The following is a 56,335-nucleotide window of genomic DNA, read 5'->3' as shown; positions in this document are numbered from 1 at the left end:
GGGTCTGCGGAAGCGGGCCCTCACTGGCGTCGACGAGCAGCACGACGCCGTCGACCATGGACAGGCCGCGCTCGACCTCGCCGCCGAAGTCGGCGTGGCCGGGGGTGTCGATCACGTTGATGGTGATCTCCTTGCCCTGAGCGTGCTTGCCCTTGTAGGTGATCGCCGTGTTCTTGGCGAGGATCGTGATGCCCTTCTCACGTTCCAGGTCGTTGGAGTCCATCGCGCGCTCATCGACGTGAGCGTGTTCGCCGAACGAACCCGTCTGACGCAGCATGGCGTCGACGAGAGTGGTCTTGCCGTGGTCGACGTGCGCGACGATTGCGACGTTGCGGAGGTCAGAGCGAAGGGCGTGCGCCATGCAGATGTCCTAAAGAGTGTGGGTTTTTGTCGAGAAGCCGACGTTCCAGACTACCGTATGCCGCGAAGCCGTTCCTGTACGCCGGAAGTACGATCGTGATCGTGACCCGCACCGACCTCTCCCCCCTGCCGTCGCGCGCCCGGCTGTGGTGGGAGATCGCGATCGTCCTCGCACTCGGCCTCGGCCAATCGGCGGTGTACGCGATCGTCCAGCTCGCCTACCGTCTCACCGATTCGACCCCACTGAGCGAGCAGACGGCGACGCTCAATCCCTCGCGCAGCGATCGGGAGATCTTCGACCTGATCTACCAGGTGCTCTCCATCGGCTTCTCCCTCGTCCCGGTGGTGCTCGTCTGCTTCCTGTTGTGGCAGTCGTCCCGTCCGCACCTCGGCAGGCTGGGTCTCGACGGCACCCGCGTGTCGGCGGACGTCGGTCGCGGCGTGCTGCTCGTCGCCGCCATCGGAATCCCCGGCATCGCCCTGTACCTCGGCGGACGAGCGACGGGCCTGTTCGTCGCCGTGAACCCCGGCGGGCTCGACGAGCACTGGTGGACGATCCCGATCCTCCTGCTTGCCGCCGCGAGAGCGTCGCTGCAGGAGGAGTTCGTCGTGCTCGGCTACCTCTTCGCGAGGCTGAAGCAGCTGGGTTGGGGGCCGTGGACGATCATCGTCGCGACGTCGGTGCTGCGCGCGAGCTATCACCTCTACCAGGGACCCGGCGCGTTCATCGGGAACCTCGCGATGGGCCTGCTCTTCGGGTGGCTGTTCCAGCGCACGGGACGACTGCTGCCATTCCTCGTCGCGCACTTCCTGATCGACGCGACGGTCTTCGTGGGCTATCCGTGGGCCGCGAGCACGTTCCCCGCGCTGTTCGGCATTCCCGGCTGACCCGGGTGCAGCGGTCCGGAAGCGGCGGGCGCTCAGGCGTTCGCGATGAGGATCGACGCGACGGCCCAGACGGTGATGATTCCGAGGGCGATGAGCGCCTGCGAGTCCCACGTGCGGGTGATCGGAGCATCCGCCTCCGCGGGCGCGGACTGCCACCTGTCGCGGATCTCGGTGAGGTCGCGAAGACCCGCCGGCGCTTTCGCCTCGTCATCGTCCGCGCCGGGGCGCCTCACCGGACGCGCACGAGCGGGCCCGCCGTAGCAGGAGAGATCTGATCCGTCTTCGAGGGAGAAGAGGAGCTGCCAGCGCAGATCGATGTCGCGCACACGCCGCCATCCGAACGACGTGCGACGCAGCATGTTCTGCACCATCGCCCCGTCGGCGTCGACACGCACGACCGAGACGAACGTGATCTCGTAGACGCCCCAGAGTCCGAGCAGCACCCACGGGGCGAGAAGGAGCATCTGCCCCCAGCCGGCGCGCACCACGGCGTCGCCGAGAAGGAACAGCGCCAGAAGGGAGCACAGCACGAGGTAGACAGGCCCGGAGGCCGCACGGAATGTCCGTGCGGCCTCCGGTCGAGGATCGGTGCTCACTCTCAGTGACCACCGAGAGTGATCGCCGCACCCGGGATCGCCTTCAGCAGACGATCCGTGTACTCCTGCTGCGGGTTGGCGAAGATCTCGTCGACAGTGCCCTGTTCGACGATCCTGCCCTTCTCCATGACGCACACGAGGTCGCTCGACACGCGCACGACGGCGAGGTCATGCGTGATGAACAGGTACGTGAGTCCCAACTCGGACTGCAGCTCGGCGAGCAGCTGGAGCACCTGATCCTGCACGAGCACATCGAGCGCGGACACGGCCTCGTCGAGCACGATGATGTCCGGCTTGAGCGCGAGCGCACGGGCGATCGCCACACGCTGCCGCTGTCCACCCGAGAGCTCATTCGGATACCGGGTGGCGAGCACGCGCGGCAGCGACACCTGGTCGAGCAGCTCCTCGACCCGTTCGCGTCGCGACTTGCTGTCTCCGACACCGTGGATCTGCAGCGGCTCGGCGATCGTGTTGCCGATGTTGCGCAGCGGGTCGAGCGATCCGTAGGGATCCTGGAAGACCGGCTGCATGCGCCGACGCAGACCGAACGCCTGAGCGTTCGACAGATTCGACACGTCCTGGCCGTCGATCTCGATGGTGCCGCTGGTGGGCTCCTCGAGCTTCAGCACCATCTTCGCGACGGTGGACTTGCCCGAACCCGACTCGCCGACCAGGGCGAGGGTCTTGCCGCGAGGGATCTCGAAGGACACGTCGTCGACCGCGCGGAACGCTTCACTGCGGAAGTTCCCCTGACGGATCTTGTAGTCCTTCGTGAGTCCGGCGACACGCACGGTCGGCGGGATGTCGGCGAGGTCATCGAGCGTCTCGATCCCCCGGTCCTCCACCACGGCCTGGATGCGCTGCGACGCCACACTGGGCGCCGCGGAGACGAGGCGCTTCGTGTACGGGTGCTGCGGATCCTCGAGGATCTGCCGGCTCGGCCCCGCCTCGACGATGTTGCCGCCGTTCATCACGATGATCTTGTCGGCGCGCTCGGCCGCGAGACCGAGGTCGTGCGTGATGAGGAGCACCGAGGTGCCCTTGTCGCGCGTGAGCGACGCCATGTGGTCGAGGATGACCCGCTGCACCGTCACGTCGAGAGCCGAGGTCGGCTCGTCGGCGATGAGCAGCTTCGGGTCTGCCGCGAGCCCCATCCCGATCAGCGCGCGCTGACGCATGCCGCCCGAGAACTGGTGCGGGAACTGGTGCAGACGCTTCTCGGCGTCGGCGAGTCCGGCCTGCTGCAGCACCTCGACCGTGCGCGCCTTGGCGGCGTCGCGGCCGCGGGCGATGCCGTTGGCACGGATCGCCTCCTTGACCTGGAAACCGATGCTCCAGACGGGGTTGAGGTTCGACATCGGGTCCTGCGGAACGAAGCCGATGTCCCGGCCGCGGACCGCCTCGATCTCTCGACGGCTGAGCGTGGTGAGCTCGCGGCCGTCGAGGGTGACCGACCCGGCTGTGACCCGCCCCGTACCGGGCAGCAGGTTCACGATGGCCGTGGCCGTGGTCGACTTGCCCGAGCCCGACTCGCCCACGATCGCGACGGTCTCGCCGGGCATGATGTCGAAGCTGACTCCGTGCAGGACCTCGCGCAGGCCCTCCTGTGTGCGGAACGCGACGGTGAGGTCGCGAATGCTCAGCAGCGGGACCTGTTCGGTGATTCGCTCGCTCATCGGCGCGCCCTCGCCTTCGGGTCGAGGGCGTCTCGGATGAGCTCGCCCAGGGTGACGAACGCCAGCACCGCGAGGGTGAGCGCGATCGACGGATAGATGAGTGCCGTCGGCGCCACACGCAGCGACGCCTGGGCCTTGGCGATGTCGTTACCCCACGACATGACGTCGCTGCCGAGCCCGACGCCGAGGAACGACAGGGTCGCCTCCGCGACGATCGCCGCAGCGAGTCCGAGCGTCGAGACGACGAGCAGCGGTGCGATGGCGTTCGGCACGACGTGGTTCAAGAGGATCTTGAACTTCGACTGGCCGAGCGCCTGGGAGGCCATCACGAAGTCGGCCTGACGCACCCGGAGCACCTCCGCGCGAACCACTCGCGCCGTCGAGGCCCAGGCGAACGCGCCGATGGCGAACGCGAGGGTCCACACCGAGCGCGCGTCACGGAACACGGTCATGACGACCACGGCCGCGAGGATGTACGGGATCGCGAAGAAGATGTCGCCGATGCGCGACAGCAGGCCGTCGAGCCATCCTCCGTAGAAGCCCGCGAGGGCACCCATGATGAGACCGAGGATCGACGAGATCACCGTCGCGATCAGGCCGACCGCGAGAGACGTCTGGGATCCCCAGACGATGCGGGCGTAGATGTCGCATCCCTGGAAGGTGAACCCCAGCGGGTGGCCATCGGTGGGACCGCCGTTGCTGTTGGTCAGCTGGCAGTCGTTGTTCGGCGGCGTCGTGGTGAACAGCGTCGGCCACAGAGCCATCACCAGGAAGAAGACGGCGAGGGCGACGGAGAACCAGAACAGCGGGCGACGACGCAGGTCGAACCAGGCGTCTCGCCACAGGTTGCTGGGCTTGTCCGAGATGCGGACGACGTCCACGGCGATCGACTCGGTCTCGACCGGGGCGACGTAGTGCTTCTGGGTGGTGGGATCAGGCATAGCGAATCCTCGGGTCGAGCAGACCGTAGAGAAGGTCGATGAGAAGGTTCACCAACACGTAAAGGATGACGAACACCGTCACGAACGAGACGACCGTCGGTCCCTCGCCGCGCTGGATCGCCTGGAACAGCGTGTTGCCGACGCCGGGGACGTTGAAGATTCCCTCGGTGACGGTCGCGCCGACGAGCAGCACACCGAAGTTCGTCGCCGAGTTGGTGATCACCGGGATCAGCGAGTTGCGCAGCACGTGCACGGGCAGCACGCGTCCACGTGACAGACCCTTGCTGTAGGCGGTGCGCACCCAGTCCTGGTTGAGCGTCTCGATGACGGAGCTGCGCATGAGGCGCATGCTCACGGCGTAGAGACTGAAGCCGAGCACGATCGCCGGGAGCCACAGCCCGCCCCAGTCGTTGTCGGCGCCGACCGTCGGCTTGAACCAGCCGAGTTGGATCGCCAGGAAGTACTGGGCGAGGAACGCCACGACGAAGATCGGGATCGCGATCGCGATGAGCGCGACCACGAGCGACACGTTGTCGAACAGCTTGCCCTTGCGCAGGGCCGAGATGGTTCCGATGATGATCGCCAGGACGAACTCGATGGCGATCGCCATGACGGCGAGGCGTCCGGTCACGGGGAGAGTTGCGGCGAGGACGTCCGACACCGGCCGACCGGAGTAGGTGGTGCCAAGGTCTCCCTGGAACACACCGGTGATGTAGTACCAGTACTGCACCAGGAACGGATCGTTCAGGTGATACTGCTCCCGCAACTGCTCGAGGACCGCCTCGTTGGGGGTCTTGTCGCCGAACAGCGCGAGGATCGGGTCGCCGGGCATGGCGAACACCAGGAAGTAAATGAGCAGGGTGGCTCCGAAGAAGACCGGGATCACCTGCAGTAGACGTCTCAGGATATAACCGAGCATCCGCTTGTCCCTTCTTTGAGGGGAAAGAAAGTGAGGCGAACACAGCCTGTGAGGCGGTGACGAAGAATCGTCACCGCCTCACAGGTGAAGTGCCGTCAGACTTTACTCGCCGGCCTTCGTGATCTCGTAGTACAGCGGAACCGAGTTCCAGCCGAACGTGACGTTGTCGACGTTCTCGCTGAAGCCACCGGTCACGTTCGAGTACCACAGCGGGATCGCGGGAAGGTCCTGGAACAGGATCTCCTGAGCCTTCGTGAAGTCCTCGATCTGCGCGTCGGCGTCGGGGTTGCTGATGCCGGCCTCGATCGTCGCGTCGAACTCGGGGTTCGAGTAGTCGCCGTCGTTCGAGCCCGCACCGGTCGCGTAGAGCGGTCCGAGGAAGTTGTACAGACCCGGGTAGTCGGCCTGCCATCCCGAACGGAATGCCGTGGTGACGGTGCGGTCGTTCACCTTGGTGCGCAGGTCCTGGAAGGTCGGGTACGGGTCACCGGATGCTTCGATGCCCAGCGTGTTCTTGATGCTGTTGCTCACCGCGTCGACCCAGGCGTCGTGCCCGCCGTCGGCGTTGTAGGCGATCTTGAACTCGCCGTCCCACGGGGCGATGGCGTCGGCCTCGGCCCACAGCTCCTTCGCCTTCTCGGGGTCGAACTCGAGGACCTCGCTGCCGGGGACCGAGTCCGACCAGCCGTCGATGACGGGGCTGGTGAAGTCGGATGCCGGAGTGCGCGAACCCGAGAAGATCGTCTCGGTGATCTCTTCGCGGTTGATCGCCATCGACAGCGCCTGACGACGCAGCTGGCCCTCTTCGCCGCTGAAGTGCGGGAGGGACTGACCGATCGTGAACGACTGGAACACGGCGGACGGCTGGTTCACCGCGCGGTCGCCGAGCTCGTCCGAGAAGACCGCGAGCGAGTTGGTCGGGATCGCGTCGATGACGTCGACCTCGTTCGACAGCAGGTCGGCGTACGCCGCCTCCTGCGTGGCGTAGAACTTGATCGTGAGACCACCGTTCTTCGCCTGGCGTCCGCCCTGGTAGTCGTCGTTGCGCACGAGGTCGATCTGCACGTCGTGCTGCCACGCGTCTTCGCCGTCGATCATGTAGGGACCGTTGCCGATCGGGTTCTGTCCGAACGCCTCCATGTCCTCGAACGCGACGTCGGGCAGCGGGTAGTAGGCCGAATAGCCGAGACGCAGAGCGAAGTCGGATGCCGGCTTGTTGAGCGCGATCGTGAACGTGTAGTCATCGACCTGCTTGAGGCCGGTGAGCTCCGAGTCCGTCTCGTAGCTGAAGCCCTCGATGTCCTCGAAGAAGTAGCTGGAGTAGTGGGCGTTCGAGAGCTTGGCACCCTCGTTCCACGCCTTGATGAAGTTGTCGGCAGTGACCTCTTCGCCGTCGGTGAAGGTCATGCCTTCCTTGATCTTGACGGTGAGGTTCTGAGGATCCTCCGTCGTGATCTCCTCAGCCATGTCGTTGACCGGCTTGCCGTCCGCGTCGTAATAGATCAGCCCGGCGAAGATCTCGTCGAGGATCTTTCCGCCACCCACCTCGTTGGTGTTGGTGGGGATGAGCGGGTTCTCCGGCTCCGAGCCGTTCGTCGTGATGATGGCATCCGCGTTGGCATCGCTGCCGGCGTCGCCGCCGCCCTCGTTGCCGCTGCCACCGCTCGCGCAGCCCGCGAGCGCCAGGGCGCCGATCGCGAACAGCGCAGTGCCCGCAAGGGCGATCTTGTTGCGCTTCACTTTGTGTCCTCCTGTGGACGGGAATACATCAGACTGCGCGCTCGACATCAAACGCGTAGGGATAGTCGACTGTAACCCGCGTTTCAGGCGACTCCGTACTCGGCTAATGAACCGTTACTCAGTGGTGACCAACTGTAATGTCGCGGAAACATGCGGAAATGCACGGAAACGAGCGACGGCGCCGCATCCGAGAGGGATGCGGCGCCGTCGCTCGGCCGTGCTCCACTAAGGCGAATGCCGCGATCGGCGGGCCGGCGCACACGAGATTGCGGTCGCCGTAGGCCTGATCGATCCGGCGCACCGGCGGCCAGTACTTGCCCGCGATCAGCGCGTGCACGGGGTAGGCGGCGTCCTCGCGCGTGTACGCATGATTCCACTCCCCCGAGATCAGGGAGACCGCGGTGTGGGGGGCGCGCACGAGCGGATTGTCGTCCGCTGGCCACCGCCCCGCGGCGACGGCATCCGCCTCGGCCTTGATCATGACCATCGCCTCGATGAACCGTTCGATCTCGCCCAGGTCCTCGGATTCCGTCGGCTCGACCATGAGCGTGCCCGCGACGGGGAACGACATGGTCGGAGCGTGGAAGCCGTAGTCGATGAGTCGCTTCGCGACGTCGTCGACCGTGATACCGGTGGCCTCCTTGAGCGGACGCAGGTCGAGGATGCACTCGTGCGCCACCCGGCCGTTCTCGCCCGCGTAGAGCACCGGGTAGTGCTCGCCGAGACGCGCCGCGATGTAGTTCGCCGAGAGCACCGCGGCTGCGGTGGCGTGGCGGAGACCGTCGGCACCCATCATCCGCACGTACGCCCACGAGATCGGGAGGATGCCGGCGGAGCCGTAGGGAGCAGCCGAGACCGGCCCGCCCTCGAACACGAATCCTCCCGCGTGCTCTGCGCGCTGCGCGAGCGGGTGCGAGGGCAGGAAGGGTGCCAGATGCGCCTTCGCCGCCACGGGGCCCACGCCGGGGCCGCCACCGCCGTGCGGGATCGCGAACGTCTTGTGCAGGTTCAGGTGCGAGACGTCGCCGCCCAGGTCGCCGAACCGGGCGTATCCGAGCAGTGCGTTGAGGTTCGCCCCGTCGACGTACACCTGACCGCCCGCGCCGTGCACCGCCGCCGTGATCTCGACCACGTCCTGCTCGTACACGCCGTGCGTGGACGGGTAGGTGATCATCAGCGCCGACAACTCTTCGGCGTGCGCCGCGATCTTCGCCCGCAGGTCATCGAGGTCGACGTTGCCGAGCTCGTCGCAGGCCACGACCACGACCTTCATGCCCGCGAGCACGGCGGATGCCGCGTTCGTGCCGTGCGCGGACGACGGGATCAGGCACACCGTGCGCTGCTCGTCGCCGTTGGCCAGGTGATAGCCGCGGATCGCGAGCAGGCCGGCGAGCTCGCCCTGCGAACCCGCGTTCGGCTGCAGCGAGACCGCGTCGTATCCGGTGACCTCGGCGAGCCACGCCTCGAGCTGCGTGATCATGTCGAGGTAGCCCTCGACATCGGACGCCGGTGCGAACGGATGGATGCCCGCGAATTCCGGCCACGTGATCGACGCCATCTCGGTCGCGGCGTTGAGCTTCATCGTGCACGAGCCGAGCGGGATCATGCCGCGGTCGAGCGCGTAGTCGCGGTCGGCGAGGGTCTTCAGGTACCGCATCATGGCGGTCTCGCTGCGATGAGCGTGGAAGACCGGATGCGTCAGATACTCGTCCTGCCGGTGCAGGTCTTCCGGGAGCGCGCCCGCCGCCCCTATGCCGAAGAATCCGAAGGCGCGCTCGCGCTTGCCTCCGAACACCTGAGCGACGCGGTGGAGATCGGCGACCGTCGTCGTCTCGTCGACTGCGACATTGACCGTGTCGGCGTCGTTGGCGCGCACCAGGATGCCCGCGGCGTGTGCCGCCTTCACGATCTCGGCCGCGCGCCCGGGCACGCGAGCCCGGACGGTGTCGAAGAACGAGTCATGGACGACCTCGACGCCCGCGTCGACGAGCCAGTCGCGCAGCAGCGCCGCCTTCGCCGCGGCCTCGGCGGCGATCGCGCGCAGCCCTTCAGGGCCGTGGTACACCGCGTACATCGCGGCCATCACGGCAAGCAGCACCTGCGCCGTGCAGATGTTGCTCGTCGCCTTCTCGCGGCGGATGTGCTGTTCACGGGTCTGGAGCGACAGCCGATACGCCGGCTTCCCGTCCGCATCCACCGACACGCCGACCAGACGTCCGGGAAGCTGACGCTCGAGTCCGGAGCGGACCGCCATGTAGCCCGCGTGCGGACCGCCGAATCCCATCGGCACGCCGAAGCGCTGCGTCGTCCCGACAGCCACGTCGGCTCCGAGGGAGCCGGGCGACGAGATGAGCGTCAGGGCCAGCAGATCGGCGGCGACGACCGCGAGTCCGCCGGCCACGTGCACGGCGTCGATCACGGCACTCGGATTCCACACGCGCCCCGACGCGGCGGGGTACTGCACGAACGCGCCGAAGAGCTCGGAAGGCAGCTCCTCGCCCGCCGCGAAGTCGACGGTGACGATCTCGATCCCCACCGCCTCGGCCCGCGCCGCCAGCAGTGCGGCGGTCTGCGGGAACGCATCCGCGTCGACCGCGAAGACGTTGGAGCGGCGCTTGGAGGCGCGTCGGGCGAGCAGCATCCCCTCGACGACAGCCGTGGACTCGTCCAGCATCGACGCGTTGGCCGTGGACAGCCCGGTGAGTTCGGCGACCATCGTCTGGAAATTGATCAGCGCCTCCAGGCGGCCCTGCGAGATCTCCGGCTGGTACGGGGTGTACGCCGTGTACCAGGACGGGTTCTCGAGCACATTGCGCTGGATCACCTGCGGTGTGATCGTGCCGTAGTAGCCGAGACCGATCATGGATCGGTTCACCGTGTTGCGTGCGGCGAGCGCCCTGAGCTCGGCAAGAGCCTCGGTCTCGCTCGCGGCCCGCGGGATGACCGAATCGTCGGCGGCGGCGGTGAAGATCGACGAGGGCACGGCCTGGCGCATCAGCGCCTCGACGGGGCTCCAGTCCTCGAGGTCCGAGGCGACGCCCAGAGCGTCGAGCATCTGGCGCTGGGCGGCGGCGGTGGTTCCGATATGACGATCGGCGAATGAGGTCACGGGTGGATCAGCCCTCCGTCAGGGCGACGTAGGCGTCGCGGTCCATCAGACCATCCAGTGCGCCGTCCGAGACTGCGACCTTGATGAGCCAGCCGCCCGCGAACGGCTCGGCGTTCACGAGAGACGGGTCGTCGACCACGCTGTCGTTGATCTCGACGACCGTTCCGGTCACGGGGGCGTACAACTCGCCCACCGACTTGGTCGATTCGATCTCGCCGACGACGGAGCCGGCGGTGACCTCGGTGCCCACCGCAGGGAGTTCGACGAACACCACGTCGCCGAGCTTGTCGGCCGCGTAGTCGGTGATGCCGATGGTCGCGGTGCCGCCGTCGGCGGCGATCCATTCGTGCTCGTCGGTGTACTGGAGAGCGTTGAGGTCGGTCATTTGGTCCTCCGATAGAAAGGCAGAGCGGTCACGGTCGCGGGGATGCTGGTCCCCCGCACATCAAGGAATACTGCGGTTCCCACCGCAGCGGAAGAAGGATCGACGTACGCCATCGCGATCGGGTGTCCCAACGTGGGGCTCAGTGCGCCACTGGTGATCTCGCCGATGACCGAGCCCTGCTCGTCGACGACCGCGTACCCCGCGCGCCCTGCGCGCTTGCCCTCCGCGATGAGTCCGACGAGGACACGTGCATCGCCGGATGCCTCCTCGGATCCCTTGCCGACGAAGCTGCTCTTGTCCGACACGACGACCCTCCCGAGACCAGCCTGAGCCGGCTTCGTCTCCCGCGAGAGCTCATGACCGTACAGCGGCATGCCCGCTTCGAGGCGGAGTGTGTCGCGCGCGGCGAGACCCGCGGGAACCAGACCGTGCGGGCGACCGGCGTCGATGAGCGCATCCCACAGGGAGGCGGCGTCGTCCGCGCGCACGAGCAGCTCGAAGCCGTCCTCGCCCGTGTAGCCGGTGCGGGCGAGCAGTAGCGGATTCCCCCGATAGGAGGCATCGGCCCAGGCGTAGTACTTCTGCTCGTGCCAGGGCGTGCTGAGGTCGGAGATCCCATCCGTGGTCGAGACGACGGCCTCGGCGGCCGGTCCCTGCACGGCGATCAGCGCGTACTCGTCGGAGACATCCTCGACGTCGACCCCGCGGTCGCCGATGAACCCGGCGAAGCTGCGGTGCTCCGGCGCGGTGGGCGCGTTCTGCTCGCGCTCGACGCGGGAGGGGAAAGACCGCACCCGCGACGCGAAGGCCGCATCGACGAATCCGCGGTTGCCGGCGTTCGAGATGACGAGGTAGCGGTCCGCAGCCAGTCGATAGACGATGACGTCGTCGACGATCCCCCCGTCGTCGGCCAGCATCAGCGAGTACTTCGCCTTGCCCACGGCCATCGCCGACAGGCGTCCGGCGAGCGAGTAGTCGAGGAACTCTCCCGCGTACTCGCCGGTCACCAGGAACTCCGCCATGTGAGAGATGTCGAAGATTCCGGCAGCCTGACGAACGGCATGGTGCTCGGCGAGATCCGAGGTGTAGCGCACCGGCATCTGCCAGCCGCCGAAGTCGGTGAACGAGGCGCCGAGCGCCTCATGGCGTTCTCGGAGCGGTGTGTAGCGGGGATCGGACATGGAGTTCTCCCGGGCTGGGTCGGGCGGAACGGCGGCGCGGCGCGGTTCCTCGGAACTCCCCCTCTGTCATGGGCCTGAGAGCTTCGCCCAAGAGTGGGCTTTCACCGTCGGCGGATCTCGTGCGAAGGAAGTGGGACGAGGTGAAGACGCGTGGAGTGCGGCTCACCGGGGTTTCGACTCGGGCGCGGACGCCCTCGCTCAACCCGAAAACTTGCTTCGCTCGTTTTCGCTTTTCAGAGTGGCCGGAACCGCGCGGTACGCATACCTGAGAGATTGGCGGGGAGGCTTGCTCCTTCGGTGCCCGGCTGCGTTCGCCGGGGCTCTCCCGCGTGGGTCATTCGGCCTGTCTTCAATTGTGGCTTCAGTCTAGCGGCTCGCTCGGCCGCGACGAGCGACGATCCTCCCGCACGCCGAGTCGCGCGGGAGGATCGTGCACGGCGGAGAGTGCGAGCCGAACCGACGCTCAGAGGCCGGCGAGCTCCGCGCGCACCTCGTCACGCAGACGTCCGAGGTTCTCCGGCTCGGGCGCGGCACCCAGGAGTGTCTTCGTGTACTCGTGCTGCGGGTTGAGGATGACCTCGTCGGCGGGCCCCCGCTCGACCACGTCGCCCTTGTAGAGCACCATGATCTCGTCGCTGAAATGACGAGCGGTCGCGAGATCGTGCGTGATGTAGAGGACGCCCAGGTTCTCTTCGCGCTGCAGTTCCGCCAGCAGGTTGAGCACTCCCAGTCGGATGGAGACGTCGAGCATCGAGACCGGCTCGTCCGCGACGATGAACCGCGCCCCCGGGGCGAGGGCCCGAGCGATGGCGACGCGCTGCCGCTGACCGCCGGACAGCTCGTGCGGTCGACGTTCGGCGAAGCTCTCACCGGGCGACAACCGCACGCGCTCGAGCAGTTCGACGGCACGCGCACGCACCTCGGCGCCCGAAAGCCTGGGGTGATGAAGACGGATCGGGCGCTCCAGATGATGGACGATCGTGTGGAACGGGTTGAGCGACGCGAACGGATCCTGGAAGACCATCTGCACCTGCGCGCGGTACTGCTCGACCGCGCGCCCGCGAAGGCCCGTCTCCTTCCCGTCGAGCAGGATCTGTCCGCTGGTCGGCGTCTCGAGCTTCATCAGCATCCGAGCGATCGTGGACTTGCCGGAACCCGACTCCCCCACCAGCGCGATCGTCTTGCCTGCCTCGATCGTGAACGAGACGTCCTTGACCGCGTGCAGGGTCGACGTCTTGAGCCCCGACCGGAGCGTGAAGTCCTTCACGAGGTTGCGGGCCTCGAGAGTGGGGGCGCTCATCGGATCTCCTCCTGGCTGGGCTGGGTGCCGGTGCGGACGAAATCTCCGCGCTCTCCGGTCAGACTCGGGAAGCTCGACAGCAGCTTCCTGGTGTACTCGTGCTGCGGGGTGCGGTAGATCTCCTCCGCCGTGCCCTCTTCGACGATCTGTCCCTGCAGCATCACGGCGATGCGGTCGCTGATCTCGATCAGCATCGGCAGGTCGTGGGTGATGAAGATCACGGCGAACCCGAGCCGCTCGCGCAGCCGCATGATCTCGCGGATGATGCCGCGCTGCACGACCACATCGAGTGCCGTGGTCGGCTCGTCCATGATCATGACCTGCGGGTCGAGCGCGAGCGCCATCGCGATCATCATGCGCTGGCGCATGCCGCCGGACAGCTCGTGCGGGAAGCTCGTGAGTCTCGAGGGGTCGACCCCCACGAGCGTCAGCAGCTCCTCGGCCCTCGCCTGCTTGGCCTTCTTGGACATGCCCGGCCGGTGCGTGTCGAAGATGTCGAAGATCTGCGCCCGGACGCTGATGACGGGATTGAGCGAGTTCATCGCCCCCTGGAACACCATCGAGATCTTGTCCCAGCGGAAGGCGCGCAGGCCGTCACCGTCGAGTGCGACGATGTCGATGTCATGACCGTCGCGGTCGTGGAAGACGATCTCGCCGCTCGTCATGAGCGCGGGCGCCTTGAGCAGCCGGTTCATCCCGTAGGCGAGCGTGGTCTTGCCGCAGCCCGACTCCCCCGCGAGCCCGAGGATCTCACCGCGGTTGAGGGTCAGCGAGACGTTCCTGACCGCCTTCACCGGGGGGTCGACCTCGTACTCGATCGACACGTTGCGTGCCGTCAGCACGGCATCCGGAGCGCTCACGCGGCGACCCCCTTCGTCTTGGCGGCCTTGCGCACGCGGCGCGCGGCGTCTGGCGCATTGCGCAGCTTGGGGTTGATGACCTCGTCGATCGCGAAGTTGATGAGCGCGAGCCCGGCGCCGAGCAGTGCGATCATGACGCCCGGCGGGATGAACCACCACCATGCGCCACGTCCGAGAGCCTGTCCGGACTGCGCGTCATTGAGGATGGTCCCCCACGTGATCGAGGAGTTCGGGCCGAGGCCGAGGTAGGAGAGACCGGCTTCGCCGAGGATCGCGAAGATGATCGCGAACAGGAACTGCGCCGTGAGCAGAGGCAGGAGGTTCGGCATGATCTCCACGAGGATGACCCGGAACGACCGCTCGCCTGCGACCTTCGACGCATACACGTAGTCGCGGGTGCGCAGCGATCGCGTCTGCAGTCGCAGGACGTAGGCGGCCCCCGCCCACGACGTGATGCCGAGCACGAATGCGACGAGCTGCCAGCTGCGCTGCGGGACGAACGATGCGATCACCATGACGAGCGGCAGACCGGGGATCACGATCATCACGTTCGTGAGCAGTGCGAGCGCGTCCTCGCGCCAGCCGCCGAGGTAGCCGGCGAGAACGCCGAACAGCAGAGACAGGAGGATCGCGATGCCGCCGGCGACCACGCCCACGAGGAGCGAGCCCTGGGCACCGATCGCCAGCTGGGCGAACATGTCGTTCCCCAGCTTCGTCGTTCCCAGCCAGTGCTCGGCGGAGGGTGGCTGCAGCGCAGCGTTGTCGGTGCTGCGCGGATTCTGCGAGAAGAGAGGGGCGATGATCGCGAAGAGCACGATCGCGCCCACGATGACCGCGCCGACGACGAACTTCGGCGAGGTGATCGGGAGCACGCGGCGGCGCTTGCGCCCGCGCTGCGTGGCCAGCGAGATGGTGCTCGCGGGCTGGGTCGTGGGCTGATCCTTGACGATCAGCACTGCGTTGTCGGTGTCAGACATTCTGGCGAGCCCTCGGGTCGATGAAGCCATAGACGAGGTCCATGATGAAGTTGGCGGCGAGCACCGTGATGGTGATGACGAGGAAGAGTCCCTGCATCAGCGCGTAGTCGTTGTTCGTGACCGCCTGGAACATCAGCTTGCCGATGCCGGGGTAGGTGAACACCTGCTCCATCACGATCGAGCCGGCGACCACGAAGCCGAGCGTGATCGAGAAGCCCGCGATCGACGGGATCGCGGCGTTGCGTGCCGCATACGTGGTCATGATCCGGCGGGGACGCAGTCCTTTGGCCTCGGCCGTGAGCACGTAGTCCTCGGCCATGGTCTGCACCATCATGTTGCGCATGCCGAACATCCATCCGCCGACCGAGGAGATGACGATCGTGAGCGCCGGCAGTATCGCGTGCGAGAGCGCGTTCGTGAAGAACGCCCATGTGGGCTCGGGGCCGTCGGGGAACTCGAAGACGTCGTAGCCGCCGAAGATCGGGAACCACCCGAGTCCGACAGCGAAGACCGAGACCAGGAGCAGGGCCATCCAGAAGTACGGGATGGACTGCAGCACGGTGGTCGCCGGGATCAGATGATCGACCCAGGTGCCGCGCTTCCACCCTGCCCAGGCGCCGAGTGCGACGCCGAGGATGAAGGAGATCACCGTCACCGTGCCGACGAGCACGAGCGTCCAGGGCAGCGCCTGGCCGATCAGCTCGCTCACCGGTGCCGGGAACTTGGTGACGGAGACGCCCAGGTCGCCCTGCAGCATCCGCCCCCAATATGCGATGTACTGCTCCCAGAGGGACGAGTCATCGCCGCCGAGCAGCAGCTTGATGTTGCGGATGGTGGTCTCGGAGACCTCGCCGCCCGCACGCTGCATCTTGGCGATCATGATGTCCGCCGGGTTCCCCGGCATGAGCCGGGGAAGCAGGAAGTTGAGTGAGATCGCGGCCCACAGCGTGAACGCGTAGAACCCGATTCTCCGTGCATAGAACTTCATGTCACTGACCGTGCTTCCTGCTCCCCCGACCTCATGTCGTTACTTGACCGGCTCGAGCTGCGTCAGGACGTAGCCTGCCGCGATCGCGCCCCAGGACGGCGGGAAGGCGTAGAGGTCGTCCTCCGTCGGCCAGCCCGTGAAGTCCTTCGTGTTGTAGAAGGTCTGCGTGGCGTTGATCACGAGCGGGATGTACGGCAGGTCGCGCACGATCTCGGTCTGGATCGTTCCGTACAGCTCCTTCTTCTCGGCCTCGTCGTTGGTGCTGACGGCCGACTGGATGGCCTGGTCGACGACCGGGTTGCTGTAGCGGCTGAAGTTCCAGCGCCCTGCGGGCACCTCGGTTCCGACGGGGGCGGTCGACTCGACGGCGGTGCCGCCGAACCAGTCGCGGTAGATCTGGAACGGGTCGGCGACGGAGGTGCCGATGACACCGCCCACGATCAGCTGGAAGTCTCCGCCCTGACGGGCGTCGGAGAACTCCTGCCACTGCACGGTCGATGCCGTGACCTTGATGCCGGCCGCCTCCGCCTGCTCGGCGATCAGCTTCGCGGCGTCGTTGTAGTCGGTCCAGCCGTCGACGGAGATCAGGCTGAGCTCGACGGGCACGCCGCCCTTCTCGTAGATGCCGTTCGATCCCTTCGTGTAGCCGGCGGCCTCGAGGATCTCACCCGCCTCGTCGGCGTTCGCCGCCTGGGGGCTGACCTCGTTGGCGGAGTCCGCGACCCACTTCTCGTCACGCGGAAGCAGTGCGAAGGTGGGCGAGATGTCTCCGGTCAGGCCGACGAAGGCCTTGTCCTTGATCGCGGTGCGGTCGATCGCGACATTGAGCGCCTGTCGCACGGCCACATCCGTCTGCGGGCCCGAGCAGCCGAGCTCGGTGTTCGAGCAGGTGTAGAGCACGGTCGGATCCTGCGGGGTGTTGACCCAGTCGATCGCACCGTTGCCCGTGACGTCGTCGGGGTTGGGGATGAACATGCCCGTCCAGTCGAGCTGGCCGGCCGCGAGCAGGTCCTGAGCGGTCTGGTTGTTGTCGACCGCGATGTACTGGACCTTCTTGACGCCGAGGTCGTCGGCATCCCGGAAGTTCTCGTTGGCGACGAGCGTATACGACTCGCTGGTCGTCTTGTCGACGACGTAGGCGCCCGAGCCGACCGGCTCCTCGTTGGCGAAGTTGGCGAAGTCGTCGACCTCCGCCCAGATGTGCTCAGGGAGGATGTAGGTCGATCCGAGGCGCTGGAACTCGGTCGTGTACTGCGCGGTCGTGTAGGTGAGCACGACGGTGGTGTCGTCGGTCGCCTCTGCCGAGACGAGGCCGTTGCCCTCGGGGTTGTTCGCCTCATAGGTGAAGGAGAACGCCACGTCGGGCGCGGTGAGCGGCTCTCCGTCGCTCCACTTCAGGTCGGGCTTGATGGTGATCGTGATCACCGTGCCGTCTTCGTTGTACTCGTACGAGTCGCCGATCAGACCGACAGGCTCGGAGTCCGCCGTCTTGTTGAAGAAGAACAGCGGCTCGTAGATGGGTCCGAGCGCCCCGTGGAGCACGGTCGGGGCGAACGGATTGTAGTTCGCGGTGATGGGGGTCTGGCTGCCGGCCCACACGCGGAGAGCCCGGTCGCCGTCGCCACCGCTCCCCTCGTCGCCGCCGCCTGCGCCACAGGCCGTCAAACCCAGAGCGAGGGCGGATGCCCCCGCCACAGCGGTGAGCGCGATCTTGCGCCTTCCGTTACGGATCATTCTGTATTTCCTCTCGGTGCTGCACTGCAGGAGGGTCTCCAGGATGGAGCCGTGCCCCACAAGTGGGGCCCGTGACAGATCCCGGGAAAGGGATTTGTTAGGACAGTAACCTAACAAATAGGTTTTCGGGCGACAAGAGTTCAGAAGACCGGCATATAACGTTTCGGCCTCGACCAGCGCTGTGTCATTCGCGTGCACTAAGAGTCGCAATGACACTAAGATCGATGCAGGAGGTTAAGGTTGCCATGACTCAAAGCTCGGGCATCGACGTCGCCGTGTCGACCGTCATCCTCACTCTGCGCCGCACCGGCGACGGCTCGGCCGTGCTCGCGTTGCCGCTCGTGCTCCGCACCCGCGAGCCTTTCGCCGACCAGTGGGCGCTGCCCGGCGGATGGCTCACCGCCGCCGAATCGCCCGTCGACGCAGCCGCCCGCACCCTCGCCGAGACCACAGGTCTGACCCCGAGCTATCTGGAGCAGCTCTACGCCTTCGGCGCCGTCGACCGCTCCCCCACGCGAGTGGTGTCGATCGTCTACTGGGCTCTGCTGCGCCAAGACGAGGTCGACGCCCAGAGCGCGGCGCACCGCGCATCGGGGCGCGCACCCGAGAACGTGCGCTGGTTCGATCTCGATGAGCTCCCCCCACTCGCGTTCGACCACGACAAGATCGTCGACTACGCGCTCTGGCGCCTGCGCAGCAAAGTCGGCTACAGCCGCGTCGCGCATGGCTTCCTGCCCGCCGAGTTCACGCTCGCGGAACTCCGAGAGGCCTACGAGGCGATCCTCCGCAAGCAGCTGGACCCGGCCAATTTCCGGCGCCAGGTCGAGTCCGCCGGCAACCTGCTCCCCACGGAGCGGTTCCGCACCGGCAGCCACCGTCCTGCACGCCTCTACCGATACAACACCGACGTCGAGCTCGCCGATCACGGCCCGCTCGGCCCCGAGGAAACGAGCATCCGATGAGTCTCACCGTCATCCCGACTCCCCCCGTGCCTTCCGCAGACCCCTCCGTCGACCACGCGATCCAGTCGATCGTGTCGGGTGAATCGACCGACGCCACGTGCACCACGGATCTGGCCACGGGCCCGTGGGACTTCGACTCCCGCCCGGGGTACGGTCCGGGATCCTCCATGGGAGATGTGATCCCCACGGGAGCGCCTCGTCAGGGCGAGCTGCCCGCAGCGTATCGGGAGGCGAGCGAGGCCGACCTCGACGAGCGCATCCGTGCGGCGAAGGCGGTGCTGGGCGACCGCGTCGTCGTTCTCGGGCACTTCTACCAGCGCGAAGAGGTCGTGCGGCACGCCGACTACGTGGGCGACTCCTTCCAGCTCGCGACCGCGGCGACGCAGCGACCTGATGCCGAGGCGATCGTCTTCTGCGGTGTGCACTTCATGGCGGAGACGGCCGACCTGCTCTCCGGTCCCGACCAGGCCGTGATCCTGCCGAATCTCGCGGCCGGATGCTCGATGGCCGACATGGCCGACATCGATCAGGTCGAGGACTGCTGGGAGCAGCTCGCCGACGTGCTCGGAGACCTCGACGCGCAGGACGAGGACGGTCGTGTGCCGGTGATCCCCGTCACGTACATGAACTCCTCCGCCGCCATCAAGGGCTTCGTGGGTCGCCACGGCGGAATCGTCTGCACCTCCTCGAACGCGCAGACGGTGCTCGAGTGGGCATTCGAGCGCGGGCGGCGGGTGCTGTTCTTCCCCGACCAGCACTTGGGTCGCAACACGGCGAAGGCGATGGGCGTGCCTCTCGAGCAGATGCCGATGTGGAACCCTCGCAGGGCGCTCGGCGGCTCCTCCGCGTCCGAGCTCCTCGACTCCCGAGTGATCCTGTGGCACGGGTTCTGCTCGGTGCACCGCCGGTTCACCGTGGACCAGATCGACCAGGCGCGGGCCGAGCACCCCGGCGCGCGAGTGATCGTGCACCCGGAATGCCCGATGGAGGTCGTCGACGCGGCCGACGAGGCGGGCTCGACCGACCACATCCGCCGGGCGATCGCCGCCGCGACCGAACCCACGACCTTTGCGATCGGCACCGAGATCAACCTCGTGCGCCGACTGGCCGCGCAGTTCCCGCAGCATGAGATCTTCTGCCTCGACCCCGTCGTCTGCCCGTGCTCGACCATGTATCGGATCCACCCCGGATATCTGGCCTGGGTGCTGGAGGAGCTGGTGGCGGGGCGGACGCCGAACCGCATCACCGTGACGGACGATGTCGCGGATCCTGCTCGCGTGGCGCTGGAGCGGATGCTGGCGGCCAAGCCCCCGGCGACGACGGGCGCCCGATGAACGTGATCGTGGTCGGCTCGGGGATCGGCGGACTGACCGCGGCGTTGCACGCACGCGAGCGCGGCCACTCGGTGACCGTGGTGACGAAGGGCGCGCTCGGCGACGGCTGCACGGGCTTCGCGCAGGGCGGTGTGGCCGGCGGGTACGGTCACGATGACTCGCCGGCACTGCACGCGGCCGACACGCTGGCGGCGTCGGGGGGGCTGGCCGACGCCGACGCGGTGGATGTGCTGGTGGGAGGCGCCCGTGCCGCGATCGACGACCTCACCGCGCGCGGAGTCCGCTTCGATCGTTCCGCGGACGGCGCGCTCCTTCGTGGACGCGAGGCCGCCCACAGCCGATCGCGCATCGTGCACTCCGGCGGAGACGCGACGGGCGCCGCGATCGCGAGCGCCCTCGTCGCCGCGACCCGCACAGCGCGCATCGACGTGGTGGAGAACGCGTTTCTCGCGGATCTCGAGGTGGTCGACGACGAGATCCGTGGCGTGCGCGTGCTGATCGGCGGTTCCTCGTCGATTCTCCGCGCCGATGCGGTGATCCTCGCGACGGGCGGCGCCGGTCGCCTCTATGCGCACACCACCAATCCCGAGGGGACGACAGGCGACGGCATCGCCGCTGCCATGCGGGCGGGGGCGGCGGTCGCCGACCTCGAGTTCCTGCAGTTCCACCCGACGATCCTCGATGCGGGGCCGCCTTTCCTCGTGTCGGAGGCCGTGCGTGGCGAGGGTGCCACGCTCCTCGATGACGAGGGGCGACGGTTCGTGTTCGAGAGCCACCCCGATGGCGAGCTCGCACCGCGTGACGTCGTGGCTAGAGCCATCGCCCGGCGCGCCGCGCGACAGGGCGCACCGGTGCGACTGGACGCGACCATGATCGGCGGCGCGGCCCTGCGCCGTCGATTCCCCACGATCGATCGCGTGACGAGAGAGCGCGGCTTCGACTGGTCTGCCGAGCCGATCCCCGTCACTCCTGCCGCGCACTACCTGATGGGCGGCATCGTGACCGATGTCGACGGACGGACGTCGATCACCGGACTCTTCGCCGTCGGCGAGACGGCGAGGACGGGAGTGCACGGCGCGAATCGTCTCGCCTCCAACTCGCTGCTCGAGGGCGCGGTCTTCGGAGCACGCGCCGCCGCCGCGCTCGAGCTGCCATGGCCGACGACGGTCGAGAACCGCGCAGGCTCCCCCGGGGCCGTCGAACCCGCACCGGACGACGATGACAGCATGCCGTTCTCCCGCTCCGCGCTCCAGCACCTGATGTGGGACGAGGTCGGACTCATCCGCACCCCGGCCGGACTCCGCCGCGCCGCGCACACGGTCGCACTCTGGGCGGCGCAGCCTCGCCCGCTGCGGAGCATCGTCGACCACGAGGATGCGAACCTGCTGGCGCTCGCCGGCGCGATGACACGCGCGGCTCTCGCTCGAACCGAATCCGTGGGCTCGCACCACCTCGAAACCACCACCGCCGTCTTGGAGACCGTCTGATGCTCACTCCGCCCCTCATCAACCGCGTCGTGTCCGCAGCGCTCGAGGAGGACGCACCCTGGGGCGACCTCACGAGTTCCGTCCTGCTGCCGGCAGCCTCCACCGCGACCGCCGACCTCGTGGCGCGCGAGCCCGGGGTCTTCAGCGGAGGCGACGTCTTCACCGCCGCCTTCGTCCTCACGGATCCGAGCATCGGCGTCGACGTGCACGTCGAGGACGGTGCCGAGTTCGCGACGGGCGACGTGCTCGCCTCGGTCCGCGGCGCGGCCCGCAGCATCCTGACCGCGGAACGCATCGCGCTGAACTTCACGCAGCGTATGAGCGGAATAGCCACGCTCACCGCCTCCTATGTGCGCGCGGTGGCCACGAGCCGCGCACGGATCGCCGACACACGCAAGACCACGCCGGGCCTGCGCGCCTTCGAACGCCATGCGGTCGTGAGCGGCGGCGGCCACAACCACCGGTACTCGCTGTCGGACGCGGTGATGGCCAAGGACAACCACCTCGCGGTGCTGAAGCGCTCGGGCGTCGACCTGTCGACGGCGCTGCGTGAGGCTTTCGCCCGGCTGCCCCACACGACCCACGTCGTGGTGGAGGTGGACCGGCTCGAGCAGATCCCAGAGGTCCTCGACGCGGGCGCGCACACCGTGCTGCTCGACAACTTCTCGCTCGACGATCTGCGCGAAGGGGTCGCACTGATCGGCGATCGCGCTCAGATCGAGGCCTCGGGCGGGGTCACGCTGGCCACGGTCGGCGACATCGCCGCCACCGGCGTCGACGTGATCTCGGTCGGCGCGCTCACCCATTCCGCCCGCGCCCTCGACCTCGGCCTCGACGTGCGGATCGACTGAGCCGATGATCTACCTCGACCATGCCGCGACGGGTCCGGTCCGTCGCGAGGTGCTGGAGGCGATGACTCCCTACCTGACGAACGTCTTCGGGAATCCGTCGAGTCACCACACGGTCGGCGAGGCCGCGGCGAGCGCGCTCGACGATGCGCGCGCACGTGTCGCACGCGTCATCGGCATGCGCGCAGGAGATGTCGTGTTCACCGCGGGAGGCACCGAGGCGAACAATCTCGCGGTCAAGGGCATCGTGCTGGCCGCGCTCGCGCGGGACCGCCGCCATCTGGTGGTGTCGCCGATCGAGCACGAGTCGATCCTCGAGTCCGCCGAGTATCTGCGTCGCTTCCACGGCGTCGTCGTGACGCACGTGCCCGTGGACGGCGCGGGGCGGATCGCTCCGGAGTCGCTGGCGAAGGTCGTGCGCGACGACACCGCGCTGGTGGCACTGGGCCACGCGAACAACGAGATCGGCACGATCCAGCCACTGTCCGAGCTGACGGCTGTCGCTCATGAGGCAGGTGTTCCCGTGCACGTCGACGCCGTGCAGTCGGCGGGCTGGCTGGCGCTGGCGGGTTCGGGCGCGGACGCCGTGTCGATCGCCGGCCACAAGCTCGGTGCGCCCAAGGGCATCGGTGCTCTCGGCGTGCGGGGACGCGTGCCTCTGGAGCCGTTGCTGCACGGCGGCGGGCAGGAGCGCGGTCGTCGGTCGGGCACCGAGAACGTCGCGGGCGCCGTCGCTCTCGCGACCGCGCTCGAACTGGCCGAGGCGGAGCGCGACGACCTCGCCCTCCGCGTCGGCGCCTCGACCCGCCGCTTCATCGATCGAGTGCGCGCGCTCGTGCCCGAGGCGACGCTCACGGGACATCCTCGAGAGCGGCTCCCCGGCACCGCATCGTTCACCTTCGAGGGTGTGAGCGGTGAGGCCGTGCTGCTGGAGCTGGAACGTCGGGGCGTCGTGTCATCGAGCGGTTCGGCGTGCGCTGCGGGGAGCGACGATCCCTCGCACGTCCTCCTCGCGTGCGGCATCGCGCCACAGGTCGCTCAGACTGCCGTGCGCTTCACCTTCGGCCGCGACGCACTGCCGGACGACGCGCCGGAGACGCTCGCCACGCTCGTCGCCGATTCCGTTCGCAGCGTCCGCGGTGCGTGAGCCCGACCGGTGCACCCTCGGACAGTGGCTCGGCCATAGACTCGGCTGGTGACCGCAGCAGCGCCCCTCGTGACCGTGATCGTGCCGGGGCGTGACATCGCGGACTTCGCTCCGGATGCGCTCGATTCGCTGCGCGCGCAGACCGAGCAGCGTTGGCAGGCGATCCTCGTCGACGACGGGTCGCAGGACGACACCGGCGCCATATTCCGCGCCGCGGCAGCAGGCGACCGCCGGTTCCGATTCATCGCTCACGAGGCCTCCCGCGGGCTGGGCGCGGCCCGCAACGTCGCCCTCGACGCCGTCGACACTCCGCTGGTCGGGTTCCTCGACGGAGACGACGAGCTGACGCCGACCGCTCTCGAGAGACTCGTGGGAACCCTCGTCGAGACCGGCAGCGACTTCGTCGCGGGCGCCTACGTGCGGTCGAGGTTCGACGGACGGAGCTACGCGCCGGGCCGCGTCCAGCCCTGGGTGTCGGCAGCCACCAATCCGGCGCGTCTCGGCACGACGATCTACGAGCATCCGCGCGCCAGCGCGAACATCGTGGCCTGGTCGAAGGTCAGTCGGCTGGACATGTGGCGCGATCTCCGGTTTCCCGAAGGCGTGGCCTATGAAGACCAGCTCGTCGCCCAGTCGATGTACACGCAGGCACGCGCCTTCGATGTGATCCCCGATGTGGTGGTGCACTGGCGACTCCGAGCCGACGGTACGTCGATCACGCAGAGCCGGGCGCGGCTCTCCGTGCTGCGCGACTACATCGGGGCGCTGCGCGGCGGCATCCGGATCCTGCACGAGGCGGGCGCCGCCGAGGCGGTCAGCGCCAGACTCGAACTGATCCTCGCGATGGACCTGCCCCCGCTCATCGACATCGCCGCGACACACCCGGATCCCGAGTACGCCACTGTTGTCGCCGCGTTCGTCGCCGAGCTCGAAGCTCTCCCCGAGTTCGCCGACGCCCACCCCGACCCCACGATCACCGCCGCACTGGCCTGGTGACCGCCACACACCCAGGAGCCCCATGGACGACCCGCGCATCCCGGACACCGCTGAGCGGACCGCCGACTACCTCGCTGACCTGTTCTCGCTCAGAGGACGCACGGCCGTCGTGACAGGAGGCAGCTCCGGGATCGGCCAGGGCATCGCGACGGCTCTCGCGCGCGCCGGAGCGTCGACCGTGATCGTCGCGCGGGGCGAGTCCCGCATCGCCGAGACCGTGCAGGCGCTCACGGATGCCGGGTGCGCGGCAGCCGGAGTCGCAGGCGACCTGGGTACCCGCGACGGCATTCGCGCGGTCGCCGACGCCGCGACCGTGCCGTTCGGCGCGCCCGACATCGTGGTGCACTCAGCCGGGATCAACATCCGCCCGCCGTTCGCCGAGATCACGGAAGCCGACTGGGATGCCACCATGACGGTGAACGCGCTCGCCCCGTTCCTCCTCGGCCAGGCGTTCGCCCCGGGCATGGCGGAGCGCGGATACGGCCGGCTGATCCACATCTCCTCGCAGCAGGCGCATCGCGCGTTCGTCGGGAGCGGCGTCTACGGCGCGTCCAAGGGTGCCGTGGAGTCGCTCATGCGCTCGGAGGCGGAGGCGTGGGGCGGCACCGGGGTGACCAGCAATTCCCTGGTGCCGGGATTCGTGCTCACTCCTCTGAATGCACGGCTCCAGGAGGACCCGGATCAGATCTCGGCACTCGCCGCTCGCACGATGATCGGCCGCAACGGCCTTCCCTCCGACTTCGCGAGCGCAGCGGTGTTCCTCGCGGGTGCCGGATCGTCGTACGTGACGGGACAATCGATCTTCATCGACGGCGGCCTGTCGGTGCACTGACACACGCCGTCGCCTCGGGTCAGCGACGAGACGATCCGGGGATCAGATCTCCGCGGGGTACACCCGCTCATCGGAGCGAGGAGCGTCGAGCAGCGGCACGGGCGCGGTCAGCGCCGCCACGGCATCCGCACCCGCCGAATCGCGAGGGGCACGATCCGCGCGGCGGTCCGTGAGGGCCGCGGCCACGCCTCCGGTGACGGCCTCTTCGATCACGGCCTCGGTCTCGATCACCCGTGATGCGGCCACCTGCTGTGCGGCGAGTTCGGCGTAGAGCCCGTCCTGTGCCAGCAGCTGCGCGTGCGTGCCCGACTCCACGATCTGCCCGGCCTCGATCACGTGGATGATGTCGGCACCGATCACCGTCGAGAGCCGATGCGCGATCGTCAGCGTCGTGCGCCCCTTGGCCGCCTCGTCGAGCGCTTCCTGCACGACGCGCTCGGACACGGTGTCGAGCGCGGAGGTCGCCTCGTCGAGCAGCAGCACGGGCGGATCCTTCAGCAGTACGCGTGCGATCGCGATGCGCTGCTTCTCACCTCCGGAGAGCCGGTACCCGCGCTCCCCCACCACAGTGTCGTAGCCGTGCTCGAACGCCGCGATGACGTGATGGATGTTCGCCGCGGTGCATGCCGCGATCATCTCCTGCTCGCTGGCATCCGGCCTCGCATACAGCAGGTTCTCGCGGATGGTCGCGTGGAACAGATAGGTCTCCTGCGACACGATGCCCACGTCGTCGATGATGGACTCCTGCGTGAGCGCACGCACGTCCGCGCCGGCGAACAGCACAGCGCCGTCATGCGCCTCGTACAGTCTCGGGGCGAGGTAGAGAACCGTCGTCTTTCCCGCCCCCGACGGGCCGACGAAGGCGACATGCTGCCCGGGCTCCGCGACGAACGACACACCCTGCAGAGTGGGGCGGGCATCCGGCGCCGCGTCAGGGTACCGGAACACCACATCGCGGAACTCGATGCGACCGCGCGGTCCCGGCGCTGCTCCGACCGCGATGGCGTCGGGCGAATCCTGGATCTCGGGCACCAGATCGAGGTACTCGAAGATCCGCGCGAACAGCGCTGAGGATGTCTGCAGATCGAGCGAGACCCGCATGAGCCCCATGAGCGGCTGCAGCAGGCGAGCCTGCACGGTCGTGAATGCCACCACGGTGCCCGCCGTGATCGCTCCGGTCCCACCCGCGATCAGGTAGCCGGAGACCAGGTAGATGACCGCGGGCACGCTGGCCATGAGCACCTGCACGACGGCGAAGAAGCCCTGACCGCTCATGGCCCTGCGCACCTGCAGCGTCACCTGGTTGCGGTTCTCGGCCTGATACCGCTGCGACTCGGTGCGCTGTCTGTTGAAGGCCTTCGACAGCAGCATGCCGGAGACGCTCAGCGTCTCCTGCGTGATCGAGGTGAGCTCCGACAGCGACTCCTGGGTCTCGCCCGCGATGCGCGCGCGCACCTGACCGACCCGCCGCTGCACGATGATGAGGAACGGCATCAGGACCACGGCGATCAGTGTCAGGCGCCAATCGATCAGGATCATCGCGACGAGCGAGGCGATCACGGTGACGACGTTGCCGAGGATGCTCGTGACGGTGTTCGTCAGGACTCCTGAGACGCCACCGACGTCGTTCTGCAGCCGCGACTGGATGACGCCGGTCTTGGTGCGTGTGAAGAAGCCGAGCTCCATCGCCTGCAGATGCTCGAAGAGTCGCACGCGCAGGTCTCCCGTGACGCTGTTGCCGACGGTCGACGTCAACCAGGTCTGCGCCACTCCGAGCACGGCGGAGAGAAGGAAGAGGCCGACCATCGCAGCGACGAGTCGGATCAGCAGCTCCAGCTGGGGTCCGCCGCCGTCCACGGGGAACAGGGCGTCGTCGAAGATGCGCTGGACGATGAGCGGCGGGATCACGGCGATGCCGGCGCCGAGCACGACCAGGACGCCGGTGACGGCGATGCGCCATCTGTACGGCCTGAACAGGGCGATCACTCTCGCCCCGAGCCCGCTGATGCGGGGTGCGTCGGCGTTGAGGCGACGCTGCGTGTCTTCGTCCACGCGACGGAAGCCGCCGTGCATCCCACCCATGCTCATGATGTCAGCGTAACCAGCGCCTCGGACGCCACGGGCCGATCCTCGGGGGAACTCTCCGCCGAGAGCGGATTCGCCGGAATCCGGAATGAACTGTCCGAACCTGTGGTTACGCTGAATTGTCCCCGCGCACTCGCGCGCTCCCTCCCTCTTCTCTTCTGTGCCCAGGAGGCCGCATGTCTGCCGTCGACACCGGTTCGATCACCACACCGCCCACGACCGCGCCGGGCGAGATCCCACGCAGCGACATGCGGGTCATCTGGCTGCTGCTGGTCGCGGCGTTCGTCGCGATCCTCAACGAGACCACGATGGGGATCGCCATCCCGCACCTCAACGCGGATCTCGGCATCCCGCCTGAGCTCGGCCAGTGGCTGACGAGCGCGTTCATGCTGACCATGGCCGTCGTCATCCCCACCACGGGATTCATCCTGCAGCGGTTCACCACCCGCCAGGTCTTCCTCGCGGCGATGATCGCGTTCTCGACCGGCACGCTCGTGGCCATGATCGCACCCGGCTTCGGAGTGCTCCTCGTCGGCAGGGTGATCCAGGCGGCCGGCACCGGAATCATGATGCCCCTGCTCATGACCACGATCATGAACGTCGTCCCCCCGCAGTCGCGCGGTCGCATGATGGGCCGCGTGGGCCTCGTCATCTCGCTGGCCCCGGCGATCGGTCCGACTCTCGCGGGCGCCGTCCTCGAGACGCTCAACTGGCGCGCGCTGTTCGCGATCGTCCTGCCGATCGCCATCGTGTCGCTGCTGATGGGTGCGAAGTGGATGACCAACCTCGGCGAGACCCGCGCCGTGCCGCTCGATGTGATCTCGATCCCGCTCGCCGCACTCGGCTTCGGCGGCATCGTCTTCGGTCTGAGCCAGTTCGGAGGCCACGGAGGTTCCGGCGAGGTCGTCGGTGTGACCTCGCTCGTCGCCGGTGCGGTCGCACTCGCGCTGTTCGTGTGGCGGCAGCTGGTGCTGCAGCGCATCGACGACGCTCTGCTCGACCTGCGCGTGTTCCGCTCGGTCAACTTCACGTTCTCCGTCATCATCATGACGATCCTCGCGCTGTCGATGTTCGGCACGCTGACCCTGCTTCCCCAGTACCTGCAGAACGTCGCCGGACTCAACGCTCTCCAGTCGGGACTCATCCTCCTGCCGGGTTCGGTCCTCATGGGTCTGCTGGGCCCGGTCATGGGACGTGTCTACGATGCGCGCGGCACGCGGCCCCTGCTGATCCCCGGAACGATCTTCGTCTCCGCCGCCCTGTTCTACTACTCGACGGTGGGCGAGCACACCGTGTGGTGGGTGCTCATCATCGTCCAGGCCGTCATGTCGGTCGGTCTCGCCATGTCGTTCACGCCCTTGTTCTCGGCTTCCCTCGGGTCGCTGCAGCGCTCGCTGTACTCGCACGGCTCGGCGGTGCTCAACACGCTGCAGCAGGTCGGCGGCGCGGCAGGCGTCGCGGTGCTGACGGTGACGTACTCCGCCATCCTTCACGCCGGTGAGGCAGAGGGACTCGAGACGGCCGCCGCCGGCGCCCCCGGCGCGCGCACGGCCTTCCTGATCGCCGCGATCATCTCGCTCGCGGCGGTCGCGCTGAGCGCCTTCGTTCGCAAGCCCGCTGACGATGTCGCGGGCGCGGTGCACGGGCACTGATCACCGCCGCGGCGGCGTCGCGCTGCTACTGGGTCTTGGGCGCAGGGAAGTGGCAGACGCCGCCGCTGCAGTAACCGGCGGAGTCGTTCTCGAGCAGGTTCAGAGCGTCCGGAAGCGGCTGGAGCGCGAGAGATGCGTCCTGCTCGACGGAGTCCTGTGTCTTGGCCATCCCTCGATGCTACGCCTGCTGCACACCGATGGCGTCGAATTCGACACGCCGACCGACGCGGAAACGACAACACCACTCCTCTACGGTTGACGAGTGCTCACACGACTCGTCGCCCGCCTGTTCTGGACGTTCAGCCGCTGGACCCTCACCGCCGAGGGCACACCCACGCGCCCCACGATCCTGATCGGCGCGCCCCACACCTCCAACTGGGACTTCGTGCTCATGCTCGCCATCGCGTGGCGCCTGCGCATCGAGGTGCACTGGCTGGGAAAGAGCAGCCTCTTCCGCGGGTGGCGCGGTCCGGTCATGCGGAGCCTGGGCGGCATCGCCGTCGACCGCTCCGACCCCGCCCGAGTCGTGAGCGACGTCGTGGCCCAGGTGCACTCGGGGAGCGTCTTCGGACTCGTGATCACTCCGGACGGCACGCGCGGCGGCAACGCCTATTGGAAGTCGGGCTTCTACCGCATCGCGCGAGAGGCCGGAATGCCGGTGACTCTCGGCTTCGTCGACCGCACCACGATGACCACGGGCCTCGGCCCCACCCTCGATCTCACGGGCGACGTCTCGGCCGACATGGACCGGATCCGCGCGTTCTACGCGAACAAGTCAGGACTGCGACCGGAGCGCCGCACAGTCCCCCGCCTGCGGGAGGAACAGGAAGCCCCCGAGAGCTGATCGGCGCTCACTCGGTGTCGGCGCCGTCGACCTCCGCGCGCGCCTCGGCGCGGGCGTAGTCGAGATCATCGCGAGACAGCGTCTCGGCCATCCCCACCACGGCCCCGGTGATCTCACGGATCTCTTCCCGCGCCCGCTCGCCGAGGTGCGGAGCGGTCTCGCCGAGCACCTCGACCCGCGCCTCGAGCGACAGCTCGGACCACCATTCGCGGATGGGTGGAAGAGTCATGACGACCTCCTTCTCGATCGATGCGCAAGGAGCTAGACACGATCGGAGCACGCCCGAGAGACTGGGCGGATGACAGCTGATGACCGCCCCCGGCCGCCCGTGGAGCATGACGACCGGGTCGATGGTCGCGACGAGACGCGCAATGAGCGCGCAGACCGGAACTGGGAGGAGCTCCTCCAGGAACTCCGCGTCATGCAGACCGGCACGCAGATCCTGACCGGGTTTCTCTTGGCCGTGGCATTCACCCCGCGTTTCGAGGACATGGACGTGGTCCAGCGAGACCTGTATGTCGTGCTCGTGGGTCTCGCGGCGGTGGCCACCATTCTCGCGCTCGCTCCCGTGGGCATACATCGTGCGCTGTTCGGCCGACGACGCAAACCGGAGCTCGTGCGGGTCGCGGCGCGGATCGTGAAGATCGACCTCGTGGCGATCGCGGCTCTCACCGTCGGAGTGACGACTCTCATCATCGACTTCACCGTCGATCGTGCCGCCGGCCTGATCGCTCTCGTCTCATCCCTGGTCGGGATCCTGCTGCTCTGGATGCTGCTGCCCCTGCTGGTCCGACGGGAGACGGGGGCAGGGCGGCGCGACGGAGAGGACTGAGCCGACTCGCCGCGCCCGCACTCAGCTGCCTGCGGGTGTCCGGTTCTCCGCGCTGACCATCCACGCGAACTGCTCGAGGCTCTCGAGGACGGCGTGCAGGATGTCCGCGGATGTCGGATCTTCTTCGTCGACCGCATCGTGGACGTCGCGGATCGTGTTGATCGCAGCCTCCAGGCGCGCGGTGACGAGATCGATCGTGTCCGTGGTCGAGACCTCCCCCATGGGGAACGCCGGAAGTGAGGTGGTCTCGGCGATGGTGTCGGTGCGCCCATCGGGAACGGCATGCAGCGCCCGCATGCGCTCTGCGACGGTGTCGCTGAACGTGCGAGCCGCATCGATGATCTCGTCGAGCTGACGATGCGTGTCGCGGAAGTTGCGGCCGACGACGTTCCAGTGCGCCTGCTTCCCCTGGAGGGAGAGCTCGATCAGATCGACGAGCACGGACTGGAGATTCGCGGCGAGCGTGGCCGATGCCGTGAAGCCCTTCTCGGCGTTCTGGCGCCGTGTCGTCTTCGCGCCGCGCTTCGACGCGCCGCTGGTCTTCGACTTCGTGTTCTCAGCCATGACTTGTCCTCCTCGTGTCGGTGCCACGACCGTACGGCAGCTCCCACCGTCGATCGAGGGGGTTGACACCTCCGCCCGCTGCACCCGATCGTTACGCAGGTGATGACGAATGACAGCCCGAATGATTCCGACAGCCGAACCGCCTCCGCCGACGACGACACGTCTGAGGTGACGATCGCGAAGATCACGGAAGCGGATGCCGGCGAAGTGCTCACTCTCCAGCGAGCGGCGTTCGTCTCGGAGGCACAGATCTACGGCTCCGCCGATATGCCGCCCCTCACCCAGACGCTGTCCGAGGTCGAGGCGGAGCTCCGATCCGGAAGCGGCCTGACCGCACGCAGGGACGGTCGGCTGGTCGGCGCCATCCGGTATGCGGAGACGGACGGCGTTCTGCTGATAGGCCGAATCGCCATCGCCCCCGATGTACAGGGGGAAGGCATCGGACGCACGCTCCTGGATGCGGCGGAGAGATCCTCGTCGGCGCGAGTGTCCGAGCTCTTCACAGGCAGCCTGAGCGAGGCGAACATCCGCCTGTACGAGGCATGCGGCTACACGGAGGCGGAGCGAGTGCCCCAGGGTGACGGCACGGATCAGGTGTTCCTGAGAAAACCTCTGCATCAGGTGGGAGACCCCTCCGAACCGGGCGCGTCGGGTTGAATCCGATGGGTGGGTGGGGAATCGTGGCCCGGACACGCCGCACCCGCGTCGTGTCCGCAACCGGAAGGAGAGTCTCGTGCTCACCCTCACCGATAACGCCACCGCAATCGTGAACACCCTCGTCAGCCGTCAGACCGACGCCGCAGATGCAGGACTCCGGATTCACTCCACCCCTGCCCCGGGACCCGACGGGGGCGCTCGCCTCGCGGTCCTGGTCACGCCCGATCCCGAGCCCGCCGATCAGGTGGTCGAGGTCTCCGGCACCCGCCTCTTCCTCGACGAGACCGCTGCCGCGGCGCTCGATGACAAGGTTCTCGATGCCGGCGTGGACGACGAGGGTTCGGTGTCGTTCGCCGTACTCCCGAAGGTCGCCTGACGAAGGACTCCACGGATGCCGCGGCTCGTCGAGCCGCGGCATCCGTCCGTCCGGGGAGGTATGCAGGCACTGGCCTCGCGTAGGTTAGATGCAGAGCGTCGAACGTCGATGCCCCAGAAGGACCGTTCACCCGCATGAAGTTGGCACTGCTCCGTCGGTACGTCGTCCTCGCCGAGACGCTGCACTTTCCGCGCGCGGCACAGGAGCTCGGTATCCCGCTCGCCTCGCTCTACACCTCGCTCGACAAGCTCGAGGAGGAGGTCGGCCACATTCTGATCAATCGCGAAGGCACACCGCGTCTCACGCACATCGGCGAGCTGTTCCTCGTCGAGGCGCAGGCCACCGTGGCCGCGGCTCCGCCACCCGCGCCGAAGACCGCGAGTCCGGCGGGCGGGAAGGCCAAGGCATCGAAGGGCAAGGGTCGCGCCCCCATCGTCAAGGGCCAGCCGAAGCCGTACAAGAAGCGCCAAGGGCGCTGATCACCCGGGGCGCTCCCCCGCTCAGAGTTCGGTGACCTGACCGGCGTCGACGCTCCATCGACGCGTCGTCCGCACGGCCTCCAGCATCCGCCGGTCGTGCGTGACCAGCAGCAGGGTCCCCGTATACGACTCGAGTGCCTGCTCCAGCTGTTCGATGGCCGGCAGGTCGAGGTGGTTCGTCGGCTCGTCGAGCACCAGCAGGTTGACCCCACGTGCCTGCAGCAGTGCCAGTGCCGCCCGAGTGCGCTCACCCGGCGACAGACCCCCGACCGGGCGTGTGACGTGGTCGGCCTTGAGACCGAACTTCGCAAGCAACGTCCGCACCTCGGCGGAGGCCATCTCGGGCACCAGCGCCTCGAACGCGTCGGCGAGAGCTGCGTCGCCGACCAGGAGAGATCTCGCCTGATCGATCTCGCCGATCTGCACGCTGCTGCCCAGTGCGGAGTCTCCCTCGACGGGCGCCTGCCGTCCGAGGAGTCCCCGGAGGAGGGTCGATTTTCCGGCACCGTTCGGGCCCGTGATCCCGATCCGGTCGCCCGCGTCGACCTGGAGCGACACCGGTCCGAGAGTGAACCCGCCCTGGCGGAATGTCGCTGCGCGCAGCGTGGAGACCACGGTGCTCGATCGGGGCGCGGAACCGATCGTGAACTCCAGCTGCCACTCCTTGCGCGGCTCCTCGACCTCGTCGAGGCGTGCGATCCGGCTCTCCATCTGGCGCACCTTCTGCGCCTGCTTCTCGCTCGACTCCATCGATGCCCTGCGTTTGATCTTGTCGTTGTCGGGCGACTTCTTCATCGCATTGCGGACACCCTGGCTCGACCATTCCCGCTGCGTGCGAGCCCTCGCCACGAGATCCGCCTTCTTGTCCGCGAACTCGTCATATTTCTCGCGCAGGTGACGACGCACCACGGCGCGCTCTTCGATGTATGCGTCGTACCCACCCCCGTACAGACGATTGGACGCCTGTGCCAGGTCGAGCTCGAGCACTCGAGTGACGCTGCGCGCGAGGAACTCACGGTCATGACTCACGAGCACGACGCCCCCGCGGAGTCCGCGCACGAAGGCCTCGAGTCGCTCCAGCCCATCGAGGTCGAGGTCGTTGGTCGGCTCATCGAGGAAGACGATGTCGAACCGTGAGAGCAGCAGCGCCGCGAGGCCGACACGCGCCGCCTGACCGCCCGACAGCCCCGTCATGAGCGCGCTGTCCGCGACGCCGCTCCCGCTCGGGAGTCCGAGGTCGGCGAGCACCACGGGGATCCGTTCCTCCAGGTCGGCAGCACCGCTCGCGAGCCAGCGGTCGAGAGCCGCCGAGTAGGTGTCGGCGGGATCCGTGCCCGCGGGGGCCAGTGAGGGGTCGCCCAGCGCGGCGGCCGCCGCGTCCATCTCCCTCGTCGCCGCGGCACAGCCGGTACGACGCGCGATGTACTCCGCGACCGTCTCCCCCGCGACGCGCTCGTGCTCCTGCGGAAGCCAGCCGACGAACGCATCGGTGGGGGCGAGCGAGACCGTGCCGCCCATGGGCGCGTCCACCCCTGCGAGGAGTCGGAGCAGAGTGGACTTGCCTGCGCCGTTGGCCCCGACCACACCGATCACGTCACCGGGTGCGACGGTGAGGTCGAGGCCTTCGAAGAGGATGCGGTGGCCGTAACCGCCCGCCAGATTCTGGGCGACGAGTGTGGCGGTCATCAGACCAGTCTGTCAGGGTCGGGCGCGTGCACGACGGTGCGACCGGCCGGGACCATGCGGGTCAGTCCCAGTCGAGGTATTCCTCGATGATCACGCCGGTCTCGATCGGGTGGTGCATCGGGAAGAGGTGGTCACCGGCGATCGTCTTGATGCTCGACCGATCCGGGATCGTCGCGTGCAGCGCCTCGGCGTTCACCGCGGGGGTGTCGGTGTCTTCGGTTCCCTGGACGATCAGCACCGGGATCGCGGGGGCGACGTCGATGTCGACGTCCTCGACGCCCAGCAGCAGCAGTCCGTTCGCGCGGTCGGCGTGCGCGGCGACCAGCGCGCGGGCGATCGTGCCACCGAAGCCGTGTCCGCCCACCCAGGTGTCGTCGATGCCGACGTGGTCGATCACCGCGATGACGTCATCGACTCGCTCGGCGAGTGTCGCTTCGGCCGCCGCACGGTGACCGATCCGCAGCACGTGGAACCCGGCCTCTTCAGCGAGATAGTGGGCGGCGACTCCCAGGACGTCGGCAGCGAGGCCGTACTCCTGGATGAGCACCAGCTTGACCGGGCCGTCTCCCTCGTCCACGAAAGGGATCGCGCGGCCTTCGGGCTCGAAGATCTGGGTGTCGGTCATGGGCGTGGTTCTCCTCGTGCCGTCGGGGTGGTGAGAGGCGGGGTGCATGCGGGATCGAGCGTCGACCGCCTCAGCATCCAGCGTATCCCGCCGTCCCCCCGCCGACGTGCCGCGGGAGTCCGCCCGCGATGCCGAGGCGTGCGCGTGGCAGACCCCGTGCGGGCGGCTGTCATCCGGACCGGTCGCCGTGATCTCCGAGGTCGGGATCCGCCCGAAGAGCATCGGCGATCTCCTCCTCCGGGCGCGGCGCGATGGTCTCATCGAGCTCGAGTTCGGGAACCGACGGCTCCCCCGGTGCGGGGACGTGTTCGTGGTGGTCAGACACTGTGGATCCTTCCGTGGGCGACACGCACAGCGTACGCCGTTAGAAGTGCTGAGGCAGGCCGACAGGCGCGGTCTGATATCCGCGCCCGGGCGCAGAGGACCGCGCGTCAGCCTGCAACCTGGCGACGAGCAGGTCGAGCCATCCGCCGACATTGGCGCGCGCTTCGGACGTGTCGGGATAGCGGCATCGCAGGTGCAGACCCGACTCGTCCAGGATGAACCACAGCATGACGCCGTCGGTGTCGGTCGCCGCGCTGACGTAGTGGGCATCGAGCCCGACCGAGTCGATCCGCACGGGCAGCCTGCGCAGGTCCAGCCACGAGATCGCGAACATCCCGGGCGCCACGGGCATGCCGCCCCATGGAGCGAGCACGTCGGCGAGAGGCCACGCACCGAGTTGCACGGCTTCTCTCACTGCCGCCGCGGCCGCGTGCGGTTCGGCGACCTCGGACTCGAGGACGGAGTTGGTGATGAACCACCCGACCGAGTCGTGCCAGTCGTCCTGGAACCGGCTGTGCACGGGAAACACGGCCCGAAGCGGTGCATCCGCCAGCTCGAGGGTCACCGCGGTCATCGAGACCACTGCGCGGGCGAGGGTCGAGACGCCGTCACCGCGGGCCTGCGCGGCGAAGGCCGCCGCGTCGTCGACGTCGAACACGTCGCGCACTTCCACACGCTCACGATGCAGCTCGGCTGGACCCAGCGGCAACGGGAACCGCGGCATCACGCCGCCGCTGTCCGCGATGATGTCCTCCCAGCGCTGACGCACGTGATCCGGTGCCGCATCCCGATCCAGGAGCGCCTGCGTGTGCTCGACGAATGCCGGAGCCGTCGTCAACATCGGTGTCGCACCGGACCGCACCTCATCGAGCGCGGACAGCAGATCGCGCGCGATCACGAGCATCGACCACATGTCGACGTGCGCGTGGTCCGCTGCGATCACGACCGTGAGCCCGGCGGCGGTCTCCAGCACGCACAACCGGTGCGAGGGACGTCGGAACGGCGCACACGCGGCATCGAGGACTTCCCGCAGAGCGTCGTTGACGGCCTGACCTGAGCCCACCTCGTGCTCGACCCAGTGACCGGAGCCGATCTCGATCGCGTGAAGCTCAGGATCGCCCTCAGCCCCCGGCGCGAAAGCCGTTCGGAGTGTGCCGTGCCGGGCGATGACAGCCAGCCACGCATCGGCGATCGAGTCGCGACTCGTCGGTGCAGGCAGCCGGAACGACAGCGCCATCCACGATCCGGGCCGGTCGCCTGCGCCGACATGGAGTCGCTGATCGAACGACACCGGGAGGCGCCGCCCGAGCGCGGAGGTGCTCACGTCGTACCCCCAGAGCCGTCCGAACGGGAGGCGGAGGTGCGTGACGTTGGTCAGTCGCATGCGTAGCACCATATCGCTCGGAGATGGCGAACAAGGGACAAACGTTACGAACGTTTCCCGAGCCTGCCGTGCGATGTACCGCGACCAATCGTCGCTCGTTGACGGTCGAACAACAGCGCCGTCATCCCCGCGGTGATCGCCGCCAGCGCCCACCAGAGTCCGGCCGCGGTTCCGCCGGTGCCAGGGAGCGGCTCATCGGGATCACCGGGTTGGTCTCCCGGTTCGCTCGAAATGATCGCTTCGTCGTGTGCCAGTGTCACGCGCAGAGCGAAGGATGCGCGATCCACGCGCAGATCCGCACCCGACGTGGCATCGTGCGGAAAGACCAAGGCGATATCGAGGGCGACGACCTGCGTGGGATCGACGCGGGAGCCGTAAAGCTGGGCGTCCGACAGCTCAGAGAACGACACCTCGACGCTGGCGGAACCTTGCTCGCGCACAACGAGGGCGAGCTCGTCGTAGAACGGATCCGGCGAGCTCGACGCCAGGGCGACGTCTTCGGCGATAATCGTCAGCGTCGCCGCGTCCTCAGAGTCGTTGCGCACGAACAACGTCGTCATGAGCACGTCGCCCGGAACCAACGTCGCCGGCTCGAATAGTGCTGGCAGGTCGTCGTGCCAGGTGACCCCGTCGTAACTCAGGCGCAATTGCGATGCAACGGGGGAATCGGCGGCGTACGCGTCGTCCACGGATATCGTCGACGCCATCGAGAGCAGGAGCGCGGTTGCCGAGAGTGCGGTAGCGGCGCTACACGAGAACCTCATCCCGGTTGCCTTCTCATCAGTGCGCGGAGGAGGGTGAAGACGGCATAGCCGATGAGGAGTCCCCCGAGTGCTCCGACGATCCAGCCCCGCTCCGTAACGCCGAATAAGGTGGTGACGTATCCCACGTAGGGCACGGAGTAGACCACCTTGCCCATCACCTGGTCTCCCACAATCGGCTGGTCGTCTGCGCCGTTGTTGTCGCCGCGCGTCGTGAACGTAAGGTCACCGTCGGCCTGGTATCCGACTTCGACGATGCGGTGTGTCACGAGCATCGGGTCGTCAGAGACCGGCTGGAACGTCACGACGTCTCCGATCGCCAGAGTCTCCGGGTCGACGGACTGCGAGACCACCAGGGTGCCCGGGGCCAAGACCGGCTCCATCGACGAGGTAAGCACGGCGAGGGGAACGGCCCCGATCAGCCGCGGGATAACGAGCACGAGTGCGACGACGGCCATGACCAGCGCGAACACGACCCACCCGATGAAACGCAACAGTCCGCGCCACGGGCGAGGTTGTGTGTGCTCGATCGGCGCCTCAGCGTCGCATTCGCCGAGCTTGTCGGCCGGGGTCGGTGCGTGCTGCGTCATGATCAGGTCTGGCAGTAGCTCTGGCTGAGGTCCGGCTGAGGATAGACCGTGATCGTGTTGCTCTTGGGGCCCAGCCAACCGCTGGCGTAGACCGGTCGCACATACACTTGCATCGGTGAGTTGTCGGGCGGCAGGTTGTAGAACTCGGTGCCGCGGCCGTGGAACAGGTAGTTGTACTGACTCGGATCGCCCAACGGCGCGGAACTGGGTGCCCACAGCTGGTCCCGTGTCACGCCGCCGACGATCCGGTAGACCCTGAAGTTGCTGAACACCGGCGCGATCTGATCGCGGTACAGATACTGCACGGCCTGGAAGTCCGCGCCGATGCTGTCCGCGTATCCGTTGTGAAACTCTGGTCCTCGGCAACTCAGCCATTGCCCGTTACTCACGGTGATTGCCGGGTAGCCCGCCGTGGCGGAGACCGAGGCTTGTGCGTTCGCCGACCATTGCGCCGAAGCGGGGAGCGCTAGTGCGCCCGCACCGATCATGAGGAGCGCCGCGAGCGACAGCTGCCATCGCCGCCGTCTACGCGATTGCTCCCGCGCGCTCATCGGGTGCCCTCACCCGTCGCGGTGATGGTGAAGGTCGTCGCCGCACCGCTGAGCTCGATGCCTCCGACGTCGGGCGGAGTTCCAGCTGGGATCGTGAACCGTATGCACAAGTGGGTCGTCGCGGAATCCGCAGCCGGAGCAACGAGTGACGCGGTTACGACCAGTGCGCTCAGTTCTGTGAAGCCCCCACCGCTGCCGTACACCTGCATCCCGTCGGGTAGTCCGGTGGATGCGCAGGAGGCTCCCGCATCGCTCTGGGTGAAGACCTGAGCGTCAATGATGCCGTACAGCGTCGACGAGGCCGACGAGGTGTCAGAGAGGATGGCTGCGAGCGTGTAGTCGAGCCCGAGATTGCCGGATGCCTGGCCGGCGAGCGCGATCTTCGTAGCGATGACGCCACCAGGGTAGAGACCGCTTAACGGTCCGATCGTCACCTGTGATTGCCCGTTCATCGTGAGTTTCAGGGTGCCCGAGTTAACGGTGGTTCCTTCGACGGCCTCGGAATCGTTCCACAGCGCCGCAGTCGTACCGGTCCCCACGAGGAGGACCAGCGCGACCGCTGCGATGGTGACGGCGAGACGTTTCAAACGGGCTTCGGTATCCGGGCGCGGGCGTTACCGGGCGTCCTGCTGTAAGGTGATTGTCATATCGCTTAGGTTGATGCTCTCGGCCTGCGCGGTCGTGCCCGGTGTGCTCTCATCGAACACGATCGTCACGGTCACGTTGATCACCTCGCCATCGTCGGCGCTCGTGATGGCCCCATCGGTAACCGGCTCACCGCCGACATCTGTGAGCGTCTGGGTGACCGTAGTCGCTGCGAGCAATGCCGCATCACCGGTAGCCGCGACCGGATCAGACACATCGAGGGTGGCTGAAAGGTTGTCTCCCGATGCGTCGACAGTGAAGGCGGCCGTGTACTCGATCGTGTCTCCGGGCACGATGAGGAAGTCCGCGATCGTGATCGGCACCGGTGTCGGGGTCGAGATGTCGTTCCACGCGGGTGTGCCCGATGGCGTGAGTGCCAGGGTGCCGGAGTTCACCGTGCCCCCGTTCACGTTTGCCGAATCGCTCCACAAAGCGAACGTGGTCCCGCCTGTAAGCAACACAACACCGAGCGCTCCCGCGATCGTGGCTTTGGTCGCTTTCCTCATGCTTGCCCCTACTCCATGATGATTCACGTGGGTAGCAGTATATTACGACTTGACGTTGATACTGGTAATTGCCGCTGCCGGTCATGACCCTCGGCTTGACTGACGGCCCGGCGGGTCTGTCCTTTGTTTGATGGCTCATCGCATTCCAGGGTGTAGATGGGGTCTGAAGCCTCCGGATTCGAGCAACGATCTCGCGATGTAGTTCGTGAGGTTACGGAAGCCGAGGGCGGATCCGCGGAGGTGTTCGAGGCGTCCGTTGATCGCTTCGGTAGGACCGTTGCTGGTGCCGGGTCGGTCAAAGAACGCGAGCACGTCGGCGGCGCGTTGCTTGAGGGTCCTGCCGAGGCGGCGGATCTCGACGAGGTCCGCGGGAACCCCGCTGGTGACCGAGGCGATCACGGCGCGCATCATGACTTTGCCTGTCTGCTTGTCGGGTTCACGGTAGGCGGCGACCATGCGCTGGTAGATATCCCAGGTCGTTTTGACCTCGACATGCTCCGGGGTCGCGAAGATGGCTTCTAACCGTGCGCGCTGCTTCGTGGTGAGCAGGTTCGCCCCGGTATGCAGGGTCCGGCGGGCGCGGTAGAGCGGGTCGCCCGCGCGACCGCGGTGACCGAGGGTGGCTTGCTGAATGCGTTGCCGGCACCGGTCCAGGGCGTCGCCAGCGAGACGGACGACGTGGAAGGGATCCATCACCGGGACCGCGTCGGGGAGCTCCTCCGCAGCGGCGGTCTTGAACCCGGTGAATCCGTCCATCGCGACGACTTCGATCCGGTCGGACCAGTCCTTCGGCCGCGCCTTCAGCCACTGCTTGAATACGGCCTTCGAACGCCCCTCGACCATGTCCAGCAGGCGTGCTGGGCCGGTCTTGTCACGTGTCGGGGTCAGGTCGATGATCACCGTGACGTACTTGTCACCGCGGCGCGTATGTCGCCAGACATGCTCGTCAACACCGATCGTGGTGACCCCATCAAACCGGTGTGAGTCATCGATCAGCCGCCGCTTACCCTCCGCGAGGATCGCACTGTTCGCCGTATGCCAGGACACCCCCAGAGCTGCCGCGGCGCGAGAGACGGTGAGGGGATCAATGACGATGGCGCCCAACGCCCAGTCGAGCCCGCCGCGGGAGATTTTCGCTCTCGCTGGTGCCGCCTGATCGGTGTCTTGCCGCCATGTCCGCCCGCAGTGCGCGCACCGGTAGCGGCGCACCCGCACCAACAGCGTCGTGGGGCGATGCCCGAACTGTTCGTGCGCCAACCTGCGGGCCACCGTGTCACGCATCACCCCTTCGGTGCCGCACTTGCGACACCAAGGATCCGGCTCAGCGACCCGGCACTCGATCACCGCCCGATCCGGCGCGAGACGTTTCCCGACGGCTACGAGACCGAGCTCGTCGAGGCGGCAGAACGTGGTCAGATCAGGGGTCGCGAAGGTAGCGTGGAGCACGTCGAGGTTTTTCAGATGGACAGCCTAGAAACTTCCATCATGGAAGACCTCGACCCCTATCCAGAAACCAACGCGACTACACTCTCAACTGCGAAGAGCCGCATAACCGAACCGACACCGTGTCCACGATCACGGGTCAAGGCCCCACAGAGGGTCACGGGGGATCTCACTCAAAGCTGACACAGAGGGCTTACGCCGACTTCGACACGGTGCTGATTATTGACAGCGAGCGAAGCTGTGCGCGTCGGCTCCGATCCGTGAGTGCGAGCGCACCGAAGGTTTAGTTCGAGAAACGGAACTCGACGACGTCGCCGTCCTGCATCACGTAGTCCTTGCCCTCGAGACGCGCCTTGCCCTTGGCCCGGGCCTCGACGACCGACCCGGTCTCGACGAGGTCGTCGAACGAGACGATCTCGGCCTTGATGAAGCCCTTCTCGAAGTCGGTGTGGATGACTCCCGCGGCCTGCGGTGCCTTCGAGCCCTTCGGGATGGTCCAGGCGCGCGCTTCCTTCGGACCGGCTGTCAGATAGGTCTGCAGACCCAGTGTGTCGAAGCCGATTCGGGCGAGCTGGTCGAGACCCGACTCGTCCTGACCGGTCGAGGCGAGCAGTTCGGCGGCGTCTTCGGGGTCGAGGTCGATCAGCTCGGACTCGATCTTCGCGTCGAGGAAGATCGCCTTCGCCGGGGCCACGAGTGCTGCGAGTTCGGCCTTGCGGGCATCGTCGGTGAGAACGCCCTCGTCGACGTTGAAGACGAAGATGACGGGCTTGGCGGTGAGGAGTCCGAGCTCGCGGATCGGCGTCAGATCGATGCCGGCGACGGACAGCAGCACACCGCGCTCGAGAGCATCCTTGGCGGCCTTCGCGGTCTCGAGGACCACGGGCTCGATCTTCTTGCCGCGGACCTCCTTCTCGTACCGCGTGATCGCCCTGTCGACGGTCTCGAGGTCGGCCAGCATGAGTTCTGCGTTGATGGTCTCCATGTCGGATGCCGGATTGACCGCACCGTCGACGTGCACGACGTCGTCATCGGCGAAGCCGCGCACCACCTGCGCGATGGCATCCGCCTCGCGGATGTTCGCGAGGAACTTGTTGCCGAGGCCCTCGCCCTCGCTCGCACCGCGCACGATGCCGGCGATGTCGACGAACGACACGGCCGCGGGCAGGATGCGCTCGCTGCCGAAGATCTCGGCGAGCTTGTCGAGACGCGGATCGGGCAGGTTCACCACCCCGACGTTCGGCTCGATCGTCGCGAACGGGTAGTTCGCCGCGAGCACGTCGTTCTTGGTCAGGGCATTGAAGAGGGTGGACTTGCCGACGTTGGGCAGGCCGACGATTCCGATAGTGAGAGCCACGGGGGTCGAGTCTACCGGGCGGCGGCATCACTCCCCTGCGTGATCAGTGCGAGCTCGTCACTCCGCACGCACGGCACGGAAGGCATGAGTGACGTACGGCAGATCGACGGTGCCGTCGACGAGTCCGAGCTCGTCGAAGAGCGCGTCCAGTCCCTGCACGATCTCCGCCTTCTCCTCCGGCGAGGCCGCGATGAGATAGCTGCGAGAGAGCGCCATCTGGTGCAGCTGGGCCCGGGTGATCGACCGAGTCCACTCCCAGCGCTCCGTCTCGACGTGCGCGAAGGGCGCTTCGATTCGGGGACCTTCCGAGTTCACCATCTGCTCCGCAGGGCTGCTGTGCATGATGTCGGTCAGGCGACGCACCCAGTCCGTCCGTTCGTCGCGGATGTTCCAGACGAGTCCGAGCACGCCTCCGGGCCTGACGACCCGACCGAGCTCCGCCGACGCGGCGACGGGTTCCACCCAGTGCCACGCCTGACCGAGCACGGCCGCGTCGACGCTCTGGTCGGGCAGCGGCATGTTCTCGGCGGATCCCTGAAAGGTCGGGATCCCCGGAACGCTTCCCCGGAGCGCAGCGAGCATCTCGGTGTCGGGGTCGACGGCGACCACCTCTGCACCGGGAGCGTGCGCGAGGACTCGCGTGAGCTTCCCTGTGCCGGCGCCGACGTCGACGATCCGGCGAGAACCCTCGGGCATCGATTCGAGCATCCATGCGACGGCGTCGAACGGGTACTCCGGCCGACCGGCCTCGTAGTTGGCTGCCTCCGCGCCGAAGGATGTCGCCCTGTGCACACTCATGTGGTCAGCCTACGGCGCGTCATCCGCTCGCGCTCGGACCCCTGGGAGAGAGTGGGGACGTGCCACTGGACTTCACCGCGATCGACTTCGAGACGGCGAACTCCAGTGCCGCCTCGGCCTGCTCTGTAGGACTCGTGCGGGTGCGCGACGGTCTCGTCGTCGCCTCTGCGGGCTGGCTGATCCGGCCGCCGGCAGGACACGACGAGTTCCAGGAGTGGAACGTGCGGATCCACGGCATCCGCGCGCAGGACGTGCGCACTGCCTCCTCGTGGGAGGACCAGTTCGACAGGCTGTGCGCCTTCGCAGGAGCAGACGTGCTGGTGGCCCACAACGCCGGATTCGACCTCAACGTCCTCCGCCGGGCGTCGGAGGCCACGGGCGGCGACTGCCCTCCGTACCGCTCGCTGTGCAGTCTCCAGGTCGCGCGCAAGATCTACGACCTCGAGTCCTACCGCCTTCCCAAGGCGGCCGAGGCAGCCGGTTTCACCGGTTTCTCGCATCACGACGCGCTCGCCGATGCTCTGGCTTGCGCGCACATCGTGATCGATGCGGCGCGACGCGTCGGCGCCTCCGATGTGTTCGAGCTCGCGGGCGCACTGAACGTCCGCATCACCGAGCCCGCGATCACCGCGCCGGAGCGGGCCGTCGCCTGAGCCGGCCTCCCCGCGGATGTCCGAGGCTCCGGGCATCATTGACCGCATGGATGCTCTGACGATCGTTCTCCTTCTCGCGGCGCTGGTGTGCGGCGCCGCCGCGGGGTGGTTCCTGCGTGCAGGCCGCGGCGCGGCCGAACTGGCTCGACTGCAGGCGCAGCTCGAGGCCGCGCGCGACGACCGCGACCGGCAGTACGACCTGTACCGCGATGCCGTCGATCACGCACGGCACGAGCAGCAGGCCGAGGCGCAGCGTGTGCAGCAGCAGAACGCGGTCCTCACCGCCCTCGCGCCCGTGCGCGAGAGCCTGCAGCTCATGCAGCAGAAGGTCTCCGCGATCGAGCAGGAGCGCCACGCGCAGTTCGGCTCGCTCGCCGAGCAGCTGCGACGCGCCCAGCAGAGCGACGAGGCGCTGCGGGCGACCACCGAATCGCTGGCCGGCGCGCTGCGCTCCACCGCGAGCCGAGGAGTGTGGGGCGAGACCCAGCTGCGACGAGTCGTCGAGGCCGCGGGACTGATGCGCCACGTCGACTTCGACCTGCAGTCGAGCATCTCCTCCGATCGTGGCCAGGGGCGTCCCGACATGGTCGTGAGGCTCGCAGGGGGCACCTCGATCGCGGTGGACGCGAAGGTGCCGCTCGATGCCTATCTCGAAGCATCCGCGCTGCCGATCGGCGACGCCCACGAGGCACAGCGTCGGGTGCACATGCAGAAGCACGTCAAAGCGGTGCGGGCTCATGTCGATGCTCTCGCCAAGAAGGCGTACTGGATGGGCCTCGATGCGAGTCCCGAGTTCGTGATCTGCTTCCTGCCGAGCGAGTCACTGCTCGCCGCCGCGATCGACGAGGATCCGACGCTGCTCGACTACGCGTTCGGGAAGCGCGTCGCTCTCGCATCGCCGGTCAATCTGTGGGCTGTGCTCAAGACCGTCGCGTACACCTGGACCCAGCAGGAGGTGTCGAGCGAGGCGAGGGCGCTTCTCCACCTCGGCACACAGCTCTACGACCGCCTTGGCGTTCTCGCGGGACACGCCGACGATCTGCGTCGGGCGCTGGAGCGCACCGTCGACAGCTACAACAGGTTCGCGGGATCACTCGAAAGCCGCGTGCTCGTCACGGCCAGGCAGTTCCCCGGCATAGACACCGCGGCACTCGACTCCGCGCCCGCGGCGATCTCGGCGCAGACACGTCGTTTCACCGCGTCCGAGCTCGTCGGCGCGGAGTCCGATGGGATGCCGATCAGTGGAGCGGCTGAGGCCGGATCCCCGCTGCACGCGGACGTCGGGGATGTGCGGTCGCGGTTGGACGCCGGAGAGTGATCAGGCGACGCCGGGAACGCCGCTGAGCAGCAGGATCACCAGACCGCTGGTCACGACGAACGCCCCGATCATCCACCACGCACTGAGCTCGTGGCCTTCGGCACGACGAACGCGGAACAGCACGTCGGCGCGTCTCGCCGGATCGGGGATCGACGGCGCTGTGGCCGCGGGTGCCATCGGGGCACCGGTCGTGAGCGGGGCTCCCGATTCGTCCACGTTGACCCGAAGGATGCGGCCGGTGGCTGTCGTCACGATCTTGGTCGCAGCGGCTGTGGAACCACTCGTGTGCTGCGTTGTCATCGGTCTGCCCTCCTGTGCCTGCGGTGCCTGGCGGCTCCGTCGACGGCGACAAATCCAGTGACAATTGTGACACGTGATGCTGCGAAACCACGGCTCGGCGATCCGAGCGGCGGTACCGGGTCGGTAACGATGCCCGGATCGACGTCACGCGCTTCGCGTCAGAGCCACTTCGAGACCAGGTGCTCCGAGGCGATCCGGCGCAGCGTTCCCGACGCACCGCGCAGCACGACGCTCTCGGTGTAGATGTAGCCGCCCTCACGGCGCACACCGTCGACGAGTTGCCCGTCGGTGACACCCGTCGCGACGAAGATCGTGTTGTCGCCGCGCACCAGATCGTCCGCCTCGTAGACCCTGTCCATGTCGAGTCCCGCATCGATACCGCGCTGGCGCTCGTCATCGTCGCGGGGCCACAGCCGTCCCTGGATGTGGCCGCCCAAGGCCTTGATGGCGCACGCGGTCACGATCCCCTCGGGGCTGCCGCCCACTCCGACGCACATGTCGGTGCGGGCGCCGTGGCGCGCCGCATTGATGCCGCCGGCGACATCGCCATCGCTCATCAGACGCGTTCCGGCGCCGGCGTCCCGGATCTCCTGGATCAGCTTCTCGTGGCGCGGGCGGTTGAGCACCGAGACGACGATCTCGTCGACGGGCTTGCCGAGCGCGCCGGCGAGTTTACGGATGTTCTCGCCGATCGGCAGACGGATGTCGACGACCCCGACGCCGGCAGGTCCCGTGACGAGCTTGTCCATGTAGAAGACGCTCGACGCGTCGAGCATGGAGCCGCGATCCGACACGGCGATCACCGAGAGCGCGTTCTGCCGCCCCGCAGCCGTCAGCGACGTGCCGTCGATCGGGTCGACGGCGATGTCGCACTGAGGACCCGTGCCGGTGCCGACGACCTCGCCGTTGAACAGCATCGGGGCGTTGTCCTTCTCGCCCTCGCCGATGACGACGCGGCCCTGGAAGGCGACCGTGCCGAGGAAGGCGCGCATGGCATCGACCGCGGCTCCGTCAGCCGCCTCCTTCGCTCCGCGGCCGATGAAGGGCACGGCGCGGATGGCTGCCGCCTCGGTCGCACGCACCAGCTCCATCGCGAGGTTTCGGTCGGGACGCAGGGGGCTCAGATCGGCCGTAAGACTCACCATGCGGTCAGCCTAGCCACGATGCATCGCTGAAAGGCCTGTTTTCGGGTCGGAGCGGACGAAGGAATCGCGATTCTTAACAGGACGATATGCACGCCGCTCCGCTGGCGGGACGCGGCCAACATCCGCCCACGCTCCCCGATAGAGTGACTGCTGTCCCGGCTTCACCAATCGCAGGAGTTCTCATGCCCGTCGCCACCCCGGATCAGTACGCCGAAATGCTCGACCGCGCGAAGGCCGGCGGCTTCGCGTACCCCGCTTTCAACGTCTCGAGCTCGCAGACGATCAACGCCGTCCTGCAGGGTCTCACCGAGGCCGGCTCCGACGGCATCATCCAGGTCACCACCGGTGGCGCCGACTACTTCGCCGGCCACACGGTCAAGGCCCGCGCGACCGGTGCGCTCGCCTTCGCCCGTTACGCCACCGAGGTCGCCAAGAACTACCCGATCACCGTCGCGCTTCACACCGACCACTGCCCGAAGGATGCCCTCGCCGGCTTCGTCGAGCCCCTGATCGCCGCCTCGGAAGAAGAGGTCAAGGCAGGTCGCAACCCGATCTTCCAGTCGCACATGTGGGACGGCTCGGCTGTGCCGCTCGCCGAGAACATCGAGATCGCCAAGGATCTCCTCCCCCGCATGAAGAACATCAACGCGATCCTCGAGGTCGAGATCGGCGTCGTCGGCGGCGAGGAAGACGGCGTCGCCCACGAGGGCTCCAATGACGCCCTCTACACGACGTTCGCGGATGTCGATCAGGCCGTGCAGGCACTCGGACTCGGCGAACAGGGTCGCTACATCGCGGCGCTCACCTTCGGCAACGTGCACGGCGTGTACAAGCCGGGCGGAGTGAAGCTGCGTCCGGAGCTGCTGGGCGAGATCCAGCAGCAGGTCGCGGCGAAGTACAACACCGGTGCGAAGCCGCTCGATCTCGTCTTCCACGGCGGCTCCGGCTCGACCGATGAAGAGATCGCGCTCGCGGTGGCGAACGGCGTGATCAAGATGAACATCGACACCGACACGCAGTACGCCTACACCCGCGCGATCGCGGACTACATGTTCAAGAACTACGACGGCGTGCTCAAGGTCGACGGCGAGGTCGGCAACAAGAAGCTGTACGACCCGCGCGCCTGGGGCAAGGTGGCCGAGACGGCCATGGCCGCCCGCGTGGTCGAGTCGACCCGGCAGCTCGGGTCGTACGGTCAGTCGAAGAGCTGAGCGACGCCCCACGCGAAGGAGCCCCCGGCCGAGAGGTCGGGGGCTCCTTCGCGTTCATCCGCCTACGGGAGTGCCGACGATGAGAGGAACTCGACGAACGCCGGGTCGCCCATCATCGGGATCGCGACGCAGATCGAGGCGACGATGGTCGTGACGAACGCGCCCGCCACGGGCACCCACCAGGTGAGCCTGCCCCGTCGCAGCCGTCGGATGGAGAGGTAGGCGGTCACCGACCACCCGACCGCGAGCACGAGAGCGGCGATCGTGCCCCAGAGCCGACCCTGCGCATAGTTCGTGAACTCGCCGTCGATGCCCATGAGGCGCATGACCTCGTTCATCGCGGTCGAGAAGTCGAGATACGACAGCGCAGTCACGACGACGTTCACCAGGCCGTAAGCGAGCAGTGCGATCGTGACGAAACGGTCGACAGGTGCGCCGGCGCGCCGCGGCGAGGAGACCTCGGGGGCAGCGGAGCGGGGCGGCGTGCTCGTCTCGGGCTCTGCCTCGACGATCGGAGGAAGGCCCGCAGCTCTGCGCTGCTCCTCGAGTGTCGCGATCTCGCCGTACTGTGGCCGTTGGTCCGTCATCCCAGCATGCTAGCTGTAGCGGCAGGGGGCGCTTGTCAGGAAGGTCCGGAGAATGAAGGCGGCCCCGGCGAAGTGGGGACTCCGCGGGGCCGCGGACGACCGTGCTGGGGACACGTGCCGTCCAAGCGGGCGAGGGTCGTGGGGACGGCCCCTCGCCGGTAGCGCCGTTCTGCACAGACGGCTAGGCGTTCAACGATAGAAAAACGCGGCGCCGTGCGCCAGACCCGATTGTTCAGATAATGAACCGAGGTCAGAAATCGCCCTCGACCCCGCTGCCGATGCCATCGGCTCCCAACTGCAGGGACAGCCGTCGAGCGGCGTGCTGGAGCTGTGTGATCAGGCGCCCATCGACCACAGCGTGCTCGGAGGGAAGGGAGATCGCGAGCGACGCGGTGACGCCGGGCGCTGCCACCGGCACCGCCACGCAGGAGTTGCCGATGGAGTATTCGTCCCGTTCGACGGCGAAACCCTGCGAGCGCTCGAGTTGGCTCAAGAGCGTCTGCGTGTCGCTGATGGTCCGCGGGGTCAGCTCCTGCAGCCGGTGGCGGGAGAGGTAGTCGAGACGCTCCTCGCACGTCAGATCCGTGAGGATCTGCTTTCCGAGCGCCGTCGCGTGAGCACTGGAGTCCATCCCCACCCACAACTCGACACGGGGGCTGCGAACGGCGTCGACCACGTCGACGAGGTGCATCTCGCCGTCGGCGTATCTCGAGAGGTACGCGGTCGCTCCGAGCTCTTCCGTGACGTCGCGCAGCGCCGCGCGCACCCTGGCGAGGAACACTCCGCGCGGTGCGATCTCGGTCCGGAAGGTCGGGAAGCGCGCGCCGAGCACCAGCCCATCCGGCTCATTCGCGAGGTAGCCCTCGTGGATCAGTGTGCGGACGAGGTTGTATGCGGTACCCGGTGTGAGGCCCGTGATCGAAGCGAGGGTCTTGACCGGCAGGGGCCGCGCGGAGTTCGCGACGATGTCGACGAGCCGCAGCGCGCGCTGCACGGAACCGATCAGAGTGGGTTCCGCCTCGGTGGAGGTCACCGTCAGGCGCCTCCGCCTGTGGCTCGGCCTCCTAGAGCGCGGGCGTCTCGCTGGCCCGACGAGTCCTGCCGCAGTTCCTTGGGCAGGGAGAACATCAGGTCCTCCTCCGCGGTCTTCACCTCTTCGACGTCCTGGTACCCGGCACCCGCCAGCGCATCGAGCACCTCGCGGACGAGCACCTCGGGCACCGATGCCCCGCTCGTGACGCCGACCGTCGCGACTCCGTCGAGCCACTCCTGCTTGACCTCTTCCGCGTAGTCGACGCGGTAGGCGGCCTTCGCACCGTACTCCAGGGCGACCTCGACGAGGCGCACGCTGTTCGAGGAGTTCGACGATCCGACGACGATCACCAGGTCGGCGTTGGCTGCGACCTTCTTGATCGCCACCTGACGGTTCTGGGTCGCGTAGCAGATGTCATCGGACGGCGGGTTGTGAAGGTCGGGGAAGCGAGTGCGGAGGCGGTTGACGGTCTCCATGGTCTCGTCGACGGACAGCGTGGTCTGCGACAGCCACACCACCTTCGACGGGTCCTTCACTTGCACCGTGTCGGCCTCGGCCGGGGAGTTGACGACAGTCACGTGATCGGGAGCCTCGCCCGCCGTGCCCTCGACCTCTTCATGGCCGTCGTGACCGATCAGCAGGATCTCGAAGTCGTCGCGGGCGAATCGGACAGCCTCGCGGTGGACCTTGGTGACGAGCGGGCAGGTCGCATCGATGGCGTGCAGCCCGCGCTCGGATGCGGCGTCGACCACTGCAGGCGACACTCCGTGGGCGCTGAAGACGACATGCGCGCCCTCGGGGACCTCGTCGACCTCCTCGACGAAGATCGCACCCTTGTCCTCGAGCTCGGTCACCACGTGGATGTTGTGCACGATCTGCTTGCGCACGTAGACCGGCGCACCGTAGCGCTCGAGAGCCTTCTCGACGGCGACCACAGCGCGATCGACCCCGGCGCAGTACCCGCGCGGAGCGGCGAGGAGAACACGCTTGTGTCCGACCACCGGGTTATCCTGAAGCCGTCCGGCCGCCGCACGCACTCGAGGGATACGCGGCACGGGGAGATGAACGGCAGTCGAAGTCACTCTTCGATTCTACTGCCGACAACCTGAGCAGGAGCGGAAGGTGCACTGAACGGATGACGGTCTTCGAAGCGTCGACCCGGCCCGGCGAGACCCCACCGGCGGATGCGGTCGCTCCGCGCGACTCCTCGGCGGATGCTCCGACCTCGGTCGCCCGGCTGAACGGAACGATCCGCGATTTCATCGCCCGATGGAACACCGTGTGGGTCGAGGGCGAGATCACTTCGTGGAACGTCCGTGGCGGCAACATCTTCGCCCGACTCAAGGACACGCGCTCCGACGCCCAGATCTCCATCCGCATCTGGTCGAGCGTGCGGCCTCGGATCCCCGGCGACCTCGCGGTCGGCGACCACGTCGTGGCCGCCGTCAAGGCCGACTACTTCGTCAAAGCCGGAGACTTCAGCTTCACCGTCTCCGCGATGAAGCACGTCGGCCTCGGAGACCAGCTCGAACGGCTCGAGAAGCTCCGTCTCCAGCTGCGGCAGGAAGGCCTGTTCGACGCGGCTCGCAAGAAGAGGCTGCCGTTCCTCCCGCATGTGATCGGACTCATCACGGGTGAACGCTCTGATGCGGAGAAGGACGTGCACCGCAACGCCGAGCTCCGCTGGCCCCAGGTGCGCTTCCGTACCGAGTACGCCGCCGTGCAGGGCGACCGATGCGTTCCCGACACTCTCGCCGCTCTCGCTCGACTCGATGCAGACCCCGAGGTCGACGTGATCATCATCGCGCGCGGCGGCGGCGACCCCCAGACTCTCCTCGGATTCAGTGACGAGCGCCTCGTGCGGGCAGTGGCGGCGGCGACCACTCCGATCGTCAGTGCGATCGGACACGAGAACGATCATCCGCTGCTCGACGATGTCGCAGACCTTCGCGCATCGACTCCGACGGATGCCGCGAAACGCGTCGTACCCGACGTCAGCGAGCAACGCGCACTCATCGCGCAGCTGCGCTCTCGGGCCACGTCGAGACTCACCCAGCGACTGTCGCACGACATCGCTCAACTCGAACAGCTGCGTTCGCGTCCGGCGCTGCGCTCTCCCGACCCCATCATCGAGTCCCGCTCGCAAGAGGTATGGCTGCTGCTGGCCCGAGGCCGCGACACGATCACACGCCAGCACGAAGCCGCAGGCCGAGCCACGAGCGAACTGCGAGCTTCGCTTCGAGCTCTCTCACCTGCCGCCACGCTGGCGCGCGGCTACGCGATCGCCCATCTCGACGGCGGGGTGATCCTGCGAGATGCTGCCGACGCACCCGCCGGGAGCGCCCTGACCATCACGGTCGATCGCGGGTCGATCGCGGCGCGCTCCGAAGGCGAGATCGCCGAGGGGCCGGCCGCTCGCTCCGCGTGAGCACGTCCGCACACCGCGTAGGATGGAGGGGTGAGTGCGCTGAACGACACCCCTGTGGACACGCTGTCGTTCGAGGCCGCTCGCGATGAGCTCGTGAGGGTCGTGTCCGAGCTCGAACAGGGCTCCCCGACCCTCGAGCAGTCGCTCGCACTCTGGGAGCGCGGTGAGGCTCTCGCGGCCCGATGCGAGGAGTGGCTGCTCGGTGCCAAGCGACGCCTGGAGGCGGCCCGTTCCTCCGCATCCGGCGACGCGGACGAGGACGACTCGTGAACAAGCCTGCTCCCATCGTCGCCGAACTCGGACGCCCGGAGACTCCCGCCGAGACTGCCGCCCGCAAGGCGGCGTCGAGCAAGGCCTACCGTTCGAGTCAGACCGTGCGGAGCCTGGTCGCCGCACTCATCGCCACTCTCGCGATCGTCGTGGTCATCGTGCTCATCGTGCCCCGCGGTGAACCTGCGAGCGCGCCGCAGATCGACATGGTCGCGATCGCCGGCGATGTCGAATCCACCATGGACAGCCCGGTGATCGTGCCCGATCTCGGCGACTTCTGGCGCGTGAACGCCGCAGAGCTCACCAGCGGCGCGACCGTGGTGTGGGATGTCACGCTCGCCCCCTCCGCAGAGGACGAGCGCGGATTCATCAGACTCGCGCAGGCCTTCGACGCGGATTCGTCCTGGGCGCCGCAGCGACTGAACGGCACCGCCCCCACGGACACGGCTTCGATCGGCGGGCTGGAGTGGGACGTCTACGAACTCGGAGCCGCCGGCGCCGAGCAGAACGTCACCTATGCGATCGGCACCCAGGCGGGTGACGACTACCTGCTGCTGTACGGCTCACGCTCGGCCGATTCCACGGCCGAACTGGCCGAATCCCTCGTCCCGCAGATCCGCGAACTCTCGGAGTGACCCTGATGACCGACACCCTCACGCCCGCCGCCGCCTGGAAGCAGATGCAGGAGGGCAATCAGCGTTTCGTCGATGACGCCCCCCGGCACCCGAATCAGGATGTGGCGCGACGGAAGCACCTGGCCGAGGCCCAGCATCCTGTCGCCACCCTGTTCGGATGCTCGGACTCCCGTCTCGCTGCGGAGATCATCTTCGATCTGGGCCTCGGCGACCTCTTCGTCGTCCGCAACGCCGGTCAGGTGATCGGCGAGTCGATCGTGGCGAGCCTCGAGTACGCCGTCGCCGTGCTCAATGTTCCGCTGATCGTCGTGCTCGCCCACGATTCGTGCGGTGCTGTGCGCGCCGCGATCGACGGGACGGCGATCGACGCCGCTCCCCTGCCGCCGCACATCTGGAAGCTGATCGCGCCGATCGTCCCCGCCGCCCGCAAGGTTCTCGTCGAGAGCGGCGGCAGCACCGTCGACGAGATCGATGCCGAGCTCGTCGGCCAGGAGCACCTGCGCAACACGGTCAGGGACCTGCTGCAGTCGTCCGAGGTGATCTCGAACGCTGTGGAAGAGGGCCGACTGGGCATCGTGGGAGCCAACTATCGTCTGGCCGAGGGCACCGCGGTGCCCGTCATCACGGTCGGGATCGACTCCGACGCAGCCGTCTGAATCGGCATCGGCTCAGACACCATCGACTCAGCCAGAATCGACACCGAGGGGCGCGGCCCCGCAACCAAGGAGGGTTCGGAATGACCGACACCGACCAGCTCAGCGGCGACAACTCGCAGGGCTTCCGCATCGAGCACGACACCATGGGCGAGGTGCGAGTCCCCGTGAACGCGCTGTACGGCGCACAGACGCAGCGGGCCGTGGAGAACTTCCCGATCTCGGGCAAGGGCCTGGAGTCCACGCAGATCGCCGCGCTCGCGCGCATCAAGAAGGCCGCCGCGCTGGCCAACAAGGAGCTGGGAACTCTCGACGGCGACGTCGCCGACGCGATCGCCCAGGCCGCCGACCAGGTCGCCTCGGGCGCCCACGACGGCGAGTTCCCCGTCGACACGTACCAGACGGGCTCCGGCACGTCCTCGAACATGAACATGAACGAGGTGCTCGCCACTCTCGCGACCCGCATCCTCGGCGCGAACGTCCACCCGAACGACCATGTGAACGCCTCGCAGTCGTCGAACGACGTGTTCCCGACCTCCGTGCACATCGCCGTCACACAGGCGCTGATCGACACCCTCATCCCGGCGCTCGACCACCTCGCCGTCGCATTCGAGGCCAAGGCCGAGCTGTGGAAGGACGCCGTGAAGTCGGGTCGCACCCACCTGATGGACGCGACCCCGGTGACCCTCGGCCAGGAGTTCGGCGGCTACGCCCGCCAGATGCGCCTCGGCATCGAGCGCGTGCAGTCGGCCCTCCCCCGCGTCGCCGAGGTCCCCCTCGGCGGTACCGCCACGGGCACCGGCATCAACACGCCGCTCGGATTCCCGCAGAAGGTCATCGAGCTGCTCGCGGCCGAGACCGAGCTGCCGATCACCGAGGCGAAGGACCACTTCGAGGCGCAGGCCAACCGTGACGGACTGGTCGAGGCATCGGGCGCGCTGCGCACGATCGCCGTCTCGCTGACCAAGATCAACAACGATCTGCGCTGGATGGGCTCGGGACCCAACACGGGTCTCGGCGAGCTGCACATCCCCGACCTCCAGCCCGGTTCGTCGATCATGCCGGGCAAGGTCAACCCGGTGGTCCCCGAAGCCGTGCTCATGGTGTGCGCACGCGTGATCGGCAACGACGCGACCGTCGCCTGGGCCGGCGCCTCGGGCTCGTTCGAGCTCAACGTCGCGATCCCGGTCATGGGCACCGCCGTGCTCGAGTCGATCCGTCTGCTGGCGAACGCCTCGCGCGTGCTCGCCGACAAGACCGTCGACGGACTGCAGGCGAACCTCGAGCGCGCCGCAGCCTTCGCGGGCATGAGCCCGTCGATCGTGACCCCGCTCAACAAGCTCATCGGCTACGAGGCCGCAGCCAAGATCGCCAAGCACTCGGTCGCCAAGGGCATCACGGTGCGCGACGCCGTCATCGACCTCGGCTACGTCGAGCGCGGCGATCTGACTCTCGAGCAGCTCGACGAGAAGCTCGACCTGCTGTCGATGACTCACCCCGGTTGATCACGAGTCGCACCCACCACTTCGGGGGCCGACACACCAGACGCCGAACACAGGAGCACTTCCTGCTCGGCATCCGGTGCGTCGGCCCCCGAAGTGTGTGACGCCGACTGTTCCTGCGGCGCACGAAGCGGCTGCGACTTCTGCACCGATGTCGCGAGAACGCCCGTGCGTCGCGTCATCGAGCACGCGGAACCGCCACGCTGCGGGGATGCTCGACCCACGAATCACCCTCGATCGCCTCGGCGGCCTCGCTCGCGGAACGCATCTCCAACTCCACGGCCTCGATCGTCCGTCCCTCTCGAAGGCCGTGCGCGCAGGACGCATCGAACGCATCCGACCAGGGCTGTTCGCTTCGCCGACGCTGCCCGAACCCATCCGTCGCGCCGCCGCGCACGGCGGCGCGCTCACCTGCAGCGCGGCCCTGCGTCATCACGGCGTGTGGGTCCTCGCGGGCGCTGACCTCATGCACGTCTGGATCGCCCGGCGCGGACGGACGTACGCCCACGACGGATGCCGATGCCGCAGCCACTTCTTCCGGGGCGCTGTGCCGCTCGGTGTCGTCGATGTCGAGACTGCTCTCATCCACCTCTACCGCTGCGAGGGCGAGGAATCGTTCTTCGCCTCACTCGAATCGGCCCTGCATCAGCGAGCGCTGACACGCGCAGCCCGACTACGGATCCGCTCGGCTCTTCCGGCATCCGCCCGGTGGCTCTGCGATCTCGCGCACCCCGATTCGGAGAGTGGGCTCGAGTCCATCCTCCGAGTGAGACTGCACGTGCTCGGCATCGCGCTCACTGCACAGGCGACCATCGACGGGGTGGGTCGCGTCGATTTCGTCGTGGGCGGGCGGCTCATTCTCGAGGTGGACGGACGCGTCAATCATGCCGGTCACGATCGACGCCACAAAGATCTGGTCCGGGATGCCAGGGCCTCGGCGCAGGGATACGAGACCCTGCGCTTCGACTACGCGCAGGTGATCCACGACTGGCCCTCCGTCCAGGCCGCCATCCTGGCGGCCCTCCGACGCGCCGGGGATCTCGGCTGAGGCACCTCGGATGCCGGATGCCGTTCCTCGGCACCGCTTCCACTTCGGGGGCCGACACGCCAGATGTCGACCGCATCGGTGCGTCGGCCTCGGCGCATGGCGTGTCGGCCCCCGAAGTGAACGAGGAACAGGA

Annotated in this window: 58 protein-coding genes and 1 riboswitch (1 of these 59 cut by a window edge); of the genes, 23 read left to right on the top strand and 35 right to left on the bottom strand. The window is 67.6% G+C overall.

Annotated features, from left to right (window positions below):
- Positions 1-361 carry the start of a translational GTPase TypA gene (gene typA, locus RWO82_RS03120; RefSeq protein ID WP_314423183.1) on the bottom strand. It extends 1,553 nt beyond the left edge of the window, so only the first 361 of its 1,914 coding nucleotides appear in the window; it begins with the start codon at positions 359-361; its stop codon lies beyond the left edge, outside the window.
- Between the two features lie 101 nt (positions 362-462).
- On the opposite strand from typA, the gene RWO82_RS03115 reads away from it, so the two are divergent.
- Positions 463-1,248 (top strand): type II CAAX endopeptidase family protein, encoded by a 786-nt coding sequence (locus RWO82_RS03115; protein WP_314423181.1) that lies wholly within the window; start codon positions 463-465, stop codon positions 1,246-1,248.
- Positions 1,249-1,280: 32 nt separating this feature from the next.
- On the opposite strand, the gene RWO82_RS03110 is transcribed toward RWO82_RS03115, so the two are convergent.
- The 13 genes from RWO82_RS03110 to RWO82_RS03050 form a co-directional block, all read right to left on the bottom strand.
- Entirely contained in the window at positions 1,281-1,844 is a 564-nt protein-coding gene (locus RWO82_RS03110; RefSeq protein ID WP_314423179.1) for a PH domain-containing protein, read from the bottom strand.
- Positions 1,845-1,846: 2 nt separating this feature from the next.
- The gene (locus RWO82_RS03105) at positions 1,847-3,520 is read right to left on the bottom strand and encodes an ABC transporter ATP-binding protein (protein ID WP_314423176.1); all 1,674 of its coding nucleotides are present in this window, start codon (positions 3,518-3,520) and stop codon (positions 1,847-1,849) included.
- Positions 3,517-4,461: an ABC transporter permease gene (locus RWO82_RS03100; RefSeq protein ID WP_314423174.1), complete on the bottom strand. Its 945-nt coding sequence runs from the start codon at positions 4,459-4,461 to the stop codon at positions 3,517-3,519. The genes RWO82_RS03105 and RWO82_RS03100 overlap by 4 nt, the downstream gene beginning before the upstream one ends.
- Positions 4,454-5,380, bottom strand: coding sequence for an ABC transporter permease (locus tag RWO82_RS03095; RefSeq protein ID WP_314423171.1), 927 nt, complete (start codon positions 5,378-5,380; stop codon positions 4,454-4,456). Before RWO82_RS03095 ends, RWO82_RS03100 begins: the two co-directional genes overlap by 8 nt.
- 102 nt (positions 5,381-5,482) lie before the next feature.
- Positions 5,483-7,120 (bottom strand): ABC transporter substrate-binding protein, encoded by a 1,638-nt coding sequence (locus tag RWO82_RS03090; protein ID WP_314423168.1) that lies wholly within the window; start codon positions 7,118-7,120, stop codon positions 5,483-5,485.
- Positions 7,121-7,238: 118 nt separating this feature from the next.
- Positions 7,239-10,175, bottom strand: a complete 2,937-nt coding sequence (gcvP, locus tag RWO82_RS03085; RefSeq protein WP_399540702.1) for an aminomethyl-transferring glycine dehydrogenase — start codon at positions 10,173-10,175, stop codon at positions 7,239-7,241.
- Between the two features lie 61 nt (positions 10,176-10,236).
- Positions 10,237-10,614, bottom strand: coding sequence for a glycine cleavage system protein GcvH (gene gcvH / locus RWO82_RS03080; RefSeq protein ID WP_314423164.1), 378 nt, complete (start codon positions 10,612-10,614; stop codon positions 10,237-10,239).
- A complete protein-coding gene (locus RWO82_RS03075; protein WP_314423162.1) occupies positions 10,611-11,795 on the bottom strand; it encodes a glycine cleavage system aminomethyltransferase GcvT in 1,185 nt (394 codons plus the stop codon). The genes gcvH and RWO82_RS03075 overlap by 4 nt, the downstream gene beginning before the upstream one ends.
- Before the next feature lie 243 nt (positions 11,796-12,038).
- Positions 12,039-12,133, bottom strand: a riboswitch (glycine riboswitch).
- A gap of 125 nt (positions 12,134-12,258) precedes the next feature.
- Positions 12,259-13,095 carry an ATP-binding cassette domain-containing protein gene (locus RWO82_RS03070; RefSeq protein ID WP_314423160.1) on the bottom strand — a complete coding sequence of 279 codons (837 nt, stop codon included), beginning with the start codon at positions 13,093-13,095 and terminating at the stop codon, positions 12,259-12,261.
- Positions 13,092-13,955, bottom strand: coding sequence for an ABC transporter ATP-binding protein (locus tag RWO82_RS03065; RefSeq protein WP_314423158.1), 864 nt, complete (start codon positions 13,953-13,955; stop codon positions 13,092-13,094). The genes RWO82_RS03070 and RWO82_RS03065 overlap by 4 nt, the downstream gene beginning before the upstream one ends.
- Positions 13,952-14,932, bottom strand: a complete 981-nt coding sequence (locus RWO82_RS03060; RefSeq protein WP_314423156.1) for an ABC transporter permease — start codon at positions 14,930-14,932, stop codon at positions 13,952-13,954. The genes RWO82_RS03065 and RWO82_RS03060 overlap by 4 nt, the downstream gene beginning before the upstream one ends.
- Entirely contained in the window at positions 14,925-15,920 is a 996-nt protein-coding gene (locus RWO82_RS03055; protein ID WP_314423153.1) for an ABC transporter permease, read from the bottom strand. Before RWO82_RS03055 ends, RWO82_RS03060 begins: the two co-directional genes overlap by 8 nt.
- Before the next feature lie 39 nt (positions 15,921-15,959).
- Complete coding sequence (locus RWO82_RS03050; protein WP_314423150.1) at positions 15,960-17,654, bottom strand: ABC transporter substrate-binding protein; 1,695 nt, start codon at positions 17,652-17,654, stop codon at positions 15,960-15,962.
- Between the two features lie 245 nt (positions 17,655-17,899).
- Between RWO82_RS03050 and RWO82_RS03045 the strand changes: the two genes are divergently transcribed.
- Genes RWO82_RS03045 through RWO82_RS03015 form a run of 7 tightly spaced genes read left to right on the top strand, consistent with a single transcriptional unit; the run spans position 17,900 to position 25,260 of the window.
- The gene (locus tag RWO82_RS03045; protein ID WP_314423148.1) at positions 17,900-18,616 is read left to right on the top strand and encodes an NrtR DNA-binding winged helix domain-containing protein; all 717 of its coding nucleotides are present in this window, start codon (positions 17,900-17,902) and stop codon (positions 18,614-18,616) included.
- A complete protein-coding gene (gene nadA / locus RWO82_RS03040) occupies positions 18,613-19,950 on the top strand; it encodes a quinolinate synthase NadA (protein WP_314423145.1) in 1,338 nt (445 codons plus the stop codon). Before RWO82_RS03045 ends, nadA begins: the two co-directional genes overlap by 4 nt.
- Complete coding sequence (nadB, locus tag RWO82_RS03035) at positions 19,947-21,437, top strand: L-aspartate oxidase (RefSeq protein WP_314423143.1); 1,491 nt, start codon at positions 19,947-19,949, stop codon at positions 21,435-21,437. The genes nadA and nadB overlap by 4 nt, the downstream gene beginning before the upstream one ends.
- Positions 21,437-22,288 carry a carboxylating nicotinate-nucleotide diphosphorylase gene (nadC, locus tag RWO82_RS03030; protein WP_314423140.1) on the top strand — a complete coding sequence of 284 codons (852 nt, stop codon included), beginning with the start codon at positions 21,437-21,439 and terminating at the stop codon, positions 22,286-22,288. The genes nadB and nadC overlap by 1 nt, the downstream gene beginning before the upstream one ends.
- Positions 22,289-22,292: 4 nt before the next feature.
- The gene (locus tag RWO82_RS03025) at positions 22,293-23,432 is read left to right on the top strand and encodes a cysteine desulfurase family protein (RefSeq protein WP_314423137.1); all 1,140 of its coding nucleotides are present in this window, start codon (positions 22,293-22,295) and stop codon (positions 23,430-23,432) included.
- Between the two features lie 48 nt (positions 23,433-23,480).
- Positions 23,481-24,428 (top strand): glycosyltransferase family 2 protein, encoded by a 948-nt coding sequence (locus tag RWO82_RS03020; RefSeq protein WP_314423135.1) that lies wholly within the window; start codon positions 23,481-23,483, stop codon positions 24,426-24,428.
- Positions 24,429-24,450: 22 nt separating this feature from the next.
- Positions 24,451-25,260: an SDR family oxidoreductase gene (locus RWO82_RS03015; RefSeq protein WP_314423132.1), complete on the top strand. Its 810-nt coding sequence runs from the start codon at positions 24,451-24,453 to the stop codon at positions 25,258-25,260.
- A gap of 42 nt (positions 25,261-25,302) precedes the next feature.
- On the opposite strand, the gene RWO82_RS03010 is transcribed toward RWO82_RS03015, so the two are convergent.
- Entirely contained in the window at positions 25,303-27,342 is a 2,040-nt protein-coding gene (locus RWO82_RS03010) for an ABC transporter ATP-binding protein (protein ID WP_314423256.1), read from the bottom strand.
- 179 nt (positions 27,343-27,521) lie between these two features.
- Between RWO82_RS03010 and RWO82_RS03005 the strand changes: the two genes are divergently transcribed.
- Positions 27,522-28,997 (top strand): MDR family MFS transporter, encoded by a 1,476-nt coding sequence (locus RWO82_RS03005; RefSeq protein ID WP_314423130.1) that lies wholly within the window; start codon positions 27,522-27,524, stop codon positions 28,995-28,997.
- A gap of 25 nt (positions 28,998-29,022) precedes the next feature.
- On the opposite strand, the gene RWO82_RS03000 is transcribed toward RWO82_RS03005, so the two are convergent.
- Positions 29,023-29,166 carry a hypothetical protein gene (locus tag RWO82_RS03000; RefSeq protein ID WP_314423127.1) on the bottom strand — a complete coding sequence of 48 codons (144 nt, stop codon included), beginning with the start codon at positions 29,164-29,166 and terminating at the stop codon, positions 29,023-29,025.
- A gap of 93 nt (positions 29,167-29,259) precedes the next feature.
- On the opposite strand from RWO82_RS03000, the gene RWO82_RS02995 reads away from it, so the two are divergent.
- A complete protein-coding gene (locus RWO82_RS02995) occupies positions 29,260-29,841 on the top strand; it encodes a 1-acyl-sn-glycerol-3-phosphate acyltransferase (protein ID WP_314423123.1) in 582 nt (193 codons plus the stop codon).
- 7 nt (positions 29,842-29,848) lie between these two features.
- Here RWO82_RS02995 and RWO82_RS02990 read toward each other — a convergent pair whose 3' ends face one another.
- Positions 29,849-30,070, bottom strand: coding sequence for a hypothetical protein (locus tag RWO82_RS02990; protein ID WP_314423122.1), 222 nt, complete (start codon positions 30,068-30,070; stop codon positions 29,849-29,851).
- Between the two features lie 69 nt (positions 30,071-30,139).
- Here RWO82_RS02990 and RWO82_RS02985 point away from each other — a divergent pair, with 69 nt between their 5' ends.
- Positions 30,140-30,673, top strand: a complete 534-nt coding sequence (locus RWO82_RS02985) for a DUF6328 family protein (protein ID WP_314423120.1) — start codon at positions 30,140-30,142, stop codon at positions 30,671-30,673.
- A 21-nt stretch (positions 30,674-30,694) separates the two neighbouring features.
- Here the strand turns inward: RWO82_RS02985 and RWO82_RS02980 are convergent, their stop codons facing one another.
- A complete protein-coding gene (locus RWO82_RS02980) occupies positions 30,695-31,237 on the bottom strand; it encodes a DNA starvation/stationary phase protection protein (RefSeq protein WP_314423117.1) in 543 nt (180 codons plus the stop codon).
- A 102-nt stretch (positions 31,238-31,339) separates the two neighbouring features.
- On the opposite strand from RWO82_RS02980, the gene RWO82_RS02975 reads away from it, so the two are divergent.
- The 3 genes from RWO82_RS02975 to RWO82_RS02965 all read left to right on the top strand — a co-directional run bounded on the left by RWO82_RS02975 (position 31,340) and on the right by RWO82_RS02965 (position 32,749).
- On the top strand, positions 31,340-31,894 hold the full coding sequence (locus RWO82_RS02975) for a GNAT family N-acetyltransferase (RefSeq protein WP_314423115.1): 555 nt from the start codon (positions 31,340-31,342) through the stop codon (positions 31,892-31,894).
- Between the two features lie 76 nt (positions 31,895-31,970).
- Positions 31,971-32,270: a Fe-S cluster assembly protein HesB gene (locus RWO82_RS02970; protein WP_314423113.1), complete on the top strand. Its 300-nt coding sequence runs from the start codon at positions 31,971-31,973 to the stop codon at positions 32,268-32,270.
- Between the two features lie 134 nt (positions 32,271-32,404).
- On the top strand, positions 32,405-32,749 hold the full coding sequence (locus RWO82_RS02965) for a LysR family transcriptional regulator (protein WP_314423111.1): 345 nt from the start codon (positions 32,405-32,407) through the stop codon (positions 32,747-32,749).
- A 21-nt stretch (positions 32,750-32,770) separates the two neighbouring features.
- On the opposite strand, the gene RWO82_RS02960 is transcribed toward RWO82_RS02965, so the two are convergent.
- The 12 genes from RWO82_RS02960 to RWO82_RS02905 all read right to left on the bottom strand — a co-directional run bounded on the left by RWO82_RS02960 (position 32,771) and on the right by RWO82_RS02905 (position 43,419).
- Entirely contained in the window at positions 32,771-34,435 is a 1,665-nt protein-coding gene (locus tag RWO82_RS02960; protein ID WP_314423109.1) for an ABC-F family ATP-binding cassette domain-containing protein, read from the bottom strand.
- A gap of 61 nt (positions 34,436-34,496) precedes the next feature.
- Positions 34,497-35,060, bottom strand: coding sequence for an alpha/beta hydrolase (locus RWO82_RS02955; RefSeq protein ID WP_314423105.1), 564 nt, complete (start codon positions 35,058-35,060; stop codon positions 34,497-34,499).
- Between the two features lie 169 nt (positions 35,061-35,229).
- On the bottom strand, positions 35,230-35,385 hold the full coding sequence (locus RWO82_RS02950; RefSeq protein ID WP_314423102.1) for a hypothetical protein: 156 nt from the start codon (positions 35,383-35,385) through the stop codon (positions 35,230-35,232).
- A gap of 39 nt (positions 35,386-35,424) precedes the next feature.
- Complete coding sequence (locus RWO82_RS02945; RefSeq protein ID WP_314423100.1) at positions 35,425-36,768, bottom strand: condensation domain-containing protein; 1,344 nt, start codon at positions 36,766-36,768, stop codon at positions 35,425-35,427.
- A 44-nt stretch (positions 36,769-36,812) separates the two neighbouring features.
- Positions 36,813-37,457 (bottom strand): hypothetical protein, encoded by a 645-nt coding sequence (locus RWO82_RS02940; RefSeq protein ID WP_314423097.1) that lies wholly within the window; start codon positions 37,455-37,457, stop codon positions 36,813-36,815.
- 71 nt (positions 37,458-37,528) lie between these two features.
- Positions 37,529-38,119, bottom strand: coding sequence for a signal peptidase I (locus RWO82_RS02935; protein ID WP_314423092.1), 591 nt, complete (start codon positions 38,117-38,119; stop codon positions 37,529-37,531).
- A gap of 2 nt (positions 38,120-38,121) precedes the next feature.
- Positions 38,122-38,670, bottom strand: coding sequence for a hypothetical protein (locus RWO82_RS02930; RefSeq protein ID WP_314423091.1), 549 nt, complete (start codon positions 38,668-38,670; stop codon positions 38,122-38,124).
- On the bottom strand, positions 38,667-39,257 hold the full coding sequence (locus tag RWO82_RS02925; protein WP_314423088.1) for a SipW-dependent-type signal peptide-containing protein: 591 nt from the start codon (positions 39,255-39,257) through the stop codon (positions 38,667-38,669). Before RWO82_RS02925 ends, RWO82_RS02930 begins: the two co-directional genes overlap by 4 nt.
- A gap of 27 nt (positions 39,258-39,284) precedes the next feature.
- Positions 39,285-39,821 carry an alternate-type signal peptide domain-containing protein gene (locus RWO82_RS02920; protein ID WP_314423085.1) on the bottom strand — a complete coding sequence of 179 codons (537 nt, stop codon included), beginning with the start codon at positions 39,819-39,821 and terminating at the stop codon, positions 39,285-39,287.
- 135 nt (positions 39,822-39,956) lie between these two features.
- Positions 39,957-41,267, bottom strand: a complete 1,311-nt coding sequence (locus RWO82_RS02915; RefSeq protein ID WP_314423082.1) for an ISL3 family transposase — start codon at positions 41,265-41,267, stop codon at positions 39,957-39,959.
- A 280-nt stretch (positions 41,268-41,547) separates the two neighbouring features.
- Positions 41,548-42,621, bottom strand: a complete 1,074-nt coding sequence (ychF, locus tag RWO82_RS02910; RefSeq protein WP_314423079.1) for a redox-regulated ATPase YchF — start codon at positions 42,619-42,621, stop codon at positions 41,548-41,550.
- Between the two features lie 57 nt (positions 42,622-42,678).
- Positions 42,679-43,419 carry a class I SAM-dependent methyltransferase gene (locus RWO82_RS02905; protein ID WP_314423076.1) on the bottom strand — a complete coding sequence of 247 codons (741 nt, stop codon included), beginning with the start codon at positions 43,417-43,419 and terminating at the stop codon, positions 42,679-42,681.
- 59 nt (positions 43,420-43,478) lie between these two features.
- Here RWO82_RS02905 and RWO82_RS02900 point away from each other — a divergent pair, with 59 nt between their 5' ends.
- Together RWO82_RS02900 and rmuC are read left to right on the top strand one after the other, a co-directional pair.
- Positions 43,479-44,072 (top strand): exonuclease domain-containing protein, encoded by a 594-nt coding sequence (locus RWO82_RS02900; protein ID WP_314423073.1) that lies wholly within the window; start codon positions 43,479-43,481, stop codon positions 44,070-44,072.
- A 46-nt stretch (positions 44,073-44,118) separates the two neighbouring features.
- Positions 44,119-45,390 carry a DNA recombination protein RmuC gene (rmuC, locus tag RWO82_RS02895; protein WP_314423071.1) on the top strand — a complete coding sequence of 424 codons (1,272 nt, stop codon included), beginning with the start codon at positions 44,119-44,121 and terminating at the stop codon, positions 45,388-45,390.
- On the opposite strand, the gene RWO82_RS02890 is transcribed toward rmuC, so the two are convergent.
- Both RWO82_RS02890 and glpX read right to left on the bottom strand, forming a co-directional pair.
- Positions 45,391-45,690 carry a hypothetical protein gene (locus RWO82_RS02890; protein ID WP_314423069.1) on the bottom strand — a complete coding sequence of 100 codons (300 nt, stop codon included), beginning with the start codon at positions 45,688-45,690 and terminating at the stop codon, positions 45,391-45,393. It abuts the gene before it with no gap.
- Positions 45,691-45,848: 158 nt separating this feature from the next.
- Positions 45,849-46,835 carry a class II fructose-bisphosphatase gene (gene glpX / locus RWO82_RS02885; RefSeq protein ID WP_201469262.1) on the bottom strand — a complete coding sequence of 329 codons (987 nt, stop codon included), beginning with the start codon at positions 46,833-46,835 and terminating at the stop codon, positions 45,849-45,851.
- Between the two features lie 182 nt (positions 46,836-47,017).
- Between glpX and fbaA the strand changes: the two genes are divergently transcribed.
- Positions 47,018-48,046: a class II fructose-bisphosphate aldolase gene (gene fbaA / locus RWO82_RS02880; RefSeq protein ID WP_314423063.1), complete on the top strand. Its 1,029-nt coding sequence runs from the start codon at positions 47,018-47,020 to the stop codon at positions 48,044-48,046.
- Between the two features lie 62 nt (positions 48,047-48,108).
- Here the strand turns inward: fbaA and RWO82_RS02875 are convergent, their stop codons facing one another.
- The 3 genes from RWO82_RS02875 to RWO82_RS02865 all read right to left on the bottom strand — a co-directional run bounded on the left by RWO82_RS02875 (position 48,109) and on the right by RWO82_RS02865 (position 50,712).
- Complete coding sequence (locus RWO82_RS02875) at positions 48,109-48,633, bottom strand: DUF6264 family protein (RefSeq protein ID WP_314423060.1); 525 nt, start codon at positions 48,631-48,633, stop codon at positions 48,109-48,111.
- Between the two features lie 250 nt (positions 48,634-48,883).
- Positions 48,884-49,666 (bottom strand): IclR family transcriptional regulator, encoded by a 783-nt coding sequence (locus RWO82_RS02870; protein WP_314423057.1) that lies wholly within the window; start codon positions 49,664-49,666, stop codon positions 48,884-48,886.
- 2 nt (positions 49,667-49,668) lie between these two features.
- Positions 49,669-50,712, bottom strand: a complete 1,044-nt coding sequence (locus tag RWO82_RS02865; protein WP_201471550.1) for a 4-hydroxy-3-methylbut-2-enyl diphosphate reductase — start codon at positions 50,710-50,712, stop codon at positions 49,669-49,671.
- A gap of 89 nt (positions 50,713-50,801) precedes the next feature.
- Between RWO82_RS02865 and xseA the strand changes: the two genes are divergently transcribed.
- The 6 genes from xseA (at position 50,802) to RWO82_RS02835 (ending at position 56,202) form a co-directional block, all read left to right on the top strand.
- A complete protein-coding gene (gene xseA / locus RWO82_RS02860; protein WP_314423053.1) occupies positions 50,802-52,094 on the top strand; it encodes an exodeoxyribonuclease VII large subunit in 1,293 nt (430 codons plus the stop codon).
- Between the two features lie 30 nt (positions 52,095-52,124).
- Positions 52,125-52,364 carry an exodeoxyribonuclease VII small subunit gene (locus RWO82_RS02855; protein ID WP_314423050.1) on the top strand — a complete coding sequence of 80 codons (240 nt, stop codon included), beginning with the start codon at positions 52,125-52,127 and terminating at the stop codon, positions 52,362-52,364.
- Positions 52,361-52,999 (top strand): DUF4245 family protein, encoded by a 639-nt coding sequence (locus RWO82_RS02850; protein ID WP_314423048.1) that lies wholly within the window; start codon positions 52,361-52,363, stop codon positions 52,997-52,999. Before RWO82_RS02855 ends, RWO82_RS02850 begins: the two co-directional genes overlap by 4 nt.
- 5 nt (positions 53,000-53,004) lie before the next feature.
- Positions 53,005-53,655 carry a carbonic anhydrase gene (locus RWO82_RS02845; RefSeq protein ID WP_314423045.1) on the top strand — a complete coding sequence of 217 codons (651 nt, stop codon included), beginning with the start codon at positions 53,005-53,007 and terminating at the stop codon, positions 53,653-53,655.
- An 80-nt stretch (positions 53,656-53,735) separates the two neighbouring features.
- Positions 53,736-55,157, top strand: coding sequence for a class II fumarate hydratase (locus RWO82_RS02840; protein ID WP_314423043.1), 1,422 nt, complete (start codon positions 53,736-53,738; stop codon positions 55,155-55,157).
- 208 nt (positions 55,158-55,365) lie between these two features.
- Positions 55,366-56,202 carry a DUF559 domain-containing protein gene (locus RWO82_RS02835; RefSeq protein ID WP_314423039.1) on the top strand — a complete coding sequence of 279 codons (837 nt, stop codon included), beginning with the start codon at positions 55,366-55,368 and terminating at the stop codon, positions 56,200-56,202.
- Positions 56,203-56,335: the final 133 nt, after the last annotated feature.

Source organism: uncultured Microbacterium sp. (assembly GCF_963521645.1).
Classification (GTDB): Bacteria; Actinomycetota; Actinomycetes; order Actinomycetales; family Microbacteriaceae; genus Microbacterium.
Note: the sequence above shows the minus strand (reverse complement) of the source record. Positions and strands in the feature narration are given on the sequence as shown.

Bases quoted from the DNA above. Each gene is read 5' to 3' on its own strand.
- glpX (WP_201469262.1), bottom strand. From the start codon at position 46,835: ATGGTGAGTCTTACGGCCGATCTGAGCCCCCTGCGTCCCGACCGAAAC.
- nadA (WP_314423145.1), top strand. From the start codon at position 18,613: ATGAGTCTCACCGTCATCCCGACTCCCCCCGTGCCTTCCGCAGACCCC.
- RWO82_RS02945 (WP_314423100.1), bottom strand. From the start codon at position 36,768: ATGCGACTGACCAACGTCACGCACCTCCGCCTCCCGTTCGGACGGCTC.
- RWO82_RS02835 (WP_314423039.1), top strand. From the start codon at position 55,366: ATGCTCGACCCACGAATCACCCTCGATCGCCTCGGCGGCCTCGCTCGC.
- RWO82_RS02935 (WP_314423092.1), bottom strand. From the start codon at position 38,119: ATGACGCAGCACGCACCGACCCCGGCCGACAAGCTCGGCGAATGCGAC.
- RWO82_RS02840 (WP_314423043.1), top strand. From the start codon at position 53,736: ATGACCGACACCGACCAGCTCAGCGGCGACAACTCGCAGGGCTTCCGC.
- RWO82_RS03105 (WP_314423176.1), bottom strand. From the start codon at position 3,520: ATGAGCGAGCGAATCACCGAACAGGTCCCGCTGCTGAGCATTCGCGAC.
- RWO82_RS02965 (WP_314423111.1), top strand. From the start codon at position 32,405: ATGAAGTTGGCACTGCTCCGTCGGTACGTCGTCCTCGCCGAGACGCTG.
- nadC (WP_314423140.1), top strand. From the start codon at position 21,437: ATGCTCACTCCGCCCCTCATCAACCGCGTCGTGTCCGCAGCGCTCGAG.
- RWO82_RS02955 (WP_314423105.1), bottom strand. From the start codon at position 35,060: ATGACCGACACCCAGATCTTCGAGCCCGAAGGCCGCGCGATCCCTTTC.
- RWO82_RS02920 (WP_314423085.1), bottom strand. From the start codon at position 39,821: ATGAGGAAAGCGACCAAAGCCACGATCGCGGGAGCGCTCGGTGTTGTG.
- RWO82_RS03005 (WP_314423130.1), top strand. From the start codon at position 27,522: ATGTCTGCCGTCGACACCGGTTCGATCACCACACCGCCCACGACCGCG.
- RWO82_RS03100 (WP_314423174.1), bottom strand. From the start codon at position 4,461: ATGCCTGATCCCACCACCCAGAAGCACTACGTCGCCCCGGTCGAGACC.
- RWO82_RS02960 (WP_314423109.1), bottom strand. From the start codon at position 34,435: ATGACCGCCACACTCGTCGCCCAGAATCTGGCGGGCGGTTACGGCCAC.
- RWO82_RS02975 (WP_314423115.1), top strand. From the start codon at position 31,340: ATGACGAATGACAGCCCGAATGATTCCGACAGCCGAACCGCCTCCGCC.
- RWO82_RS03075 (WP_314423162.1), bottom strand. From the start codon at position 11,795: ATGTCCGATCCCCGCTACACACCGCTCCGAGAACGCCATGAGGCGCTC.
- RWO82_RS03055 (WP_314423153.1), bottom strand. From the start codon at position 15,920: ATGAAGTTCTATGCACGGAGAATCGGGTTCTACGCGTTCACGCTGTGG.
- RWO82_RS02990 (WP_314423122.1), bottom strand. From the start codon at position 30,070: ATGACTCTTCCACCCATCCGCGAATGGTGGTCCGAGCTGTCGCTCGAG.
- RWO82_RS02875 (WP_314423060.1), bottom strand. From the start codon at position 48,633: ATGACGGACCAACGGCCACAGTACGGCGAGATCGCGACACTCGAGGAG.
- RWO82_RS02905 (WP_314423076.1), bottom strand. From the start codon at position 43,419: ATGAGTGTGCACAGGGCGACATCCTTCGGCGCGGAGGCAGCCAACTAC.
- RWO82_RS03010 (WP_314423256.1), bottom strand. From the start codon at position 27,342: ATGGGTGGGATGCACGGCGGCTTCCGTCGCGTGGACGAAGACACGCAG.
- RWO82_RS03025 (WP_314423137.1), top strand. From the start codon at position 22,293: ATGATCTACCTCGACCATGCCGCGACGGGTCCGGTCCGTCGCGAGGTG.
- gcvP (WP_399540702.1), bottom strand. From the start codon at position 10,175: ATGCTCGACGCTCTGGGCGTCGCCTCGGACCTCGAGGACTGGAGCCCC.
- rmuC (WP_314423071.1), top strand. From the start codon at position 44,119: ATGGATGCTCTGACGATCGTTCTCCTTCTCGCGGCGCTGGTGTGCGGC.
- RWO82_RS03015 (WP_314423132.1), top strand. From the start codon at position 24,451: ATGGACGACCCGCGCATCCCGGACACCGCTGAGCGGACCGCCGACTAC.
- xseA (WP_314423053.1), top strand. From the start codon at position 50,802: ATGACGGTCTTCGAAGCGTCGACCCGGCCCGGCGAGACCCCACCGGCG.
- RWO82_RS03095 (WP_314423171.1), bottom strand. From the start codon at position 5,380: ATGCTCGGTTATATCCTGAGACGTCTACTGCAGGTGATCCCGGTCTTC.
- RWO82_RS03060 (WP_314423156.1), bottom strand. From the start codon at position 14,932: ATGTCTGACACCGACAACGCAGTGCTGATCGTCAAGGATCAGCCCACG.
- RWO82_RS02980 (WP_314423117.1), bottom strand. From the start codon at position 31,237: ATGGCTGAGAACACGAAGTCGAAGACCAGCGGCGCGTCGAAGCGCGGC.
- RWO82_RS03050 (WP_314423150.1), bottom strand. From the start codon at position 17,654: ATGATCCGTAACGGAAGGCGCAAGATCGCGCTCACCGCTGTGGCGGGG.
- nadB (WP_314423143.1), top strand. From the start codon at position 19,947: ATGAACGTGATCGTGGTCGGCTCGGGGATCGGCGGACTGACCGCGGCG.
- RWO82_RS02930 (WP_314423091.1), bottom strand. From the start codon at position 38,670: ATGAGCGCGCGGGAGCAATCGCGTAGACGGCGGCGATGGCAGCTGTCG.
- RWO82_RS03070 (WP_314423160.1), bottom strand. From the start codon at position 13,095: ATGAGCGCCCCCACTCTCGAGGCCCGCAACCTCGTGAAGGACTTCACG.
- gcvH (WP_314423164.1), bottom strand. From the start codon at position 10,614: ATGACCGACCTCAACGCTCTCCAGTACACCGACGAGCACGAATGGATC.
- fbaA (WP_314423063.1), top strand. From the start codon at position 47,018: ATGCCCGTCGCCACCCCGGATCAGTACGCCGAAATGCTCGACCGCGCG.
- RWO82_RS02845 (WP_314423045.1), top strand. From the start codon at position 53,005: ATGACCGACACCCTCACGCCCGCCGCCGCCTGGAAGCAGATGCAGGAG.
- RWO82_RS03000 (WP_314423127.1), bottom strand. From the start codon at position 29,166: ATGGCCAAGACACAGGACTCCGTCGAGCAGGACGCATCTCTCGCGCTC.
- RWO82_RS02890 (WP_314423069.1), bottom strand. From the start codon at position 45,690: ATGACAACGCAGCACACGAGTGGTTCCACAGCCGCTGCGACCAAGATC.
- RWO82_RS03045 (WP_314423148.1), top strand. From the start codon at position 17,900: ATGACTCAAAGCTCGGGCATCGACGTCGCCGTGTCGACCGTCATCCTC.
- RWO82_RS02985 (WP_314423120.1), top strand. From the start codon at position 30,140: ATGACAGCTGATGACCGCCCCCGGCCGCCCGTGGAGCATGACGACCGG.